At 27.3% G+C, this 57,671-nt stretch carries 54 protein-coding genes, 2 tRNA genes and 1 pseudogene (1 of these 57 only partly in view); 27 read left to right on the forward strand and 30 right to left on the reverse strand.

Annotated elements, in window-relative coordinates:
* The 5 genes from CMOL_RS01510 to CMOL_RS01530 all read right to left on the reverse strand — a co-directional run.
* Positions 1 to 790: the 5' portion of a polyribonucleotide nucleotidyltransferase gene (locus CMOL_RS01510; protein WP_239820450.1), read on the reverse strand. The gene continues 1,328 nt to the left of window position 1, outside the view; only the first 790 of its 2,118 coding nucleotides appear in the window; it begins with the start codon at positions 788 to 790; its stop codon lies beyond the left edge, outside the window.
* Between the two features lie 69 nt (positions 791 to 859).
* Positions 860 to 2,911, reverse strand: coding sequence for an LPS-assembly protein LptD (locus tag CMOL_RS01515; protein ID WP_239820451.1), 2,052 nt, complete (start codon positions 2,909 to 2,911; stop codon positions 860 to 862).
* Positions 2,901 to 3,353 (reverse strand): RDD family protein, encoded by a 453-nt coding sequence (locus CMOL_RS01520; protein ID WP_200280164.1) that lies wholly within the window; start codon positions 3,351 to 3,353, stop codon positions 2,901 to 2,903. Before CMOL_RS01520 ends, CMOL_RS01515 begins: the two co-directional genes overlap by 11 nt.
* Complete coding sequence (purD, locus tag CMOL_RS01525) at positions 3,350 to 4,600, reverse strand: phosphoribosylamine--glycine ligase (protein ID WP_239820452.1); 1,251 nt, start codon at positions 4,598 to 4,600, stop codon at positions 3,350 to 3,352. The genes CMOL_RS01520 and purD overlap by 4 nt, the downstream gene beginning before the upstream one ends.
* Before the next feature lie 237 nt (positions 4,601 to 4,837).
* Positions 4,838 to 6,298 carry a hypothetical protein gene (locus tag CMOL_RS01530; RefSeq protein WP_200280170.1) on the reverse strand — a complete coding sequence of 487 codons (1,461 nt, stop codon included), beginning with the start codon at positions 6,296 to 6,298 and terminating at the stop codon, positions 4,838 to 4,840.
* A 160-nt stretch (positions 6,299 to 6,458) separates the two neighbouring features.
* Between CMOL_RS01530 and CMOL_RS01535 the strand changes: the two genes are divergently transcribed.
* Positions 6,459 to 7,016 (forward strand): class I SAM-dependent methyltransferase, encoded by a 558-nt coding sequence (locus CMOL_RS01535; RefSeq protein ID WP_200280173.1) that lies wholly within the window; start codon positions 6,459 to 6,461, stop codon positions 7,014 to 7,016.
* On the opposite strand, the gene guaA is transcribed toward CMOL_RS01535, so the two are convergent.
* Positions 7,017 to 8,552: a glutamine-hydrolyzing GMP synthase gene (guaA, locus tag CMOL_RS01540; protein WP_239820453.1), complete on the reverse strand. Its 1,536-nt coding sequence runs from the start codon at positions 8,550 to 8,552 to the stop codon at positions 7,017 to 7,019.
* 139 nt (positions 8,553 to 8,691) lie between these two features.
* Here guaA and CMOL_RS01545 point away from each other — a divergent pair, with 139 nt between their 5' ends.
* The gene (locus CMOL_RS01545) at positions 8,692 to 9,165 is read left to right on the forward strand and encodes a hypothetical protein (RefSeq protein WP_239820454.1); all 474 of its coding nucleotides are present in this window, start codon (positions 8,692 to 8,694) and stop codon (positions 9,163 to 9,165) included.
* On the forward strand, positions 9,158 to 10,975 hold the full coding sequence (gene uvrC, locus CMOL_RS01550) for an excinuclease ABC subunit UvrC (protein ID WP_239820455.1): 1,818 nt from the start codon (positions 9,158 to 9,160) through the stop codon (positions 10,973 to 10,975). Before CMOL_RS01545 ends, uvrC begins: the two co-directional genes overlap by 8 nt.
* A 5-nt stretch (positions 10,976 to 10,980) precedes the next feature.
* Here uvrC and CMOL_RS01555 read toward each other — a convergent pair whose 3' ends face one another.
* The 6 genes and pseudogenes from CMOL_RS01555 to CMOL_RS01580 all read right to left on the reverse strand — a co-directional run bounded on the left by CMOL_RS01555 (position 10,981) and on the right by CMOL_RS01580 (position 16,525).
* Positions 10,981 to 11,883, reverse strand: a complete 903-nt coding sequence (locus CMOL_RS01555; RefSeq protein ID WP_239820456.1) for a radical SAM protein — start codon at positions 11,881 to 11,883, stop codon at positions 10,981 to 10,983.
* Positions 11,880 to 12,902 (reverse strand): uroporphyrinogen decarboxylase, encoded by a 1,023-nt coding sequence (gene hemE, locus CMOL_RS01560; protein ID WP_239820457.1) that lies wholly within the window; start codon positions 12,900 to 12,902, stop codon positions 11,880 to 11,882. The genes CMOL_RS01555 and hemE overlap by 4 nt, the downstream gene beginning before the upstream one ends.
* A 208-nt stretch (positions 12,903 to 13,110) precedes the next feature.
* Complete coding sequence (ciaC, locus tag CMOL_RS01565; RefSeq protein WP_239820458.1) at positions 13,111 to 13,419, reverse strand: invasion antigen CiaC; 309 nt, start codon at positions 13,417 to 13,419, stop codon at positions 13,111 to 13,113.
* A 36-nt stretch (positions 13,420 to 13,455) separates the two neighbouring features.
* Positions 13,456 to 14,645: pseudogene (locus CMOL_RS01570) on the reverse strand (MFS transporter).
* The gene (pdxA, locus tag CMOL_RS01575) at positions 14,632 to 15,759 is read right to left on the reverse strand and encodes a 4-hydroxythreonine-4-phosphate dehydrogenase (RefSeq protein WP_239820459.1); all 1,128 of its coding nucleotides are present in this window, start codon (positions 15,757 to 15,759) and stop codon (positions 14,632 to 14,634) included. Before pdxA ends, CMOL_RS01570 begins: the two are co-directional and overlap by 14 nt.
* Positions 15,737 to 16,525, reverse strand: coding sequence for a pyridoxine 5'-phosphate synthase (locus tag CMOL_RS01580; RefSeq protein ID WP_239820460.1), 789 nt, complete (start codon positions 16,523 to 16,525; stop codon positions 15,737 to 15,739). The genes pdxA and CMOL_RS01580 overlap by 23 nt, the downstream gene beginning before the upstream one ends.
* Before the next feature lie 56 nt (positions 16,526 to 16,581).
* Between CMOL_RS01580 and CMOL_RS01585 the strand changes: the two genes are divergently transcribed.
* The gene (locus tag CMOL_RS01585) at positions 16,582 to 17,541 is read left to right on the forward strand and encodes a Ppx/GppA phosphatase family protein (protein WP_239820461.1); all 960 of its coding nucleotides are present in this window, start codon (positions 16,582 to 16,584) and stop codon (positions 17,539 to 17,541) included.
* Here the strand turns inward: CMOL_RS01585 and CMOL_RS01590 are convergent.
* Genes CMOL_RS01590 through CMOL_RS01625 form a run of 8 tightly spaced genes read right to left on the reverse strand, consistent with a single transcriptional unit; the run spans position 17,536 to position 25,212 of the window.
* Positions 17,536 to 18,486, reverse strand: a complete 951-nt coding sequence (locus CMOL_RS01590; RefSeq protein ID WP_239820462.1) for an SAM-dependent methyltransferase — start codon at positions 18,484 to 18,486, stop codon at positions 17,536 to 17,538. The two genes, CMOL_RS01585 and CMOL_RS01590, sit on opposite strands and share 6 nt — an antisense overlap.
* Positions 18,476 to 19,306 carry a peptidoglycan metallopeptidase Pgp3 gene (gene pgp3, locus CMOL_RS01595; RefSeq protein WP_239820463.1) on the reverse strand — a complete coding sequence of 277 codons (831 nt, stop codon included), beginning with the start codon at positions 19,304 to 19,306 and terminating at the stop codon, positions 18,476 to 18,478. Before pgp3 ends, CMOL_RS01590 begins: the two co-directional genes overlap by 11 nt.
* The gene (gene glyS, locus CMOL_RS01600; RefSeq protein WP_239820464.1) at positions 19,303 to 21,297 is read right to left on the reverse strand and encodes a glycine--tRNA ligase subunit beta; all 1,995 of its coding nucleotides are present in this window, start codon (positions 21,295 to 21,297) and stop codon (positions 19,303 to 19,305) included. Before glyS ends, pgp3 begins: the two co-directional genes overlap by 4 nt.
* 60 nt (positions 21,298 to 21,357) lie before the next feature.
* Positions 21,358 to 21,978, reverse strand: coding sequence for an HAD family hydrolase (locus tag CMOL_RS01605; protein ID WP_239820465.1), 621 nt, complete (start codon positions 21,976 to 21,978; stop codon positions 21,358 to 21,360).
* On the reverse strand, positions 21,971 to 22,303 hold the full coding sequence (locus tag CMOL_RS01610) for a hypothetical protein (protein WP_239820466.1): 333 nt from the start codon (positions 22,301 to 22,303) through the stop codon (positions 21,971 to 21,973). The genes CMOL_RS01605 and CMOL_RS01610 overlap by 8 nt, the downstream gene beginning before the upstream one ends.
* Before the next feature lie 8 nt (positions 22,304 to 22,311).
* The gene (locus CMOL_RS01615) at positions 22,312 to 23,934 is read right to left on the reverse strand and encodes a cation:proton antiporter domain-containing protein (RefSeq protein WP_200280237.1); all 1,623 of its coding nucleotides are present in this window, start codon (positions 23,932 to 23,934) and stop codon (positions 22,312 to 22,314) included.
* A 6-nt stretch (positions 23,935 to 23,940) separates the two neighbouring features.
* Complete coding sequence (locus CMOL_RS01620) at positions 23,941 to 24,315, reverse strand: heat shock protein transcriptional repressor HspR (RefSeq protein WP_137623978.1); 375 nt, start codon at positions 24,313 to 24,315, stop codon at positions 23,941 to 23,943.
* Positions 24,316 to 24,324: 9 nt separating this feature from the next.
* Positions 24,325 to 25,212 (reverse strand): DnaJ C-terminal domain-containing protein, encoded by an 888-nt coding sequence (locus CMOL_RS01625; RefSeq protein WP_239820467.1) that lies wholly within the window; start codon positions 25,210 to 25,212, stop codon positions 24,325 to 24,327.
* A 237-nt stretch (positions 25,213 to 25,449) separates the two neighbouring features.
* On the opposite strand from CMOL_RS01625, the gene htrA reads away from it, so the two are divergent.
* The 4 genes from htrA to CMOL_RS01645 all read left to right on the forward strand — a co-directional run bounded on the left by htrA (position 25,450) and on the right by CMOL_RS01645 (position 29,015).
* The gene (htrA, locus tag CMOL_RS01630; RefSeq protein WP_239820468.1) at positions 25,450 to 26,859 is read left to right on the forward strand and encodes a serine protease HtrA; all 1,410 of its coding nucleotides are present in this window, start codon (positions 25,450 to 25,452) and stop codon (positions 26,857 to 26,859) included.
* Positions 26,860 to 26,938: 79 nt separating this feature from the next.
* A complete protein-coding gene (locus CMOL_RS01635; protein ID WP_200280249.1) occupies positions 26,939 to 27,613 on the forward strand; it encodes a response regulator transcription factor in 675 nt (224 codons plus the stop codon).
* Positions 27,610 to 28,857 (forward strand): ArsS family sensor histidine kinase, encoded by a 1,248-nt coding sequence (locus CMOL_RS01640; protein WP_239820469.1) that lies wholly within the window; start codon positions 27,610 to 27,612, stop codon positions 28,855 to 28,857. Before CMOL_RS01635 ends, CMOL_RS01640 begins: the two co-directional genes overlap by 4 nt.
* Positions 28,858 to 28,940: 83 nt before the next feature.
* Positions 28,941 to 29,015: transfer RNA gene (locus tag CMOL_RS01645), tRNA-Asn, on the forward strand.
* 163 nt (positions 29,016 to 29,178) lie between these two features.
* Here CMOL_RS01645 and CMOL_RS01650 read toward each other — a convergent pair.
* On the reverse strand, positions 29,179 to 29,775 hold the full coding sequence (locus tag CMOL_RS01650) for a bacteriohemerythrin (protein WP_200280255.1): 597 nt from the start codon (positions 29,773 to 29,775) through the stop codon (positions 29,179 to 29,181).
* A 143-nt stretch (positions 29,776 to 29,918) separates the two neighbouring features.
* Here CMOL_RS01650 and dccR point away from each other — a divergent pair, with 143 nt between their 5' ends.
* Positions 29,919 to 30,584 carry a two-component system response regulator DccR gene (dccR, locus tag CMOL_RS01655; RefSeq protein WP_239820470.1) on the forward strand — a complete coding sequence of 222 codons (666 nt, stop codon included), beginning with the start codon at positions 29,919 to 29,921 and terminating at the stop codon, positions 30,582 to 30,584.
* On the forward strand, positions 30,577 to 31,767 hold the full coding sequence (dccS, locus tag CMOL_RS01660) for a two-component system sensor histidine kinase DccS (protein WP_239820471.1): 1,191 nt from the start codon (positions 30,577 to 30,579) through the stop codon (positions 31,765 to 31,767). The genes dccR and dccS overlap by 8 nt, the downstream gene beginning before the upstream one ends.
* A 47-nt stretch (positions 31,768 to 31,814) precedes the next feature.
* Here dccS and groL read toward each other — a convergent pair whose 3' ends face one another.
* A complete protein-coding gene (gene groL / locus CMOL_RS01665) occupies positions 31,815 to 33,452 on the reverse strand; it encodes a chaperonin GroEL (protein ID WP_239820472.1) in 1,638 nt (545 codons plus the stop codon).
* A 21-nt stretch (positions 33,453 to 33,473) separates the two neighbouring features.
* The gene (gene groES, locus CMOL_RS01670; protein WP_239820473.1) at positions 33,474 to 33,734 is read right to left on the reverse strand and encodes a co-chaperone GroES; all 261 of its coding nucleotides are present in this window, start codon (positions 33,732 to 33,734) and stop codon (positions 33,474 to 33,476) included.
* A 166-nt stretch (positions 33,735 to 33,900) separates the two neighbouring features.
* Between groES and CMOL_RS01675 the strand changes: the two genes are divergently transcribed.
* From CMOL_RS01675 to CMOL_RS01690, 4 genes are read left to right on the forward strand one after another with little or no spacing between them, the layout of a single operon-like run.
* Complete coding sequence (locus tag CMOL_RS01675; RefSeq protein WP_239820474.1) at positions 33,901 to 36,444, forward strand: translocation/assembly module TamB domain-containing protein; 2,544 nt, start codon at positions 33,901 to 33,903, stop codon at positions 36,442 to 36,444.
* A gap of 9 nt (positions 36,445 to 36,453) precedes the next feature.
* Positions 36,454 to 37,062 (forward strand): riboflavin synthase, encoded by a 609-nt coding sequence (gene ribE, locus CMOL_RS01680; protein WP_239820475.1) that lies wholly within the window; start codon positions 36,454 to 36,456, stop codon positions 37,060 to 37,062.
* Positions 37,026 to 37,706 (forward strand): purine nucleoside phosphorylase YfiH/LACC1 family protein, encoded by a 681-nt coding sequence (locus tag CMOL_RS01685; RefSeq protein WP_239820476.1) that lies wholly within the window; start codon positions 37,026 to 37,028, stop codon positions 37,704 to 37,706. Before ribE ends, CMOL_RS01685 begins: the two co-directional genes overlap by 37 nt.
* 2 nt (positions 37,707 to 37,708) lie before the next feature.
* The gene (locus CMOL_RS01690; RefSeq protein WP_200280277.1) at positions 37,709 to 37,912 is read left to right on the forward strand and encodes a hypothetical protein; all 204 of its coding nucleotides are present in this window, start codon (positions 37,709 to 37,711) and stop codon (positions 37,910 to 37,912) included.
* Here CMOL_RS01690 and pgp5 read toward each other — a convergent pair.
* Positions 37,909 to 39,069: a peptidoglycan metallopeptidase Pgp5 gene (pgp5, locus tag CMOL_RS01695; RefSeq protein WP_239820477.1), complete on the reverse strand. Its 1,161-nt coding sequence runs from the start codon at positions 39,067 to 39,069 to the stop codon at positions 37,909 to 37,911. The genes CMOL_RS01690 and pgp5 overlap by 4 nt on opposite strands.
* A gap of 123 nt (positions 39,070 to 39,192) precedes the next feature.
* On the opposite strand from pgp5, the gene CMOL_RS01700 reads away from it, so the two are divergent.
* The 3 genes from CMOL_RS01700 to CMOL_RS01710 are packed head-to-tail and all read left to right on the forward strand — an operon-like array spanning position 39,193 to position 42,125.
* On the forward strand, positions 39,193 to 39,924 hold the full coding sequence (locus CMOL_RS01700; protein WP_239820478.1) for a plasminogen-binding N-terminal domain-containing protein: 732 nt from the start codon (positions 39,193 to 39,195) through the stop codon (positions 39,922 to 39,924).
* Positions 39,924 to 41,306: an FAD-linked oxidase C-terminal domain-containing protein gene (locus CMOL_RS01705; protein ID WP_239820479.1), complete on the forward strand. Its 1,383-nt coding sequence runs from the start codon at positions 39,924 to 39,926 to the stop codon at positions 41,304 to 41,306. Before CMOL_RS01700 ends, CMOL_RS01705 begins: the two co-directional genes overlap by 1 nt.
* 12 nt (positions 41,307 to 41,318) lie before the next feature.
* On the forward strand, positions 41,319 to 42,125 hold the full coding sequence (locus tag CMOL_RS01710) for a YihY/virulence factor BrkB family protein (RefSeq protein ID WP_200280289.1): 807 nt from the start codon (positions 41,319 to 41,321) through the stop codon (positions 42,123 to 42,125).
* Here CMOL_RS01710 and CMOL_RS01715 read toward each other — a convergent pair.
* The 4 genes from CMOL_RS01715 to CMOL_RS01730 are packed head-to-tail and all read right to left on the reverse strand — an operon-like array spanning position 42,069 to position 45,995.
* Positions 42,069 to 43,328 (reverse strand): ComEC/Rec2 family competence protein, encoded by a 1,260-nt coding sequence (locus tag CMOL_RS01715; protein ID WP_239820480.1) that lies wholly within the window; start codon positions 43,326 to 43,328, stop codon positions 42,069 to 42,071. The two genes, CMOL_RS01710 and CMOL_RS01715, sit on opposite strands and share 57 nt — an antisense overlap.
* On the reverse strand, positions 43,328 to 43,885 hold the full coding sequence (locus CMOL_RS01720) for a DedA family protein (protein WP_200282772.1): 558 nt from the start codon (positions 43,883 to 43,885) through the stop codon (positions 43,328 to 43,330). Before CMOL_RS01720 ends, CMOL_RS01715 begins: the two co-directional genes overlap by 1 nt.
* Before the next feature lie 9 nt (positions 43,886 to 43,894).
* On the reverse strand, positions 43,895 to 45,448 hold the full coding sequence (rny, locus tag CMOL_RS01725; RefSeq protein WP_239820481.1) for a ribonuclease Y: 1,554 nt from the start codon (positions 45,446 to 45,448) through the stop codon (positions 43,895 to 43,897).
* A complete protein-coding gene (locus CMOL_RS01730) occupies positions 45,381 to 45,995 on the reverse strand; it encodes a 5-formyltetrahydrofolate cyclo-ligase (RefSeq protein WP_200282766.1) in 615 nt (204 codons plus the stop codon). Before CMOL_RS01730 ends, rny begins: the two co-directional genes overlap by 68 nt.
* A gap of 82 nt (positions 45,996 to 46,077) precedes the next feature.
* Between CMOL_RS01730 and CMOL_RS01735 the strand changes: the two genes are divergently transcribed.
* From CMOL_RS01735 to radA, 3 genes are read left to right on the forward strand one after another with little or no spacing between them, the layout of a single operon-like run.
* A complete protein-coding gene (locus CMOL_RS01735) occupies positions 46,078 to 46,629 on the forward strand; it encodes a TlpA family protein disulfide reductase (RefSeq protein WP_200282763.1) in 552 nt (183 codons plus the stop codon).
* Positions 46,629 to 47,495: a signal recognition particle-docking protein FtsY gene (gene ftsY / locus CMOL_RS01740; protein WP_239820482.1), complete on the forward strand. Its 867-nt coding sequence runs from the start codon at positions 46,629 to 46,631 to the stop codon at positions 47,493 to 47,495. Before CMOL_RS01735 ends, ftsY begins: the two co-directional genes overlap by 1 nt.
* Positions 47,496 to 48,836, forward strand: coding sequence for a DNA repair protein RadA (gene radA / locus CMOL_RS01745; protein ID WP_239820483.1), 1,341 nt, complete (start codon positions 47,496 to 47,498; stop codon positions 48,834 to 48,836). It abuts the gene before it with no gap.
* Positions 48,837 to 49,539: 703 nt separating this feature from the next.
* Here radA and CMOL_RS01750 read toward each other — a convergent pair.
* Together CMOL_RS01750 and CMOL_RS01755 are read right to left on the reverse strand one after the other, a co-directional pair.
* Positions 49,540 to 49,616: transfer RNA gene (locus tag CMOL_RS01750), tRNA-Ile, on the reverse strand.
* Between the two features lie 44 nt (positions 49,617 to 49,660).
* Complete coding sequence (locus CMOL_RS01755) at positions 49,661 to 50,752, reverse strand: FtsW/RodA/SpoVE family cell cycle protein (RefSeq protein ID WP_239820484.1); 1,092 nt, start codon at positions 50,750 to 50,752, stop codon at positions 49,661 to 49,663.
* Between the two features lie 81 nt (positions 50,753 to 50,833).
* On the opposite strand from CMOL_RS01755, the gene CMOL_RS01760 reads away from it, so the two are divergent.
* From CMOL_RS01760 to pyrH, 7 genes are all read left to right on the forward strand, one after another.
* The gene (locus CMOL_RS01760; protein ID WP_200282751.1) at positions 50,834 to 51,802 is read left to right on the forward strand and encodes an RluA family pseudouridine synthase; all 969 of its coding nucleotides are present in this window, start codon (positions 50,834 to 50,836) and stop codon (positions 51,800 to 51,802) included.
* Positions 51,747 to 52,982: a fibronectin type III domain-containing protein gene (locus CMOL_RS01765; protein WP_239820485.1), complete on the forward strand. Its 1,236-nt coding sequence runs from the start codon at positions 51,747 to 51,749 to the stop codon at positions 52,980 to 52,982. Before CMOL_RS01760 ends, CMOL_RS01765 begins: the two co-directional genes overlap by 56 nt.
* Positions 52,982 to 54,169, forward strand: a complete 1,188-nt coding sequence (trmB, locus tag CMOL_RS01770; RefSeq protein WP_239820486.1) for a tRNA (guanosine(46)-N7)-methyltransferase TrmB — start codon at positions 52,982 to 52,984, stop codon at positions 54,167 to 54,169. The genes CMOL_RS01765 and trmB overlap by 1 nt, the downstream gene beginning before the upstream one ends.
* Before the next feature lie 65 nt (positions 54,170 to 54,234).
* A complete protein-coding gene (locus tag CMOL_RS01775; RefSeq protein WP_137624383.1) occupies positions 54,235 to 54,900 on the forward strand; it encodes a cell division ATP-binding protein FtsE in 666 nt (221 codons plus the stop codon).
* Positions 54,887 to 55,693, forward strand: coding sequence for an FtsX-like permease family protein (locus CMOL_RS01780; protein WP_200282744.1), 807 nt, complete (start codon positions 54,887 to 54,889; stop codon positions 55,691 to 55,693). Before CMOL_RS01775 ends, CMOL_RS01780 begins: the two co-directional genes overlap by 14 nt.
* A complete protein-coding gene (locus tag CMOL_RS01785) occupies positions 55,690 to 56,898 on the forward strand; it encodes a murein hydrolase activator EnvC family protein (protein ID WP_200282742.1) in 1,209 nt (402 codons plus the stop codon). The genes CMOL_RS01780 and CMOL_RS01785 overlap by 4 nt, the downstream gene beginning before the upstream one ends.
* A 49-nt stretch (positions 56,899 to 56,947) precedes the next feature.
* Positions 56,948 to 57,667: a UMP kinase gene (gene pyrH / locus CMOL_RS01790; protein WP_200282740.1), complete on the forward strand. Its 720-nt coding sequence runs from the start codon at positions 56,948 to 56,950 to the stop codon at positions 57,665 to 57,667.
* The last annotated feature ends 4 nt before the right edge of the window (positions 57,668 to 57,671 follow it).

The following is a 57,671-nucleotide window of genomic DNA, read 5'->3' on the forward strand; positions in this document are numbered from 1 at the left end:
TAATATCATTATAAAAATTATTTTCTAAAAAGGTAAAAATTTCTGGATATTCAATTTCTTCTTTTAATTCTATAGAATTGTCTTTTTTATGATTTATAAAGGTTTTTTCATAAATACTTGACCCCTCTAGAATTGCTTTTTGAGCTAAACTTAAAGCCTTTAAGGTTTCATCTTCACTTAATTCATTCATAGCTTGAGTATTTTGGCTAAACTCATCATTTGGTAAAGCTCTCATTTCTATCATTAAAAGTTCATCTTTTACTCCAGAAACATAAAGATCTAAAGTACTTTTTTTAAGTTCTTCATTGGTAGGATTTAGGATAAAATTATTATCAATACGCCCTATACGAACTCCACAAACTGGAGCTTTTATAGGAATATCACTTAAATAAAGTGCTACGCTAGCAGCATTTAAGCTCATTACTTGCAAATCTGTTTGAGAATCTACTGAAAGAACCATAACTACAATTTGAGTTGGATAAGTATATCCTTTTGGAAAAAGTGGACGTAAAGATCTATCTATGATTCTAGCTGTAAGAGTTTCTGCATCAGTCGGTTTAGTTTCTCTTTTAACATAGCCTCCTGGAATTTTACCTGCAGCGTAAGCTTTTTCTATATATTGGACAGTTAAAGGTAAAAAGTCTTCTTCAACAAGCTTTTCTTCTCTTGCAACTGTTGCCAATATAACACTTTTGCCTTGTCTCATTAAAACAGCACCAGAGGCTTGTTTTGCTACTTTGTCTATATCAAAGATTTCTATATTTTTATTAACTTGAATTTCATATTGCATCGTCTTTCCTTTTTTTCCAGATAATAAATGGGTTAAATTTTTAAAAATATTAAGCAAGTATCTTTCCTTTTAAATTTTATTTTCAGTTTCAGTTAGCGAAAAATCATATTTGATTCCGCCTATTGGATAAAAATTAAATACAAAATAAACTCCACTTTGGTTTTTAGCGGTAATTCCAGCACTTGTAAGCTGTGGATCAATTCTTTCTCTATACATTAAAGAATAATTCCAGCATTTTCTTTGAAAAGTATAGCCAAATTCCCACATATTTGCATGTGATCTTTGGGTGTCAAGCCAAATGCCCCCAAATAAATTATAATTTGGTGTTATAATATAATTTGCATGTGTTCCTATAAAATTATATTTGCCATATTCATTATTTTGATAGGCGTGTGAAAAATTTAAGTTAAAATCAAAATTAGAACTTAATTCGATTTGATTAATTACATTAGTAAATCTTTGCTCTCTATAAGAATAAAATGTTTCATTGCTTAAATTGATATAGTCATTATAGTAGTAAGTTATTAAATTTTTTAACTGATTAAAATGTTGTTTTTTATTTAAATATTCAAGATTAAATTTATGTTTTATTTTTTTTTGGCCTAAATCATTATAAAAATATTGAATCGTGTAAAAATTTATTTGATCATCTTTTTGTGTAGTGGATTCTTCAAGATAGTTTTCACTAATATTTCCAGATTTTGCTCCAAGTAATGAATATTCTAATCCAAAATTTAAAGTATGAAAAAAATACCCATAATTTTTTGAAAGATCTGTATAAAAATTAAAACTATGGGTATTTTGGAAATAATGTTCATGATCTTTTCTAGGATCATGAGTGTAATTAACAAAAGAGGCAAAAAGATTTTCTGTAAAAGTAAAATGAAGCAAATCATTAAAAAAAGCATTGTGATATGAAATTGGCAATTCTAAATTAATTTGATTTGCATAAGGACCTACTTGACGATAAAAATTATGAAAAGTGGCATCAAAAGAATAACGCAAACGTTCATCAAATAAATTATTTAAAAATCTATGATATTGAAAGCTTGGATATTCTTGCAAGGTTGATTTGTTATTTAATTTAGAGGTATCGATATAGTATTTTCCATAAACTCCATAATAATTATTTTCATCGGCTAAGAAATAATTAACTCTAGAAGTGACTAATGAGTTAAGATCATAAGTATCTTTTGAGCTAAGATTAAAATAATCAACATCATTGATATAAATTCCATCAATCCATAACCCTTCTTGGAAATTATCTCCTAATAGGGATTTAAACAAGTCATCTCTAATGTATTTTAATTCAATACCAGCATGAGTTTTATTTTTTAAATTTTCTTTGCGATAATAAGAATATTTTTCTCTAAATCCACCAAAATTAAGTTCACCCATAGAATAAGGTGAATCTACAAATCTTAAAGTAGAGTAAAGTCCAAAGCCTCTATTAGTCCTAATTTGTGGATCAAACTGCAAATCCCAATTTTCATCTGTTGCTATATAAATAGGCTGTTCATAGTATAAACCTTCGCCTCTTTTTAAAATAATTTTAGGAACCAAAAGTCCACTTTGTCGGTGTGTATCAGCACTAAATCCAAAATAAGGTAAATAAAATACAGGTATATCTTTAACGTATAATCTTGCATTATATAAGTGAACAAAATTATTTTTTCTATTTAACCAGCCTTTAGAAAATCGAATTTCCCAATCTGGATCTTCGACATTACAACTAGAAACAGCAGAAATATCGCTTTCAAAAATTTTATCATTTAAATAACTTTTTTTACTTTGAAACCAAACTTCTAGATTATTATTAGAGAAGAAAAAATTATTAAAATATGCTTCATTGGAATTTAAATTTATTTTTGCATAATTTGAATGGGAACGTTCATTTTGTCCTCTTAAAATATTAACATCACCAAAAAGTTCTATATCTCCACTTTTCTCATTGTATATTGCTTTATTTGCGGTGATGAAATAAAAATCTGAAAAAATAACTACATCATTTTTTGCAGTAAGTATATCTCCTTCTTTTTTTGCATCAAGCGCATAAATATCAACTTGTGCTGCATTTAAGGCAATTTTTGCAAAACATAAAAATAAAAATTTACGCCACATTGACCACTACTGTTTTTGCTGCATAATCTTCCCATGTTTTACGCAAATTATTACTTAAAGCCCATGCAAATCCTAAAAAAAACGCACTATTGCTAAGTTCGCTAACACTAGATCTTATGCAACTTTGTATCAAATTAGGTTTATCTAAAACATCTTCATCTAAAATAATTATTTTACATATCATTTTTCCCAAGCTTGCACCATATAAATAGGTAAAAATGATTTGATAAATTAAACGAATTAAAATAAAACTTAAGCCAAAATTACGTGATACTTCAATCATTTCCATCAAATCTTTTGCCTGAGATAAGGGAGTATAAAAGATTATATAAATAATAAAAGAAAGGATAAAATTATCTATAAAATAGGCTAAAACCCTTTTTTTAAAACTAGCAATACTTAAATTTTCACGTTCTAATCGAGTGGCTAAATCTTCTTTCATTGGGTGACCTGATAAGCGATATCTTTTCTAAATTGTTTTCCTTTAAATTCAATATTTTCGCAAAGTTCGTAAGCTTTTTTTTGTGCTTCTTTTATATCTTTGCCTACGCCAACACAGACTAAAACACGACCTCCATCAGCCATTAATTTACCATTACTTAAGCTAACTCCAGCATAAGAAATATGAGTATTTTCTGGAATACTTTTTATAGAAATTTCTGTTTTTTCAGAGCTTTTATAAGGATAATTTTCACTAGCACAAACAACTCCTACAGCGTATTCTTTTTTTATATTAATTTTTGTATTTTTTAAGCGTTTTTGGGTTGTAGCTAAAATCAATTCCAAAGGATTTTCAATTAAAGGCATTAACACTTCACATTCTGGATCACCAAAACGTACATTAAATTCTAAAACATAAGGCTCTTGATCGACAACCATAATTCCTATAAATAAAACTCCGCTAAATTCACTATTTTCTTTTTTCATTCCAGATAAAGTAGGAATAATAATATCTTTTTTAATTTTTTCAAGTAAATCTTCACTAGCTAAAGAGCTAGGAGCATAAGCGCCCATACCTCCAGTATTTGGCCCTTTATCTTGATCAAGAAGTTTTTTATGATCTTGAGCTGCAGGTAATAAGATGAAATCATCTCCATCGCAAACTGCAAAAATACTAAGTTCAAATCCATCTAAAAATTCTTCTATTACTATAAATTTTCCAGCATCTCCAAAGCTTTCTCCGCTGAGCATTTTAGAAGCAGAATCAATAGCTTCTTCATGAGTTTGTGCGATAATTACGCCTTTTCCGGCACATAAGCCATCTGCTTTTATAACTATAGGCGGTGTTAAAGTTAAAATAAATTCTTTAGCTTTTTCTAAACTGTTAGTATTTAAAAATTTAGCTGTTTTAATTTGATATTTTTGAAGAAAATTTTTCATAAAAGATTTTGATGTTTCAAGCATAGCCGCTGCTTTGCTTGGTCCAAATATAGTAAGATTATGTTGTTTAAAAATATCTACAATTCCTTGAGCTAAAAAATTTTCACTTCCCACAATACAAAGATCAATTTCATTTTCTTTTGCGTAATTTGCTAATTCTAGAGGTTTTTCAAGATTAATATTTGTGCCAAGATTTTCAGTTGCACCATTTCCAGGAGAGAAGAAAAAATCTAATTTTTGATCTATATTTTTTAAAGCTAAAGCGATAGAGTATTCTCTGGCACCACTACCTAGAATCATTATTTTCATTGATATTCTCCTTTAATAAAACCCAAACAGCCGCTATTGTAGTTGACCCCAAAAAGTCAAAAGAAAACCGTTAGGCGATTTTTAAAGGCTGCAACTTCTCACTTCTTTCGAAATTCAAACGATGCCACAGACACGGTAAACCGCACACTCACAGTAATTAAAAATGTGTTGGATCACTAAAAATTCGCGTACCGTTTAGGCAGGAAATTATAACTTAATTTAGCTTAAAATTATGTTTTATATAAGTTTAAATTTGGTTTTTCCTGTTTTATCAAAATGTTTTCCTTGCAATATAATATCTGCTACGCTTTCCCAAACATGTTTTTCATCAATATAAACAATATCAAAAGTGTTATCACGCATTAGGGATTGATAATTAACCTTTTTAGGGGCATATTTTACAATATAATAAGGATTTTGAGCAAAATTTTCGATTTTTAATTTACACAATAGATCTAAATCTGAAGTAACAACTAAAAATTTTCTTCTTTGTTCTTTTGTAATTTTTTGAATATAAATTAAAAGTTTTTGATCAAATGGATTAAGAGCTGATTTATTTAGTCTGCTTAAATAATGCTCCGCAAAAGAGAGGGAGCAAAAAGAATTTTCTATATTGGTCATTGAAAAATAAGAATTTTTTACTCCTGAAGATTTTATCGATAAGTGCCAAATTTTAATATCCATAATCGTAGCACATAAATTAAGTCCTGTAACAATTTTTTTAAAAAGTTTTTCACGGGAAAGCTTAAAGGCATTTTCAAAAATATTGTAATTTTTTTTGTAAAAATCTTCTTGGATGGCTTGTAATCTTTTAAGAGAGGTTTTGTAACTTTCTGCTTCTTTTTGGAGGTTTTCTAATCTCTCTTGGCGTGCTTTAATTTTTTCTTGATCAGGATTGGCTGCTTTTGATTTAAGGGCAATTTCAGATTGTAAAGTTTTCATCTGAGCTTCAATGGAGGCGAGTCTATTTTTTTTGGTGTCTATAGTTGCCATTAGAGCTTGGTAATGACACTGTAAGGACAGGAAAGTTTCATTAAAAATTTTAGTTATATTAGGTTTGCGATCCGCAGCCATTTGTTTGTATGAATTTTCCAAATGCATCATAATGCTTTTTAAAGCATTAAATTGAGTTTGATCAATAGAATTATCCATAAAAATAAGAGTATCATAAGCTTTAAATAAAAATCTTTTAATAATCACATAATCTAAAATACACGGAATATCTTTTTCATCTTCTAAATTTGATTGTAGGGTTTCTACGGATAAAATTTCATGAGCAAAATATTTTTGTATAGCTTGAGGAATAGTAAAAGATAGGGGAATTTTTTCTATAGAATCAAAATCTATAGTTCTATAAAGTTCTGTAATATAGGCACTTCTTCTTGAATTTTGCAAATCCTCTAATTCATCATCATCATTTGTTTTCCAAAAATCATTTTCTGTAATAAAATCACCTTCTTTAAATTCTTGAAATTTAGAAGGTCTGATGCTTGTGATTGTTTTATTAACAGAAGCAGATGTCCCATCTGCATTTTTATTTTCAGTTGAAAGAGTCCTAAATTCTACAAACATTCCAACTGTAGGCATACTTTTTTTATCATTCCAGATTTGACGATTAAAATCAAAAAAAGTATTTGCTGAATTTGTAACAGTCCCTCGTCCTGTAGAGTCCATATAGATGGCTATCTTTCCGTGCATATTTCATCCTTGAAATGTTTTAAAAAGGATATTTTAACTTTATTTTTATAAAATTTTAATAATAGATTTAAGATTTTTATTATTAAAATTCACATTAATTTCACATAGTTTTTTATAATTATTATTTTTTTAGGATATTTTATTTTTTAAAAGGAAAATGATGTTTTTTTATTATTATTTAAAAAATCCTAAACAAGTAGGAGCTTTGTGTTCTAGTTCTAAAAAATTAAGAAAGACAATCATTGACAATATAGGTTTAGAGAATGTTAAAAATATCGTTGAAATAGGACCAGGAACAGGAGCATTCACAGAAGTTATACTTCAAAAAAAGCATAAGGATGCTAAATTTTTTGCGATAGAAATTAATGATCAAATGGCACAAAAACTTTCCAAAAAATATGAAAATTTAGACTTGCAAATTGGAAATGCTGAAAATTTAGAGTATTTTTTACATCAAAGAGCTATGTCAAATGTAGATATTGTAGTTTCTGGAATTCCTTGGGCTTTACTAAAAAATCATGAACAAGAAAAACTTTTAAAGACAATTTATAAAAATTTATCAAAAGGTGGATATTTTACTACTTTTGCTTATTTAATTCCAAGCTTTTCTGGTAAAGCCTTTCGCTTAAAAATATTTGAACTTTTTAGCGAAGTTAAAATTTCAAAAATAGTATGGCAAAATATTCCACCAGCTATAGTATATTATTGTAAAAAATAATTATTCCCATTCGATTGTTGCAGGTGGTTTGCTTGATATATCATATACTACGCGATTGATTCCTTTTATTTCATTGATAATGCGACGACTAATATTTTCTAAAATTTCATAAGGTAAGTGGGAAAAGGTTGCAGTCATCCCATCAGTTGCATCTACGATGCGCACACAAATAGTATTATCATAAGTGCGATTATCGCCCATAACTCCGACGCTTTTTACATTTAAAAGTACGCAAAATGCTTGCCAAGTTTTGTTATACCATCCAGTACTTTTTAATTCTTCAAGTAAAATAACATCTGCTTGTCTTAGTAATTCTAAGCTGGGGCGATTAACCTCCCCCATGATGCGTATAGCAAGACCAGGCCCAGGAAAAGGATGGCGATAGACTATTTCTTTACTTAAGCCTAGTTCCAAACCTAAAGCTCTCACTTCATCTTTAAAAATTTCTTTTAAAGGTTCGATGAGTTTTAAATTCATTTTTTCAGGTAGACCTCCAACATTATGATGACTTTTGATAGTCTTGCTAGCACCAATGACTGAACTTTCAATAATATCAGTATAAAGAGTACCTTGAGCGAGATATTTAACATCATTATGTTTTTTTGCTTCTTGTTCAAAAACTTCTATAAAAGTATTCCCTATGATTTTTCTTTTTTGTTCAGGATCGATTACTCCAGCTAAACGACTTAGAAAAATTTCGCTTGCATCAATACTTACAAGGTTAGTTTTTAGTGTATTTTTAAACATAAATTCTACTTGTTCACGTTCATTAGCGCGTAACAAGCCATTATCGACAAAAACAACTATTACTTGTTCTTTAATAGCATTAGATAAAAGTGCTGCTACGACACTACTATCAACTCCACCACTCACAGCACATAAAACTTTATCGTTACCAACTTCTTCGCGAATTTTTTCTGTTTGAGTTTTGGCAAAAGAGCCCATATTCCATACACTTTCGCAATTACAAGCATATTTAGCAAAATTTTTTAAAATACTTTTACCAAATTCACTGTGTTGAACTTCTGGATGAAATTGCAAAGCAAAGAATTTTTTTTCTTCATTAGCAAAGACGCAAAAAGGACTATTTTCGCTTGTTGCTAAAACTTCAAAATCTTTAGGTAGATTTTCAACTCTGTCTGAGTGGCTCATCCACACGGTTTGTTTTTTAGGTAAATTTTTAAATAATGCACTATCTTTTTGAATTTCAATGGTTGCTTTTCCATATTCTTTATGTCCAGCTGGAGCAACGTTGGCACCAAAGTGATGTGCCATAAGTTGCATGCCATAGCAAATTCCAAGAATAGGCAAACCCAAATCAAAAACTCCTTTATCACAGAAGTAAGCATCGGTTGCATAAACACTTGCTGGACCACCACTTAATATAATTCCTTTAGGTTCTTTTGCTTTAATATCAGTTAAACTTACATTAAAGGGTAAAATTTCTGCATACACACCCTGTTCTCTTAATCTTCTAGCGATTAATTGTGTATATTGAGAACCAAAATCCAAAACTAAAATATCTGCTTTTTTCATTATATTACCACCTATTGAGTTGTTCATATTTTTTAATGCTTTTTATAGAGCCATTTTGTTCATAAGTTGTGTATTGTGGATCGCCTTTATATCCGCAAGAGCACAAAAAAATTAAGAAAAAAAATGATAAAATTATTTTATGGTAAAAATTCAAAATCAAAAAATGATTAAAAATACTAGTGCTATTATTAATGATTTGATGAGTAAATCTCATTATAAACCTTTAAAAACTTTGTTTTTTTGTAAGGATTTTTTAAATTCTTTACCTCCTGCAAAACAACGTTTAATAGCTAGGATTTATGTAAAAAATGATATTTTAAATATCATTACTTCGCATCCTGCAGGTTTTCAAGAATTAAATCATGATAATAGCAAAATTTATATTAAAATTCTCATAAAAAAATACGCTCAAGTGTATCCCTTAAGCGGTTTTTCAAATATAAAAGATATTAGAGTGATGATGCAAAAATATACCTTTAACGTTAAAAATAAAGAAAATATTAAGAAAAGTCCATATATAGAATTGAGCTTGGGCTGCTTTAAAAATACTTTTGAAAACGGAATTTTATCAAATAAATTTGAAGAATTAAGGCAAATTATAAAAAATGCTTGAAAAATCATCTAAAAATATTTTAGAAAAAGAACTGCAATCTTTACCTCAAAAACCAGGTGTATATCAGTATTTTGATCAAAATGGAAAACTTTTATACGTAGGCAAGGCTAAGAATTTAAAAAATAGAGTTAGGAGCTATTTTACTTTTCGCCCTAAATTGTGTGCAAATAATAAAAATTCTTTAAGAATACAAAAAATGATAGAGGAGGCTGTACATTTAGAATTTATTACAACAAATTCAGAAGCAGATGCTTTAATTTTGGAAAATTCTTTTATTAAACAATTGCATCCAAAATACAATATACTTTTAAGAGATGATAAAACTTATCCTTATATTTATGTTGATTTTAATGAAGATTATCCGCGTTTTCAAAGTACAAGAAAACTTATAAAAAAAACTAAAATTAGATATTTTGGCCCTTTTTTTAAAGGGGCTAAAGAGCTTTTAAACGCTCTTTATTTATATTATCCTTTAAAACAAAAAGCAAATTGCAAAAGCCCTTGTATTTTTTATCAAATTCATCGTTGTTTAGCACCTTGTAATAATGAAATTAGTCAGAAAGAATATAAAAAAATCTTAGATAGTGCTATTACTGCACTTTTAAATCCTAACATTTTAATTAAAAATTTAGAAAAACAAATGTTTAATTTAGCTAAAAATGAAAATTATGAAGAAGCAGCTAAGATAAGAGATCAAATTGCTACTATTAAAGATTTAGAAGTAAAAATTCAAATTGATATTGCTAAATTGGAAGATTTTGAAATTTTTGCAATTGCTTTTAAAGATTCTATGCTTTCAACGATTCGTTTTGTGGTGCAAAATGGAAAGATTATTAGTGTAAATTCTAAAACAACTCTTTTAAAAAATGCTTTAAGTTTTGAAAAAAATGAAATTTATAAACAACTTATTTTAGAAAATTTTAATACTGATACACCTTTAATAGCAAATACCATTTATATTTATGAAGAATTTGATGATAAGGAACTTTTAGAAGAAATTTTAAGTAAGCGTTATGGAAAAAAAATCAGTATTAAAATACCAAAAATAGGAGAAAAAAGAAAAATTTGTAATCTTGCTTTTGAGAATGCACTTTTAAATATAGAGAAAGAACAAAAAAATAGCAATTTTAAAATACAAAAAGAAATTCAAGAATATTTTGAACTTCAAAATTTTCCAAACCATATTGAAATTTTTGATAATTCTCATTTACAAGGCGTTGCAAATGTTGGAGTTATGGTAGTTTATAAATTTGGCATATGGGATAAAAATTCATATAGAAAATTTCATCTTGAGTATAAAAATGACTATGAACAGATGCGAGAAGTTTTAACGCGTAGAGCTTTAGATTTTCAAAATAATACTCCGCCTGATTTATGGCTTATAGATGGTGGAAAAGCTTTATTGGAATTGGCAAAAGATATTGTTTTAAGCAGCGGTTCTAATATAGATATTTTGGCTATCTCTAAAGAGAAAATTGATGCAAAAGCACATAGAGCTAAAGGAGGAGCTAAAGATAAAATACATTCTTTTAAGGGTGAGTTTTCTTTAAGTATGGATGATAAAAAATTACAATTTTTGCAAAAATTAAGAGATGAGGCACATCGTTTTGCTATAAATTTTCATCAAAAAACAAAAAAGAAGCAAGATTTGCAAAGTTCTAAATTGATCAAATCGGGCTTAAGCGCAGGAGCAATACACAAACTTTTGGCTTATTATGGAAATTTTGAATCCATTTATGAAGCAAATTTTGATGAAATTTGTAATCTTGTGGGTAAAACAATGGCTCAAAAATTAAAAGATATAAAGTGAAAATATTAAGCTTTGTAAAATTGAACACCTGCAAGATCAATGATTTTTACTTCATTTGTTTGGATTAATTCTTGTAAAAGAATTTTGGATTTTTCACTAAAAGTATGTTCTACATCGATTTGACTTTGTGCCCTTAAATGAAGAAATTTTAATAATTCTTCTTTGTTTAATTCAAGTTTTTGTTCTTTGTAGTTTCTTCTTGCTAAAAAAACTGGCGCACAAGTGATTAATTTTGAAAGTTCATAGAGTTTTTTTTCGCTTATGGATTTAACTGCATAAGCTGGGGGTCGATCGATACTACTTAGATCAATTCTTGTTGGTGATATTTTAGCTAAAGCATTATTAAGAGCTATAAATTCTTGCTCATTATCATTTAGATCTTTAACCACTAAAATTTCCATCACAAGATCACCTTGAAATTTTGTTTTAAATTCTGCCATTTTTTGTATCATTAATTCTAAATCGATATTTTTTAAAGCTCTATCTATGCGATAAAAAGTTTTATAAATGGCACTATCTAAACTAAATTTGACTACATCAAGCTTTAATAAACTTTGAAATTTATTTTGATCAAGCACAGCTGTGCCATTACTTAAAATAAGAAGTTTTTTGTTTTTAACAATTTGACGTAAAGAATCGATTAATTCATTTAAATGCGGATAAAGGCTCGGTTCTCCATTGGCAGTTAGTGTAAGAAAGTCAAATTCAATACCTTTAGCAATAACTGTTTGAATTTCTGAAATGATTTGTGCAACTTCTACGATTTCATCTTGTTTTTCTTGCGCTTTTTTAGCTTCAAGTTCACAATAGACACAATCAAAATTACATTGTTTTTTGCTTGGACTTAAATCTATTCCCAAAGATCTTCCAAAGCGTCTAGAGTTTACAGGTCCAAAAACAATTTTCATCTAATTGAACTTTCTTGGACAAGCTTAATAAAATATTTAGCATTTTCAACAGGAATATCAGGTAAAATACCATGTCCTAAATTAAAAATATGTGCTTTATTTTTCATAATTTGTAAAATTTGATCCACACTTTCTTTAATAGAATTTTTATCATACAATCTGCAAGGTTCCATATTACCTTGAAGGGTATATTTGTGAGATAATTTATCTCGCGCTAATTCTAAAGGAGTGCTCCAATCAACTCCAAAAACATCAAAATTACCTTCAATCTTATCTAAATAGCCACTGATTCCTTTAGGGAATAAAATTACAGGTATATTAGGATATTTATTTTTAATAAAATTGGAAATTTTAAGCATATAATTAAAGGAGAAATTAAAAAATTCATTATATTCTAAAGCACTTGCCCAACTATCAAAAATTTGTATAGCATTAGCTCCTGCTTTGATTTGTTCTTCTAGATATAGCTTTAAAACTTCTGTAAGGTTTGATAAAATCAGATGCAAAAGTTCTGGATTTTGATAAAGCATTTTTTTACATTTTGCATAGTTTTTACTTCCGCCACCTTCTATCATATAAGTGGCTATAGTCCAAGGACTTCCACAAAATCCTATAAGTGCTTTATCTTTTGGGAGTTTTTCTCGAGTGAGTTTTAAAGCATCATATACATAATTTAATTTTTGATGGGCATTTTGCGTATCTAGTTTTTTTAGATCTTCTATATTAGAAATTGGATTATCAAATACAGGTCCTTCTCCTTTTTCAAAACGTAATTTCATTCCCATTTCAAGCGGAACTACTAAAATATCTGAAAAAATAATTGCTGCATCTACTCCTAAAATTTCTACAGGTTGTAAACTTACTTTGGATGCTTTTTTATAATCTTTACATAAGGAAAGAAAATCTCCAGCTTCTTGGCGAACTCTCATATACTCAGGTAAATAACGTCCGGCTTGACGCATCATCCAAATAGGAGTATAAGGTGTTGTTTTTTTAAAACAAGCATCAATGAAAATCATAATTTTCCTTTATTTTTTTGTAAAATTATAACAAAAATTATTGAAAAACTAGATCACTTTTAATGACTTAAATGGGTTAAAAAATTATCATTTTTTTAAATAAAAATTATATATAAGTTATATTTTTTGTTTTTTTAGAAGATTGGTTTTAAATTTTAATGAGAATTATTGAAATTCTCGTTTTATATTTTTGAAATTGATTTTATATTTAAATCTTTTTATTTGCAGCATTTCCTGCATCTATTGTTGCAAAAAGTTTATTGAGTAAAGTTTCTTCATTTTTTTTATATTGATCCTCTCTCATTTTTTGCCATGCATAAGATCTAAAATCTTCTCTGATGGCTCCAAGATCTAGATCTTTATTGTTTAATTGATTAGAGCTTATTTTTTCTTTATTTTCTTTATTCTTTACTTCATTTAAATTAGCTTGAAATTCATCAGCTGAAGATGTTTTTTCTTTAATTTTCGTTGAGCTAAAAACAGTATTAGAAATTGGTTTAGTATTATCTATGGTCATTGTTTTCCTTTTATTTTTTTATACAAAAAGCAAATTCTATTCCACTTTTCTCTTAAAGTGCTTATAATTAATTTTATCTTTTGAAAATATTAATGAAAAAATCAAAGCAGGTAAGATAAAAATTGATGCAAAAAGTGCATTAAATTCTATGCCTATATTTGTTAAAACAAGACCTCCTATAAAGCTTGCCAAGGCTATACCTACATTAAAAGCCGCTTCATTAACGCTAATAGTGCTATCCATTATCTTATATGTATGTCGTTTAGCTTTTGCAATGCTTAACATTTTTAAAGCTGGTATGGTTGAAAAAGAAAAAAATCCCATTAGAGCAATATTGAAAATAATTAAAATTGGAATATAAATTGTCCATAAAAAGTTTAAAAATACAAAAATTTGTATACTTAAAATCAATCTTAAAGAAAAAATAGCACCTTTTTTATCTACCATTTTTCCACCCCATAAGTTTCCAAAAATGGCACAAATTCCATATAAAAGTAAAATATAAGTTGTATTTTGTTCTTTAAATCCGCTGATATCAATAAGTAGCTTTTGCAAATAGGTATAAAGAATAAATTGTGCACCGCAACTACAAAGAGTGATAGTGTAAGTTTTTAATAAATTTCGATGTGAAAAAGCTGGTGCAAGATTTTTTAAATTAGTAGGATTGGGATATAATTTTTTGGGCATCATATGCCAAACACCTAAAGAGGCAAAAATTGTAATAATAAAAATTAATAAAAAAATAAGCTTAAAACCAAAATGATATCCTATAAAAGTTCCTAAAGGAACACCTGTAACAAGGGCAACTGTAAGTCCTGTTACCATAATAGCTAAAGCACTAGATTTTTTTCATTTGGAGCGATGCTTGAAATAGCAAGTGTAGCAATAACAAAAAATACACCATGCTGAGTTCCAGCAATAAAACGAGCAAAAGCTGTTAAATAAAAATTATTGCTAAAAAAGATCGTTAAATTAGCTAAAGCAAAAATTCCAAGATTAATTAAAAGTTGTATATGTCTATAAAAATGGCTTAAAGCTATGCTTATAATAGGAGCTCCTACAACCACTCCTATGGCGTATAGGGTTGTAAGATAACCAGCAGTTTTTGCATCGATTTTAAAATAATGCTGTACATCAATTAAAACTCCAGCCATAACAAATTCAGTCACTCCCATACAAAAAGCACTTAAAGCTAAAGCAAATAAAGCTTTTTTATAATTTTGCATTTTTGGTTTTCTTATTAAATTTAGTTTGATGGTATTGTATGCTAAATTTAGCAGCTTCAAGATAACTTTGAGTATTAATTTTCATATTTTTATAAGCTTTATCAAATGCGGTTCCGTGATCAACACTAACTCTAATGATAGGCAAATTTAAACTTACATTAATACTTTTTTCAAAGTATAAAGCTTTTAAAGGAGCTAGAGCAAGATCGTGATACATAGCAATTAAACGATTGCATTTTTTTAAATTTTCTCGAGTAAAAGCTGTATCAGCAACTAAAGGATAAGGTAAATAGATTTTTTTTCCTTTAAAATTATTGATTATTTTTTTTTGTAAACTTTTATCTTTTAAAGCTTGATAGAAAAATTTTTCATCTTGTTTTGATTGTAAATAAGCATTAACAAAACTAATTGCTTCAATGATAATATCTTCTTCTTTTCCACCTATCACCCCATAGTCTCCAGCATGAGGATTAAAACCCAAAATTCCTATTTTTTTAAAATGAGTTTGTTCATAAAAATTCTTTAAAAAAATACTTAATTTTTCAAAAGTGATTTTTTTACTGACTTTTGCTAATGGAATATGCTCAGTAAACAAACCTACAAAGAGTTTATTGCAACCTAACATCATAATGGCATCTTTTTTAAAAAAATGTCTTAAAGCGTCTGTATGACCTTTATAATTTATTTTTGCTAATTCCCAAGCTTTTTTATGTATGGGTAAAGTTAATAGGGCATGTGCATACTTTTTTAAAGTAAAATAGCTCGCAGCTTGAAAACTTAAAAAAGAATAAAGTCCACTTTTATCATCAATCATTCCTGGATTTATAGTAAAATTTTCATTGACTTGAAATTTTAAAGGTAAAGAAAAGCAATAAATTTTTAATCCATTTTGATTTTTAACTAATTCAAAACTAAATTTTTGACTCTCTTTAAAATAAACAATATTAGCATTTGAAATATTTAAATTGAGTATTTTTAAAGACTGATATAATAATTTTTCATGGATGAAATAATAAGGTTCGCAAATTTCACATAAGCTTTCATGAGAGTGTATTAAAATTTCAGGACCTATGCCATTAAGATCGCCAACGCTAATTGCAATTTTTGTTTTCATCTATAAGAACTTTCATTTCTAAAATAGCTTTTTTAAGTCCTACAAATACAGATCTTGCTATGATACTTTGACCTATATTTAATTCGCATATTTCATTAATTTTTGCAATTTCTTTTACATTTTTATAGTTGAGTCCATGTCCAGCAGCAACTTTTAAACCAAGTTGCATACCTTTTTTAGCACAAAGTTTTAATGCTTTTAATTCTTCTTCTAAATGAGTTTGGAGTCTTTTTCTGTCTATTTGCAATTCTTTAAGTGCAAAAGCAGTGTGTGAAATATTGGTAAAAAGAGCATTATGTAAATTTGCATAAAGTCCAGTATGAAGCTCTATAAAATCAGCATTTAATTCATAAGATTTTTCAATATCATTTAATTTTGGATTAATAAATAGAGAAACTTCTATGTTTTCATTTTTTAGTCTTTGGATGGTTTTTTTTAAATCAGGATGATTTAAATTTAGACCTCCTTCTGTGGTAAGCTCTTCTCTTTTTTCTGGAACTAGGGTAATACGTGAAGGTTTTAGAGTAAGAGCTAAATTTAAAATTTCTTCATTAATAGCACATTCTAAATTAATAGGACTTTTGCAAAAATGAATAAGATTTTTTAAATCAAAATCTTGAGTATGGCGACGATCTTCTCTTACATGTAAAGTGATTTGATCTCCAAATTTTGCTACAATAAACGCTGCCTCTAAAAGATCAGGATCATTAACCATTCTTGCTTGTCTTAAAACAGCAATATGATCAATATTTACACCCAAAAGCATAATAGTTCCTTTATTAAGTTTTTGTTATTATACTCCAAAATTTAAAAGGAAGAGTAATGTTGGGTATTGATTTAGGATCAAACACTTTAAGAGCAGTTGAAATGGATGAAAATTTCAAAAAAATAAAAGAATATGAATTTATCATAGGAGCAGCAAAAAATTTATCTAAAACTAGACAAATCTCAACCGAAGCCATAGAAAAAATAAAAGAAGCTTTAAATATTTTATCAAAAGAGCAAAATTTAAACAAAGCAAAGGCTGTTGCAACCGCAGCCTTTAGAAAGGCGGATAATACAGATGAAATTTTTAAAGATTTAAAGGAACAATTTGGGATTCATTTTAGGGTTATTGATGCTAAAACTGAAGCTAAAATTAGTGTTTTAGGTATGAAAAAAGCTCTTGCTAGTTTAGATATAAAGGGATATTTTGCTTATTGTGATTTAGGAGGTGCTTCTTGTGAATTATCTTTTGATCAGTATTTTCAAAGTTTTGATTTTGGTATTATAAGTTTTTATGAAAAGTGTAATTTTCAAAATGATTTTCCTACCATTTCTTTTAAAAAAATATTGAAAAAATATCCTAATTTTGTTTATAAAATCAAAGATAAAAAGTTAAAAATTCACTTATTAATCAAAGATAAAAAATTAAAAAATATAGCATTTAAGGCTTTTGATGAGGTTAAAGAACTTAAAAAAGTTTTAAAAAAAAGCAAAGCAAGAAAGGTAATTTTAAATTCAGGTGTTCCTACGGCTTTAGCTGCTTTAAAATGTGGTTTAAATTATGAAAATTATGACGCTAAAAAAATTAATGGCAAAATTTTATATACTCAAGATTTTTTTAAATTTGCATTGAAAATTTGGAATATGAGCGAAAAAGATGCTAATTTTTATCTTGGAAAAACACGTAAAAAATATTTAACCGCGGGTTGCTTTTTATTTTTTGCTATTTTTGATAAAGAAGAATGTATAGTTATTGATGAAGGTTTAAGAGAGGGGCTTTGTATGACAAATTTATAATTTTGCAAATTCAAAAAAATGAAATTTTTCATCAAAATTAAAAAATAAAATTTTGCTTTGAGAAAGTAAATTTTCATAACTTTTTATGTTTTTATTTTTTGTATATTCTAATAATTCTTCAAAACCAAAATCGATTAAGGCTTGACTTTGTTTTTTTAAATGTAAAAGTTTGAAATTTAAATTTTCAATGGTCATTTTAAGATGATTAAAATTTACATTATAAGTTATATCGCTTTTTCCAAAAAAATCTTTTAAAGAAATTTCAAAAGGATTAAAAACTTCATGTTTTTGATAAATTCTTATACTAAAACGATCATTGCTAAAAGTTCCATAATCAAAACCTGCAAAGATAAATTTTTCACTAGCTTTGTCAAGTTTTTTAAGAAAAATTTCAAGTTCTAAACTTAATTCCCCTTTTGTTAATCCAAGTTCTTGACATCTTTGTTGCAAGTTTTTATCTATAGGTTTAAAAATAATTTGATAATCTTTTACGTAAGCCATTGTATCCTTATCTATAAGTTCACAGGTAAAGCTGTCAAAAAGCTCATTGGAGAAAAAAAAGGCATTTTTAAAATGACATTCTTCTAAGCTATTTTTATGAATAAAATCTATACCTTCTAAAGTTTTCTTTTGTAAAATTTGTAATTTTTTATGAGGCTCTATAATAAAAAAAGAAATTTGAGGGAAAATTTCAGGTCTAAATTCAAGCAAGGCAGATAGAAAATCACGACTTAAATAACCCTCATTGGCTCCAATTTCAACTATTTCTAAAGGAAATTTTAATACGCCTTTATCAATAAGTTTTAAAAAGTGTTTTGCTAGCAAGATACCAAAAAGATTTCCCACGCTTACTGCAGTAAAAAAATCTCCATTTTTACCTATCTTACTAACATTTTTATAGTAATTTTCATGAAGCCAAGTATTAAAAAATTGACTAAATTTCATCAAATAGCGCATTAAATTTTTTTATAAAATCTAAAGGATCTACTTGTTTTTGTGCAACAAGTATGCCAAAGTGTAAATGTGGTCCACTCACTCTTCCAGTAGCCCCACTTAGTCCTATAAGATCTCCTTTTTTAATCTTTTGTCCATTTTTTACATTGATCTTTGAAAGATGATAGTATTGAGAATAAATTCCTAAACCATGATCAATAACTACAGAATTGCCAGCATAATATCTATTTTTAGCAATTTTTACTATACCTGAATTTGCAGCATAAACTGGAGTTCCGCTTATTGCTCTAAAATCTATTCCACTGTGGTAGCTTGAGATTTTGTGATTAAAAATTCTAGCTTTGCCAAAATCACTTGTAATAAAACTTGCAAGAGGTATTGAAAAAGTTCCGTCATATAAAGGTTTTGAAGTGTATGAAGTGTAGATATTATTGGCTTCTTTAAATTCTTTTTTAATACGATCTTGTACATTTTTTGGCGGAAAAATTTTATTTTTCGCTACTTGGATTTGTTCGCTTTTATAATTTCCCTCTAATGCAGTAATAATGATTTCTTGTTGTTTATTTTTATAAATAGCAATTAATTTTGTGCTTTTTGGAGGGTTTTTATAAGGTAAAGCAAAAATTGCAAGGATTTTATTTTTATTTCTTGGATGAATAAAAGTTGGAATGATTTGATTTTGATTTTTTAATTCTATAAAATTCTTTTTATCAAATTCTAAAAATATAGCTTGTCCTTTGACAAGTTTAATTTCTTGGTTTCCAAAAACATAAATAAAGCAACAAGAGAGTAAAATCAATATTTTTTTCATAAACTAAGTTCCTTAATATCTGCAATTTTGAGAAATTCTTGATAGATATTAAATACTAAGGCTTGACGGTTATTTTTAAGTTTTTCATCTTTATCATTAATCATAACAGCTTCAAAAAAAGCATCAATTTCAGGTTTTAAGGCAAATAATTTATTTAGCTTTTCTTCAATTGTAAGAGCTTTTAAACTTTCTTTAAATGCTATGTAAAGTTTTTTTTCTACTTCTATAAATAAGTTTTCATTAATAGTATTTGTAGTTTTTTGAGCAATATTAGCAAGGCGTTTAAAGGTGCTAAAATAATCATTGAAATTACTTTTTTGACTGATTTTTGCTAAGGCTTTAATGCTTTCATCAATAACAATAATATCAGAATTTTTTGAAACAAGAACAGCTTTGATAAAACTAGGATTTAAATCATAAAATGTATAAATCCTTTCAAAAATAAAATCTTTTAATATTTTTAAATTAAAGTTCTGATAATTCTTTGAAGCTTTTTCTAAAAATGCATTGATATCAAAATTTTTGTTTAAATTTAAAAGTATTTTTAAAATACCATTGGCGGCACGCCTTAGTGCATAAGGATCTTTTGTTCCGCTTGGAATTTTACCTATACTAAAAAGTCCTAAAAGGGTATCAAATTTATTAGCCAAAGCAACTATGCTTGAAAATTCTGTACTAGGAAGATCTGATTTTTCAGAATTTGGTAAATACTGTTCTTTTATAGCAAGACAAATTTCTTGTTCAAATCCCATTTTAGCAGCATAGTAACTTCCTATAATTCCTTGTAAATCTGTAAATTCATAAACCATTTGAGTTGTTAAATCGGCTTTTGTATAATAAATCGCTTTGGAAATTTTTTCGAAATGATTATTTTTTAAAAATTCACATAAAATTTTTGCTAGTTCTATTTCTCTTGAACTTTTATCATCCATTGTTCCTAAATTTTCAAGATAAATGATTTTTTTAAGTTTTTGAGGTTCTAAACCTTTTTGTAAATCATTTTGATAAAAGAACATTGCATCACTTAATCTTGCCCTTAAAACTCTTTCATTGCCATGTATGATTTTCGAATAATCCTCGCAAACTGCATTGCTAACAACAATAAAGTGGTTACTTAATTCCTTGTCATTATTAAAAACGGCAAAATAGCGTTGATTTTCTCTCATTGAAGTGATGATAACTTCATTGGGAATTTCTAAAAAAGCTCTATCAAAACTTCCAAAAAGAGCTTTTGGATATTCTGTAATAGCTATAACTTCGGCTAAGAGTTCTTCATCTTGACCAATAATAATATCATATTTTTTTTCAAGCTCTTTAAAGTCATTTAAAATTTTTTCTTTGCGTTTTTTTGGATCAAGGATGATAAAATTATTTTCTAAAATTTGAAAATACTCTTTAATGTTTTGAAAAGGAAAGAAATCATAACTTACACTTCTATGAACAAAAGTTTTTTTAGAGCTTTTAACTCCAAAAATTTCAAATTCAACCAGTTGATCACCTAAGACACATGCAATATTTCTAATAGCGCGTATGAATTCAAAAGAATGATCTCCCCAACGCATACTTTTTCCAAAATTTAAGCTTTTGAGGAATTTATTAATCATTTCTCCTAAAATTTCAATACTATTTTTTCCTATTAAAGTTTTTTGATGATATAAAACTTCTTTTCCTTTAATCTCTTTAAATTCAAGTTCACTCTCTTTAATATCTGCTTTTTCTAAAAAAGCTTGCCCTGCAGAAGTTAATTTACCTTCTTTTAGGGCTATATTTTTAGGTGCTCCTATCAATTCAACTGTAGTATCTTCTTGTTTATTATGAAAATTTTTATGAAAAAATACTAAACGACGTGGAGTATAATAAAATATAAATTCGCTCATTAAGCGATATTCATTTAAAATATTTTGCCATTTTTTTTCTATATTTGGAAGTTCTTTTAATAAAGGTATAGCAGGTAATTCTTCTGTGCCAATTTCGATTAATAATTCGCTCATATTTTACTTTCTTTAATATTATTGAATTTGCGTTATTTTAACTATATTTTTTTAAAAAACTCATAAATATTTTAATAAGTATTCTTTTAAAGTTTGCACATCGCTAAATTCATTTTCTTTTAAATTTTTTTGATACCATTTAGCGTGATAATATGGAATTTTTGCATTTTTAGCGCATTCTTTATCTTTTTGACTATCGCCTATAAAAATACTTGTTTGATAAGGGGCTTCATCCATAAGAAGATGAAGCATTTGAGGATTTGGTTTAGGTTCTATTCCTATACTTACTCCTAAAATTTTATCAAAATATGGAATTATTCCATGTTTTTTGAGAATATTTGTAAGTGAGCTTTGAGGAGCATTTGTTGCAATAGCTAAAAAGCAATTTTTACTTTTTAAAAATTTTAAAAGGTCTATAACTCCTTCAAAAAGTATTACACTTTGCTCATAATGCTTGATGAAATATTTTTCAAAGCCATCCTTAAAGCTTGAATGATGAAAATTATCTATATTATAAAGTTTTTTACCCCAATCTACATTTGGAGTATTGATAATATTAATTATCTCTTCTTTTGTTAAAGTGCTTAGATTAAGTTCAGCACGAATTTCATTAACGGCACAAGAAATAGCGTTTGCACTATCAATTAAGGTTCCATCCATATCAAAAAATACATTAATCATTATAATCCTTTAAATAGTTTTTATGTTTTTCTTTGTAATTTTGATTTTTTAGTTTACTTAGAGCATTTGCAAGATATAAGAGTTCTTCTTTTTTGAGAGAAAAATCAAGACAAGCATTAACAAAATTTTCTAAAGCTTTGCTATAGGTTGAATTTAAAACCACTGCTTGGCATTTTTCTAGGTTTTTTTTATTTTTTTGCATTCTTTCTTGAAATTTTTCTAAGTTAAAATCCTCTCTTTTTAAGCAAGATTTTGCTGTGTTGGCAAATTTTTCTAATGATCTTAGATATTTTACTCTTAATGATTTTTCATTGATTCTTGTCAAAATAATCCTTAGGTATTTTTATGAATTCTACATTCTAACGCTTCTTGAACTAAATTTCGAGCTAGAATTTTTTCCGATCTTACAATACGAATATTATCATCAATACTTGAAAAAAGCATTTTTTTAAGATTCCCATTAACATGGATAATAGTGTCTATAGGTTTTGGATAAGATGATAAAAGCTGGCAGAGCATCTCAAGTTTTGCTTCATTGGTAATAGTAATTACCACTACTGCGCATTCTTCAATATTTGCAATTTTAAGGGTTTCTTCTTGAGCCGCATTTGCAAAAATTACATTTTCTCCACGACTAATCCCTAACTCAACTAAATTTAAATCACTTTCTAAGACCAAATAAGGTACCCCAGTATTTTTAATTCTTTGCACCATTTCTTGTCCTAAGCGACCATATCCGAAAATAACAAGATGATTTTTTAAATTACTTTGAGGAGTATTTTGAATAGTATTTGTATTTAGTGTGATATCTTCAACTACATTAGTAATTTTTCTTATATTGTTTAATATAAAAGGTGTAATAATCATTGTTATAATCGAAACTACAATCAAAATTTGTGAAATTTTAATATCGAGCATATTTTTAGCTTGCAAAAGAGAAAAAATTGCTAAAGCGAATTCTCCAACTTGTGCAATTGAAAAGGCAGTTTTTAAAGCGACTCTTTTTTTAGTATAAAGAAACAAAAATCCAAATACTATACCAAATTTTAATAGCATTATTATCAAGGTTAAAACACAGATTAAAAACCAATTTTCAGCTATTACATTGAGTTGAATTTGCATACCCACAGTCATAAAAAAAAGCCCTAAAAGTAAATCCCTAAAAGGAATTAGATCAGCTTCAATTTTATGTTTATATTTTGTTTCCGCAATCAATGCTCCAGCTATAAAAGCGCCCAAAGAATAAGAAAATCCAAAATAATTTGCTAAAAAACTCGCCCCAATAACCATAAATAAAATTGTACCAATAAAAATTTCTTGAGAAGAAGTTCGTATAATAAGTCTAAAAATTCTATCAACTAAATATTTTCCTATAAAAAAAAGCAAAGCGATTAAAAGGATTGCTGAAATAAGCGAGGTGAATAAAATTTGTTCTATATTTTGATTATTAGATGAGAGTATATCAACAAGTAAGAGTAAAGGAATGACAGCTATATCTTGAAAAAGTAAAATTCCTAGAGCTTTTCTACCATATTGTTCGTTGATATCTCCATTATCGTTTAAGATTTTTAATACTACAGCCGTAGAAGAAAGTGCTAAAGCAAAACCTACTATTGTTGCATTTTTATCTTCAAGGGAAAAAATTCCCATAATAATTAAAGTAAATATAAATCCGCAAGTAAGCATTTGTAAAGATCCATTTAAAAAAACTTCTTGCTTCATGGCCATTAAATATTTAAAAGAAAATTCAAGTCCAATAGTAAACATTAAAAAAACAATACCAAATTCGGCAATATGGGTTATTTCACCCTTTCCACTTAAATGATAAATTTCAGAAATAATCTCTCCTGCTGCTATATAACCAATAATAGTAGGAATTTCAAATTTTTTTAAAATGACATTTAAAATGATCGCTAACGCTGCTGCAATAAGAAAAATTTCTAAAAAATTATCCATCTTTTTTTATTTTTTTTCATAAAAAATTAAATCAAAACTATTTTTATGTTTAACAACGGCCTTTGAGGCTGCACCTGGATTTTTTTGTTTGCTAAGTTCTAAACGTAATTCATCAATTAAATTTTCAAATTCATGAATTTGATTTTTTAATTTTAATATAACATCAACTCCTGCTAAATTAACTCCCATATCACGAGTTAAACGTAAAATTAATTTAATACGATCAATATCTCTTTGAGAATAAAGTCTTATTTTTCCATCAGTTCGACTCGGCTCTACTAATCCTTCTCTTTCATATTGTCGTAAAGTTTGTGGATGTATACTTAAAACTTTAGCAACAACGCTTATTAAATATACGGGTTCGTCATAATGATGATCCATTTTCTCTCCTTATTCTGGAAGTTTTTCTTTTAAAAGTTCAATTAATTTTTCATCCAATGTTTCTGTATTGGGTAAAATAACATTTAAAATTAAATACAAATCACCATAAATATTATTTTTTCTATTTTGCACCCCATATCCTTTTAAACGTATTTTTTGTCCATTTTTTGAATTTGGGGCTATGGAAATTTTTGCTTCTTTTTTATCCTCTTTAAATGTTTTAATTATAATTTTTCCACCAAACAAAGCAGTTTTAAGTGAAATATCTACCTTTTGGTATAAATCATCATCATCTCTTTGATATATTTTACTTTCTTCAAGCTTAACTATAATAATAAGATCTCCACGGGTTTTATTATAGGCATTTTTTCCTTTGCCGCGAATTCTAAGTTTTTCTCCTTCTTTAATACCATGAGGAATTTTAAATTTGATATTTTCTCCTTGAAAAGTAAAATTATGTTCACCTCCAGTAATAGCTTTTTCAAAAGGAATGGTTAGCTCTATGGTTATATCCAAATCCTCTTCTTCAAAATTACCAAATCCTCCAAATCCTTTGGAAGAAAAACCACTAAAACGATTTCCACGAGGAGATCCTCCAAATCCTCCGCCAAATAAATCTTTTAAAATATCATCTAAATTAATGCCTCCAGTATTTCTTGAAAAATCATGAAAACTTTGTCCGCCAAAAATATTATCTCCATACTGATCATATTGAGCACGTTTTTTTTCATCGCTTAAAATTTCATAAGCGGCATTAATTTCTTTAAATTTTTCTTCAGCACCTTTTTCTTTATTGATATCTGGGTGATATTGTCTTGCTAAGCGACGATAAGCTTTTTTAATTTCATCAGAACTTGCATTTTTAGGTACTCCAAGAGTTTCATATAGACTATTCATTTTATTTTCCTTACAGTTGTTTAATTACATAGAATAATTTATTTTAATATAAATAAAATTATATCAAAAACTTTAGTCTAAGTCAATCAAGTTTTATCAATTTTTATCACTCAAGTTTTTTATTTACAATTTTGTAAATTTTTGATTTTATACTATAGCTTATGTAAAAATATTTTTACAAATAAAACCATAAAGTTAGAATATATAAATTTTTCTAATTTTAGAAAGGAAAAAACTATGAAAAAGATTTTTTTATCAATAGGTTTAGCAAGCGTATTATTTGCAGCAAATATTAATTTTAACGAATCAACTTCATCTGCTAATCGTGTTAATCCAGCAGATGGTGGAGTTATTTTAAGTTATCATGATTCTATTAAGGATGCCAAAAAATCAGTTGTTAATATTTCAACCTCAAAAACTATAACACGAGCAAATAGTTTTAGCCCTTTGGATGATTTTTTTGATGATCCTTATTTTAAACAATTTTTTGATATTCCTCAAAGAAAAAATAAAAATGATAAAGAGGTAATTAGTTCTTTGGGTTCTGGTGTGATTATTTCAAAAGATGGTTATATAGTAACCAATAATCATGTTGTAGAAGATGCTGATACAATAACTGTAAATTTACCAGGAAGTGATACGGAATATAAAGCCAAATTAATAGGAAAAGATCCAAAAACAGATTTAGCTGTGATTAAAATAGATGCTAAAAATCTTTCAGCCATTACTTTTGCTAATTCAGATAATTTAATGGAAGGTGATGTTGTATTTGCCTTAGGGAATCCTTTTGGGGTGGGTTTTAGTGTTACAAGTGGAATTATTTCAGCATTAAATAAAGATAATATCGGTCTTAATCAATATGAAAATTTTATACAAACAGATGCTTCTATTAATCCAGGAAATTCAGGCGGTGCTTTAGTGGATAGTCGTGGATTTTTAGTCGGTATTAATTCAGCTATACTTTCTCGTGGAGGTGGCAATAATGGTATAGGATTTGCTATTCCATCTAACATGGTTAAGGATATAGCTAAAAAGCTCATTGAAAAAGGTAAAATTGAAAGAGGTTTTTTAGGTGTAACTATTTCAGCTTTACAAGGAGAGACTAAAAAAGCTTACAAAAATCAAGAAGGAGCGTTAATTACAGATGTCCAAAAAGGATCTAGTGCTGATGAAGCTGGATTAAAACGAGGTGATTTAGTGACTAAGGTTAATGGCAAAGTGATTAAGAATCCAATTGATTTAAAAAATTATATAGGAACTCTTGATATTGGGGAAAAAGTTACAATTGATTTTGAAAGAGATGGAAATAATAAACAAGTAAGCTTTATTCTTAAAGGAGAAAAAGAAAATAAAGGAGTACAAAATAACCTAATTGAAGGATTGAGTTTAAGAAATTTAGATCCTAGATTAAAGGATCGTTTGCAGCTCCCAAGAGATATAAATGGAGTTTTAGTAGAAAAGGTTAAGAGTAAAAGTAAAGCAGATGAGGCTGGATTTAAAGAAGGAGATGTGATTGTAGGTATAGGTCAAGGTGAGATTAAAAATTTAAAGGATTTAGATCAGGCTTTAAAACAAGCTAATAAAAAAGAATTTATAAAAATTTGGGTGTATAGAAATGGCTTTACTACTTTATTGGTGCTAAGATAATTTTTTGCGAAAGGATTTTCCTTTCGTTATAAATTTTAGTTTAAAATTATATTTTAAAATCAATGTAAAAAGGAATATAATGACAAATATTCTTATGATAGAAGATGATTTAGAACTAGCTGAAATTACTGCTGAATACTTGGAAAAATTTGATATGAAAGTTGATATAGCTCATGAGCCTTATATAGGACTTTCAAAACTTGCTTTAAAAGAATATCAATTAATTATTTTAGATCTTTCTTTGCCAGGACTTGATGGGCTTGAAGTATGTGAAGAAATTCGTAAAAAATATGATACCCCTATTATTATTTCAAGTGCTAGACATGATATAACAGATAAGGTTAATGCTTTGGAGCTTGGTGCAGATGATTATTTGCCAAAACCTTATAATCCTAAAGAGCTTCAAGCACGTATAAAAAGCCATTTAAGAAGAATTTCAAATACAAAAAACACTCTTGCTAAAAGTGTTAAAGATCTTGTTTATGATCAATATAAGCATACAATTTCAATGAAAGGTCAAGAACTCATTTTAACCAATGCTGAATTTGATATTTTAAGTTATTTGATAAAAAAAGAAGGTGGAGTTGTTAGTAGGGAAGAGCTTGTGTATAATTGTTCTTCTATCAGTGAAGATTCTAGTAATAAAAGTATAGATGTTATTATTAGTCGAATTCGTCAAAAAATGGGAGATGATCCTAAAACGCCAAAATATATACATTCTATTAGGGGAATAGGTTATAAATTGACTCAATGAACAAATCTTCAATTTTTTACACCATCACTTTTATTTTTATTTTTGCTGGAGTTAGCGTTATCTTAGGATTTTTATGGCTCATTGAATATGATCAGCAAAATTATACAAGAGAGTTAAATACGAAATATTCTTTGATTGCAAATGCTAGACTTTTGTATTTTGCTGGGGTTATTAATGAAAAAGAGTTTGAGGAGCAAACAAAAAATTATAATAAAATGCAACAGGTTGTATGGCCAAAGGAAATTCGTAAAATTCTTTTTAGTGGGGATATTCTTGCTCGAGTTGAAGTTAATAATGGCCTAATAGAAATAATATCTTATGATAATCAAGTTTATTTAAATATTATTTATGATGGAAAAATAAATCTTTACAAGGATCAAGACTATCAAACTTATAGATATTTTATTATAAAAGCAATTGCAGTAGCTGTTATTTGTATATTGATTTTACTTTATATTTTTATTTTTAAAAAACTAAAGCCTTTGAAAGCATTAAAAAAACAAATTGATAAATTTGCAGAAGGAAGGCTTAGCGATATTGAAGATGTTAGCACTGGAGCGGATGAAATTTCTCAAGTAAGTAAAGCTTTTTATCAAGCTATTTTACAAATTCGAAAACTTAATCAATCGCGTCAATTTTTTCTAAGAAATATTATGCATGAGTTAAAAACTCCAATTACAAAAGGACTTATTACCCTTGAGATGCTAGAAGATAATAAATATAAAGAAAGATTGGATAATATATTTAATAGGCTTGAAATTTTAATTAATGAATTTGCTGCAATAGAACAAGTAACTTCTGGAGCTGCTTTTATCAATAGAAAAAAATATAATATTTTAGATGTTTTAGATGAAGCCAAAGAAATAGCGATGCGTGATGATAGTAATATACGTATTTTTATGGGTGAGAGTTTTTTTGTTAATGTAGATTTTAAACTTTTTACAACTGCAATTAAAAATATGATTGATAATGGCATTAAACATTCTCAGGATGGTTTTGTAGAAATTTGTATCAAAGATAATTATATATGTTTTAAAAATTGCGGACCCGAACTTAATAATACTTTAGAATACTACACTCAAGCTTTTACTCAAGGAACGAAACAAAAATCAAGTTTTGGATTGGGGCTTTATATTGTTAATACGATTTTAGGAGCTCATGATATGAAACTTGATTATGATTATAAAGATGGGGTAAATCATTTTTATTTTATAGATTTAAATAATATTATGATAAAAGAATAAATTTTTTAAATATTTTTATAAAAAATCTTGACAAAGATATTAATTTTAAATATAATTACATTTTTTAAAACTTTGGTAATTGATCCGGATTAGCTCAGCGGTAGAGTAGTCGGCTGTTAACCGATTGGTCGTAGGTTCGAATCCTACATCCGGAGCCATTCTTATTTAACTTAATAAATATTCATTTTATTGAAATCAATTTTTTTAATTAATATTCTATTTTATGTGTTTTTAGCTTTTATTGATTATTAGAAATAAAACAATTATTTTAGTTTATTTTAAAAAATTTTTATTTTAAAGTTAGTTTTTAAATTTATAAATTTAAGAATATTCTTTGTAAAATTTTATGGATTGTTTGCAAATTTTACAAGTAAAATTATGTCCTTGTGATATTATTTCTTGATGAATATTACAAGGAACATCATGAAATTTACCTAAGCAGCCACAAGTATAAAGATAAAATTGCGGAAGCTTATTTTCTTTGTCTTCTACTTTAAAATCAACATCTTTATTGTTATCTGTAGCTAATAAAGAATTCCTCCATTGTTTAACTTTCATATCTTCGCATAATATATGCTCTAAAAGCCATTGTTTAGTGATTGTGTAAAGTTTTTCTTTAAGATCGTTAGTTGATTTAATATTTTTAATTGCTTTTATCATATCTTGAATAATCATTTTGTGTATTTTACGATGTTCTTCCAAATCTGGATAATCAATTAGTTGCATATATTTTTCTTCATCGCTAAAATGATCTTTCATATAATTAAAAAATTCACTTAAAAGATCTTTTATATCATTTCTGCTTACAGATTTTTCTGATATAGCCTCAACTTTTGCCGCAAGTTGAAAAAGTTTTTTATGCTGATCATCAATTTTAGCATTATTGACGCTATATTTCTTAATCCATTTTGGAAGCATTTTAATCCTATGTAATAAAAATTATTTTTTTGTAATAAGCATTATAAAAAAATTTAAATAAAAATTTATTTAAAGGATTAATAAGCATTTTGTTATAATTAATATATAAAAGAGCTTAGAATTATTAGGAAAGATTTAAAATTATGGCAACAAAAATTTTGCTTTTAGAAGACGATTTAAGCTTAAGTGAAATTATAGAAGAATTCTTAAGCGATGAAGGGTATGAAGTTTGTGTTTGTGTTGATGCTCAAGAAGCTTTAAATTTGGCCTATGAAAAGTATTTTGATTTATGGATTTTAGATGTTAAGGTTCCAATGGGTGATGGCTTTTCGTTGCTTAAAGATTTGCGTCATTGTGGAAAAGAAACACCTGCTATTTTTATGACTTCATTAAATACAGTCAATGATCTAAAAGATGGTTTTAGCTCAGGTTGTGATGATTATATAAAAAAGCCTTTTGAATTGGCTGAACTTTCTATACGTATAAAAGCTTTACTTAAAAGATCTTTTTCTCATAAAAATGAAGATTTTGAAGATTTAGGCAATGGTTTTAAGTTTAATTTTGCATCTCAAATTCTTTATTCTTTTGAAAAACCTTTATCTTTGCCAAGCAAAGAAGTTAAACTTTTATCTTTATTACTTAAAAATAAAAATATTTTTTTAAGTACAGAAAAGATTTTTGAAGAACTTTGGGATTATAATGAGGAGCCAAGTGAGCTTAGCTTAAGAGCTTATATTAAGAATTTAAGAAAATTATTAGGTAAAGAAAAGATTATTAATCAAAGAGGTAGAGGCTATCGTTATGAGTAAGAAAGTTATTAGACAAATTTTACTCATTTATCTTACAACTACGGTTTTTTTTCTAGCTTTCTTTTTTATTATTTGGTATCAAAAATTATATGAAGAATTGGTAATTTTAAGGAGTGGTTCTTTAAGAGATATTCATAGAAATATTGTGATTAATATTATCAATTCTCGTTTTACCCCAATTGCTACAAGTGCCAAAAATATAGCAGAAAGTTCAGGATTAAATTTTGCAATTTTTGACAGTAATCATACCATTTTTAATAATTTAAATTTTGATTTTAGAAAGGTAAAAATTGAATTTAAGGGTAGAGGAATTTACAATGGAAAGGTATTTTTTATTTTTCCCATGAGTACAGATTTATATTATTTAAAATATTCAAGAAATGAAGATTTGACTCAAGAGGATGGTTTAAAGATTTTAATCCAAGGAGAAGATGTTAGCAAAGAACTTTTTTGGATCAGAGTTAAAGTTTTTAGTTTTTCTTTTTTAGCTTTTTTTGCTTTAGGGCTTATTGCTTATGTATTGGTTAAAATTGCTTTAAGGCCATTAGAAGATAAAATTACTGTTTTAAATAGATTTATTAAAGATTCTACGCATGAATTAAATACACCTTTAAGTGTTATTTTGATGAGTATAGAGCAACTTGAACGACAAAATTTGGATAATAATAAATTTAAGCGTATAAAAATTGCAGCAAAAAGTTTATCTCAGATATATTCTGATTTAGTTTTTTATAATTTCCCTAATACCTTAGAAAGCGAAAAAGAAGAATTTAATTTAAAAAATTTACTTGAAGAAAGGATAGAATATTTTAAACTATTTTTTGAACAAAAGAAAATAAATTTAGATCTTAAATTAGATAATGATATTATAATTTTTGCCGCTAAAAATCAAATTTCAAAACTTTTAGATAATCTTTTAAGTAATGCCATTAAATATAATAAGAAAAATGGAACTATTTTTATAAAGTTGAAAGAAAATTTTTTAAGTATTGCTGATACGGGTTGTGGTATTTCAAAAGAAAATTTAAAATTTATTTTTGATCGTTATGTAAGATTTAATAAAGATCAAGGAGGGTTTGGCATAGGATTATCTTTAGTAAAAAAGATTTGTTATGATAATAATATAAAAATTATATGTGAATCTACAGAAAATGAGGGTAGTACTTTTAAATTAATTTGGTAAGAAAAATCAAGTCAGTATTCTGACCTGATTTTAGCTTAGGTGAAAAATTACATCATTCCACCCATACCTCCCATTCCACCCATACCACTCATATCAGGCATAGCAGGTTTATCTTCTTTAATTTCACTGATAGTAGCTTCAGTTGTTAAAAGCATGCTTGCTACAGATACCGCATTAAGCAAAGCAACTCTTTCTACTTTAACAGGATCAATAATACCAGAAGCAAACATATCTACGTATTCGCCTTTAGCAGCATCAAAACCTGTATTTTCATCTTTTGTATTTTCTACAGTATTAACAACGACGCCCGCATCAAAACCAGCATTTTCAGCAATTTGTTTTAAAGGTGCTCTTAAAGCCCTTTCTACTATTGCAGCACCAATAGCTTCATCACCTTTAAGATCTAACTTGATTTTTGATTTTGCTTTAATGAGTGCAGCACCGCCACCTATTACTATACCTTCTTCAACAGCAGCTTTTGTTGCACTTAAAGCATCATCAACACGATCTTTTTTCTCTTTCATTTCAGTTTCAGTTGCTGCTCCAACTTTGATCAAAGCTACACCACCACTTAATTTTGCAAGTCTTTCTTGTAATTTTTCTTTATCATAATCACTTGTTGTTTCAGCAATTTGAGCTTTGATTTGATTAATTCTTGCATCAATACTTGCTTTTTCACCGACACCATTTACAATAGTTGTATTATCTTTATCAATAATTATGCTTGAAGCTTGTCCTAAATCTTCCAAAGTTGCACTTTCTAAAGTTCTTCCAAGTTCTTCAGAAATTACTTCCCCACCGGTTAAAATAGCAATATCTTCAAGCATAGCTTTTCTTCTATCGCCAAAACCAGGTGCTTTTACTGCTGAAATATTTAAAACACCTCTTAATTTATTAACAACTAAAGTTGCAAGTGCTTCACCTTCAATATCTTCAGCAACAATTAAAAGTGGTTTACCTGTTTTTTGGATTTGTTCTAAAATTGGTAACAAATCTTTTAAGCTTGATATTTTTTTATCATAAAGTAAAATATAAGGATTTGAAAGCTCAACTAACATTTTATCGGCATTTGTAATAAAATAAGGGCTTAAATATCCTCTATCAAATTGCATACCTTCAACAACATTTAACTCATCATTAATTGACTTAGCTTCTTCAACAGTTATAACACCATCTTTGCCTACTTTTTCCATAGCATCAGCAATTAAATTTCCAATTTTTTCATCAGAATTTGCCGAAATAGTAGCAACTTGAGCTATTTCTTTTTTATCTTTAACTTCGCGAGAAAGTTTTTTAAGTTCAGCTATGATAGCTTCACAAGCTTTATCCATACCGCGTTTAACTTCGATAGGATTGGCTCCTGCAGTAATATTTCTTAAGCCTTCTTTGAAAATAGCATGAGCTAAAACAGTTGCGGTGGTTGTTCCATCTCCTGCTTGATCAGCTGTTTTACTTGCTACTTCTCTTACTAAAGAAGCACCCATATTTTCTAAAGAATCTTTTAATTCAACTTCTTTAGCAACACTAACACCATCTTTTGTGATTGTTGGAGCACCAAAGCTTTTTTGGATTAAAACATTACGACCTCTTGGTCCCATAGTTACTTTTACGGCGTCATTTAATTTTTTAACACCTTCATAAAGTTTATTTCTTGCTTCGTCTGAAAAAATAATTTCTTTTGCCATTATTGATCCTTTTTTATAAAATTATTTTAAAATTCCTAAAATATCATCTATATTTAGTACTAGATATTCATCATTGTCAAGTTTAATTTCAGTTCCACCATATTTGGAAAACATAATTTTATCACCACTTAATACATCGTTTATTTCTTTGCTTACTGCAATTACCTCTCCCATTAGTGGTTTTTCTTTAGCATTATCTGGTATAATTATACCTGAAGATGTTGTTTTGGTTTCTTCTACGCGTTTGATTAAAACACGTTTTCCTAAAGGTTGAAAATTCATTTTGTCCATCCTTAAATATAATATTGATTTCTAGCACTCTTTAATTTAGAGTGATAAAATCATACTATAAAAAATGAATTTTGTCAATACTTTTAGTAAAAATATTTATATATATTTAGTTAAATTGACTAAAGTTTTTTTATAAATTAACTTGCAAGGATAAAAAATGAAAAAAATTTTCTATACGATATTTATTTTGATTGCGGTGCTTGTGATAGCTTTTTATATGATATTATTTACAGGTTTTGGCAATAATATTATTGCTAATATAGCTCAAAATAAAATCAAAGAAAGCACTGGATTTGATGCAAATATTACGCGCTTTAAACTTCGTTTTTCTAGTGTTGATTTCCAGCTTAAATTAGCCAATATGATTGATTTTGATTTGTATGGAAAATTAAATCTTTTTAAATTAGGATTTGATTTTGATTATATCATTAAATTGAATAAAAATTATGTTCAAAATTCAGGTTTAAATTTAAAGGAAAATTTAACTTTTGGAGGAAAAATTCAAGGTAAGGCAAGTGATTTTATTGCTAATGGCAAGGGTTATTTATTTGGATCTGACATTTTATTAAATACTCGTATTTATGATTATTCTCCTATAGTCTTAAATTTAAGTGCTCAGGGTATACAAATTTCAGAATTGCTAGAGCTTTTTGGTCAAGCAAATTTAGCAAAAGGAACTTTAGATATAGCAAGTAAAATTAATGCTAAAGATTTAAAGCCTGATGGAAATATTATAATAAAACTTGATAATAATTATATAAACTATGCAATGATTAAAAAAGAATTCGGAATAGATTTGCCTGATAATTCAAATTTAAAAGCTCAAATTTTAGCAAATATAAAAGAAGATAAAATTTATGCTATAAGTAAAATTTACAATGATTATATAAATTTGCAAACTCAAAAAACTTTATATGATTTAACTAATAATACTCTTTTTACAGATTTTGATTTAAAAATTCCTAGTCTAGCTAAACTTGAAAAACTAACCAAGACAAAACTAAATGGAGATTTGCAAACTATAGGTGATTTAAGTTTGGCTAATAATGTTTTAAAAACTTTAAATGCTAATATTATAGGGTTGGGCGGTGAGATTAAAGCTAGTTTAAAAAATAATCAATTGCTTGCTCAAATTGATAATGCAGATTTAGGAAAAATTTTAGCTATTGCTGGATACGGTAGTCTGATTAATGGTAGTTTAAATGCTAATTTAAATAGCATGGGACTTGATTTTGCAAATTTTAATGCTGAAGCAAAAATTAATAATGCAAAAATAAATACTCAAGAACTTAAAAAAATTGCACATATAGAACTTCCTAATACAACTTTTAGTCTAAATGCAAAAGCTCTTGCTAAGAATAATAATATCACCTATAATGCTATTTTGGCTTCAAATTTATTAAATATTAAAAAATTATCTGGAACTTATAATTTAAAAAATAAAGAATTAAACACAGATTTAAATTCTTTTATCGATGATTTATCTCAGTTTAGTGCTATTGCAGGACAAAAATTGCAAGGTAATGCAGAATTAAATGCAAAAGCTCATATTATAGGATCTCAGATAAAAAATTTAAGTGCAGATGCAAATATTGCCAATGGGATCATAAAGGCGAATTCTGATGGTAAAAAATTAGATTTAGATATTAATAAGCTTGATCTTTCAAAGCTTTTGATAATTACAGGTATGCCAAATTATGCAAGTGGGGATATCAATGCAAAAGCACATTTGGATAATGTCGATTTTAAAGATTTAAATGGTAACCTAAATTTAAAAGCTAAAGGTATTTTAAATTCTGTTGTTTTAAGTAAAATTTTAAATAAAAAATTTCCAAACAATGTAAATTATGATTTGAGTTCAAATATAGTTTTCAAAAATAATGTTGCTCAATTTGAAAATATTTTAAATTCTACTTTAGCTAATCTTACGCATTTAAAAGGTAGTTTTGATATTAATAAAATGAATTTACAGTCTAATTTTATTTTAGATGTTAATGATTTTTCTAAATTAGGGTTTTTGTTAGATAGAAAACTTAAAGGTTCTGCAAGTTTTAATGGGAATATTGGTTATGATAAAACTTTAAATTTTGATATTATGAGTAAAAATTTATTTAATGGAACTTTAAATGCAATTTTAAAAAATAATATCATTAATGCTGATTTAAATAATGTAGATTTAGATACTTTAGCTCAAGGAATAGGTGTTATAGATGTTTATCAGGGTAAGGCCAACGTAAAAGCAAATTATAATATATCAAATGAACAAGGCGAGGTAAATTTAGATATCAAAGAAGGGAAACTTAAGCCAAATGCTATTACTACAGCATTAAAAGTTTTAACTTTTAAAGATTTTACTCAAGAAATTTTCCATACAGCAAATGCAAAAGCATCAATTAACAAGGAAAATATAAAATTAAATTTAAATATGCAAGCTGATAATGCCAGTATTCTTATAAATTCAGGAGAATTAAATTTAAAAAGTGGTGTTTTAAATCTTCCTTTTAATGCTAAAATTGATAAGGTTGATTTTAAAGGAAATATTGCAGGAACAACAGATAATCCTAAAATAAAATTAGATGCAAGTAGTGTTGTTGATTCTGTAAAAAATATATTTGATGTAAAGAATAATGATGCTAAAGATACAGATAAAAATAAAAAAGTTGATAAAGCAATTAATAAGATATTAAATAAGATATTTTAAGGAAATTTAATGTTTAATGGTCTTATAAGAGAAATCGCACAAGTTGTATCTTATCAGAATAATACTTTAAGATTAAAAGCACAATATAAGCCCAGTTTAGGAGATAGTATAGCTGTTAATGGGGCTTGTTTAAGTGTAACAAAAATTTACCATGATGGTTTTGTTGTTGAACTTTCTCATGAAAGTCGTTTACACATAGCGGTACAAAATTTAAAAGAAAGTGTTCATATAGAGCCAGCTTTAAGGTTTGGAGATAGAATTGATGGGCATTTAATGCAAGGACATATTGACTTTATTGGGACACTTGAAAAAATTAACAAAGATGAAAATGGAGTGGATTTTTTTATTTCTTTGCCTAAAGATGCGATGAAATTTGTTGCTTCTAAGGGTAGTATAGGTATTGATGGGGTTAGTTTAACAATTAATGAAATTTTTGAGAATCAAATCAGATTGACTATTATCCCTATTACTTTTAAAGAAACTCTTTTTAAAAATTATAAAATAGGTAGAAAAATCAATATTGAAACTGATTTGCTTGCTAGATATATACATGCACAATTAAAAGATACTAAGGAAATATCATGGAAAGAGATAGACAAAATTTCATATCTTTATTAGATAATGAAAAAATAAGTGTTTTTTGTGCTTATGATCAAGATTATAATATTTTTAAAGCTAATTCTTTTAAGGAAAATTTATTTTTTCATTTAGGTTTTAAAGGTATTTTAGAATGTGTGTTTATGGATCAAATTCATTCTAATTTGGTGCAAAATTATGATATAAATTTAAAAAATCTTACTTGCGATGGTTTGATTACTAAGAAAAAAAATACAGCACTTTGTGTTTTAAGTGCTGATTGCTTACCTTTGTTGCTATACCATGAAGATGGCATTATAGCGGCCTTGCATTCTGGTAGAAAAGGAAGCTTTGACAATATTTTAAAAAAATGTATAGAAAAGATTATTTTAGAAAATCCAAATTTAGATAAAACCAAATTTCATCTTTTTATAATGCCAAGTATTTGTTGGAAAGATTATGAAATTAATGGAGATATTTTAAATTTTGCAAAAGAAAATTTTAGAGATTTTTTATTAGATAATCGATTGGATTTAAAATCTTTAATAAAATTTCAAGCTAAAGAGTTAAATATAAATCATATTTTAGACTCTGAAATTTGTAGTTTTGAAAATAAAGATTTTTTTTCTTATCGTAGAAATAAAACACAAAAACGTTTTGTAAGTGTGATTTATTTAAAGGATTGATAATGTATGAAAAAAAAGATTTAAGAGTTTTAAAGATAATGCAAAAAGCTAGGGAATTTGGTGATTTGGATTTATGTAATGAAATTTTAATTAATCAGCTTGTTAATACAGCTTTTAACGAAATAGAACCTAAGGAGAAGGAAGAGCTAATCGCTCTTTTAAATTCTTTAATAGAAGCTAAAGATAAAGCTTTACTTAGTAATTAATTTAATTCTATATAATTTTCAAAATCTTCTTCTTTTGGAGGATTTGGTTCATGGTTTTTTAAGGCCGCTTTAACCGTTCTTTCATATTGGGCTATTGTATTTTCAAATTCTTCTTTTTGCTTTCCTTTTAACTCAGACTTTGCGATTTTTACAACTGATGCTGGATTGATAGCTTTATTGTTAAGATATACTCCAAAATGTAAATGAGGGCCTGTGCTCATTCCTGTTGATCCTACATAAGCAATAATTTGACCTTGATTAACCCTTTGACCTGTTTTTATTTTGGCAAAACGACTTAAATGTGCATATAAAGTCGTGTATCCTCCTTCATGTTTTACTTGTACAACATTTCCATATCCCCCTTTTGTTCCAACAAAAATGATTGTTCCTTTTCCAGCACTTTTAACAGGTGTTCCAGTAGGTGCAGCATAATCTATACCAAGATGAGCACGGTAGCGTTTAAGTATAGGATGATATCTTGCAGTACTAAAAGGAGAGGAAATTCTTATATAATTAACAGGTTTTGTAAGCAAGAAATTATCCAATTCTCTGCCTTTACGATCGTAAAAAGTATCATTATAAAAGAAAACTTCTTGAATATTTTTGTTAATTTCTACTGTAGCCATTTTAATTGTAATATCGCCCCATAGCTTTCCCATACGTCTTTTTTGCTCATAATAAAGCGTTATTTCATCTCCTTTTTGGATATTTCTGAAATTAATTCCTTTAAAAGCTCGAACCATAGCGCGAGCTAAAGTACTACTTCCGCTTTCTTCGTAAACATCTTGATAGGCTGAATTTTTAATTGTTAAATATAATATTCTATTATCAATTTGATAGATAATTGGGGTAAAAGTTAATACATATTGATTATTTTCATTTTTGTAAATATGAATTTGTAAATCATCGCTTATTGGGATTAAAACTTGTTCTATATTGTTATTATCATCTTTTAAAATTTGATATCTTGTTTTGTAAAGTATATCAGAAGCAAGCTCTTGATCTTCTTTATCAAGTCCATAATAAAGTGATATTGGAATGGAATTTCGTTGTAAAAATTTTAGTAAAGTATCTCCATTATCCCAAGTTAATTCTTCAACACTTAATGCAGCAAAACTTTGGATAACAAATACAAATAAAAGTAGAATTTTTCTCATAAAAAACCTTGATTTTCGTAGAATTTTAAAAATTTAAAATCTATATTTTACTTTATTTTTCTTACAATTGCTTAACAAAAAAGGAATATAATTACATAAAATTATTTTTTAAAGGAGCAAAGTTTGCTTAGATTTATAGCATTTTTTTTAACATTAAATCTTACTTTATTTGCTGCAAATTTCAATTTAAAGCCTATTAAAACTGAGCTTTTAAAAGTAGATGATATTTATGGTTATATCAAAGATAGTTCAGAAATTCAAATCAGTTCTAGTGGAGTTGTACTGCAGCAATTTAAAAATTCTAAAAGTATTATCGCTAGAGTAAATGTGATTGCTAAAGAAAATGGCCTTGCAAAATTAGAATTTAGTGTTTTTTCAGATTTAAAGCAAAAAGCTTTACCTTTACCAAATGTTTTACCTCAAATTGGCGATGAGGTAATTTTAAATTTTCTTTATGATAGAGGGATGATTATCGCTCCAGATGAAAAAACTTATAATGATTTAGCATCAGATTTTCCTCAAATTTATTTTACTCATATAGATATTTTTGGAGCACAATTAATTAGAAGCTCTACCGTTGCTCCAAAACGTAGTGATTTTAGAAAATTTTGTGCAGATAATGCAGTAGGTATTTTAATTTTTGCTTTAGAAGATAAAGCTAAAATTATTGATTGTCAAAATTTCAATGAACTTTATGCAATTCCTATTAAAAAAGCATCTAGTGTACAAATTCCTTTTTATTCTCGTGTAGATGGTTATAGAACTAATTTTTTTGATTTTAATGCACAAAAAATAAATGATTATTACCAGTATTATAATGCTTTAATTGATTTTTCTAAGGTTTTAGCAGATTAATGAGAGAAGAATTTAAGCAATATTTTATCAAACTTTTAGGTAATGAAAATGCTTATTTTGATCAAATGCATAAAATTGCTTATAGTTATGATGCAACTAAAAATCATTATTTACCTGATGGTGTGCTTTTTCCAAAGAATGAAGAAGATATTTCTAATATTCTAAAATTTTGTAATGATAAGGGTATTATCATTGTCCCACGTGGTGCTGGAACAGGTATGAGTGGAGGTTCTTTGGCTGTTAATGGCGGTTTAATTTTGGCTTTTGAAAAGCATATGAATAAAATTTTAGAAATTGATCTAGATAATTTAGTTGCTATTGTTCAACCAGGTGTTATTAATATGCACTTACAAAAAGAAGTTGCCAAATATGGACTTTTTTATCCACCAGATCCTGCTAGTATGGAGCATTCAAGTTTGGGAGGTAATGTAAGTGAGAATGCTGGTGGAATGCGTGCAACAAAATATGGAATTACAAAAGATTATGTTTTAGCCCTAAGAGCAGTTTTGCCTAATGGAGAAATAATTTCTGCAGGTAAACGGACTGTAAAAGATGTTGCAGGTTATAACTTAGCTGGAATTTTAATTGCTAGCGAAGGTTCTTTGGCGGTTTTTAGTGAGTTAACATTAAAATTGATCGCTTTGCCTAAGTTTAAAAAGACAGCTATGGGAATTTTTTCAAGTGTAAAAAGTGCTATGAATGCTGTTTTTAAAACTTTAGCAAGTGGTGTTACTCCTACTTCAATGGAATTTTTAGATAATCTTAGTATTTTAGCGGTAGAACATAAATTTAATACAGGTTTGCCTATAAATGCTGGAGCGATTTTAATTGTTGAGGTGGATGGAAATCTTCAAGAATCTATTGATGAAGATTTAAAAATTATAAAACATTATTTTTTAGAAGAAAATGCAAGTGAATTTAAGATTGCCAAGAGTGAAAAAGAGGCTAAAGATATATGGTTTGCTAGGAGAAATTGCTCTCAAAGCATTGCTATGTATGGAAATTTAAAATTAAATGAAGATATCACTGTTCCAAGGTCAAAACTTCCTGATTTGTTAGAAGGAATTAATGAAATTTCAAAAAAATATGGTTTTAAAATCCCTTGTTTTGGTCATGCAGGTGATGGTAATGTCCATACTAATGTTATGATTAAAGATAAAAATGATCAAGATCAGGTTAAAAAAGGACATTTAGCCGTAGAAGAGATTTTTAAACTTACGATTAAATTAGGTGGGACTTTAAGTGGGGAGCATGGTATAGGAATTTCAAAGGCATCATTTATGAATTTGGCATTTTCTAATGCTGAAATGAATTTGATGAGAAATATAAAAAAGGCTTTTGATCCAAATAATATACTCAATCCTTTTAAAATGGGACTTTAGAGGAGTTAAATTTTGAAAAGATTTTTTAATATTTTACTTAGTATTCGTGATAAAGAAATTTTAAATTATGCTGCTGCTCTTAGTTTTTATACCATACTCTCTTTAATACCAATTTTATTTATATGTTTTTCTGTTTTTACTCAAATTTCAAGTTTTAAAATATATTATGAAAAAGCTAAACGTGTTATTTTTGCTTTTTTAATCCCTGCTCAGCAGGATATCGTAGCTACTTATTTGGATACTTTTTTAAAAAATAGTGTTAATTTGGGTATAGTAGGTCTTATAGCAATGACTTTTACTTCTTTAGCCTTCTTTTCCGGTTATGATTTTGTTATTAATCGTATAACTAAAAGCGAACCAAAAGGAATTTGGCAAAGTATTAGTTCTTATTGGACTTTATTAACTCTCATTCCTTTAGGGCTTGGACTTAGTTTTTATATTTCTGGTTTTATTCAGCAAACTTTGGATAATTATAAAATAGGATTTAATTTTTTTGAAATTTTACCTTTTGTAATTGTTTGGGGTTTATTTTTTATATCTTATTCAAGTTCTGTTCATAAAAGTTCTTTGAAAAGTTTATTTATTGTATCTTTTAGTGCGAGTGCTATTTGGTATATTGGAAAGAATTTATTTGTTTATTATGTGGTTTATAATAAAACTTATGCAAGTGTTTATGGATCATTTTCTACTATACTTTTTTTCTTTATTTGGATTTATATTTCTTGGATTATTTATCTTTTTGGACTTAAGATTTATTTCTTTTTAAATCATAATGATAATGAAGGGAAGAAGATTAGAAAAAATACAAAAAAGAGCTAATAATTTAAAACGAATCGATAAAAGCGAAGCTATAATATAGCTTATAAAGATCCAAAGTGGAATTTGAACATTGCTTGCATACAATTTAAAATCAAAAAATTCTTTTAATACAGCATCAAATATATTACCAAAGTTAATAAAATGTAAAACTAGAGTCAAAGGATAAAATATTACAAAAATAGCACTTAAAAATATAGATAGAAATTGTTGAAAGCTAATTAATGGAAAAAAATAAATAACAGGTAAAGTCATAGCAAGGAAAGTCCATATATTTAAGAAAAGCACATTAAAAAAAGTATTAAAAGATTTTGAAAAATGGTGTAAATATAAAAAAATATAAAAAACTCCCATAATAGAAAATAAGAATCCTATGCTAAATAAAAGTTTAGGAAAGCAACAAATGCAAATAAAAACGCTTGTAAAAAGTGTAATAAAATTAAGAACTTTAATATTTTTACAAATAAGATAAAATCCAAAAATGGCCATAACTAGAGAACGTATATAAGAAGGAACAAGGCCAATAAGACAAGTGTATAAAAAAAGTAAAATAAAAATTAAAATACTTAAATCAAAGCGCAAATTTCTATAGGGGAAATATTTTTTTTGAAAAAAGCTATAAATTGGAGCTATAATAAAAAATATTAAACTAAAAATAAGACCAATATGATATCCACTAATGGCTATTAAATGAGCAATTCCATAATGATTGACATCATTTCTTAGATCTTTAGATATAGGCAATGCAAAAAATAACGCACCATAAAATTCACGAATTTTTTCATTTTTATGTTGATTTAAAAAATAAGAAATAACAGCGTTATTCTCTTTTATTCCCAATTTTTCAAGATCGTAACTAGGTGCATAAAAAATTTGGCTAAGATAATCTTTAAAATTAATATTTTCGGTAATGATTTTTAAATTTAAAAGTTGGTTATTGCTTAAATTTAAATCTTTAAAGCTTGTTGTATAAAAAACAAAATCTTTTGTTTGTATTTTTAAAATCCAATATTTTTTATTCTTTTTATTATATTTTATATAATTTTGCAAGAGAATAGCATTTTCTATAAAATAGTGTTTATTTTTTTTAAACAATGAAAAATTGTAGTATTGTAAAATTATATTAAAAATAAAAATGATGATTCCAAATAAAAATATATAGCGAAATTCTTTAAAATTATTAAAAAAAGAATTTCGACAAAGCATTATTTTTTAGAAAATTTAGTCAAATAAAACCAAATAATTCCAACTAATATCAGTAAAAAAAGAGGAGCAATATAAGGATATTCCCCTAATTGGGTAAAGATTTTTTCAATAATATGGCCAAAAATATAAGCTGCTAAACCTAAGATAATCGACCAGATTAAACTCGCAAAAGCGTTAATGAGTGAAAATTTTACAAAATTGTATTTTGCTATTCCAGCTGCTATAGGTATGAAAGTTTTTAATCCGTAAATAAATTTTTGTACGATAAGTAAAATAATACCATATTGTTTAATTTTCATTGTTGCTAATGCGAGTTTTCGTCGATGATTTTTAAAATAGGGCATTATATCTTTTTTATAATATTTTCCAAGTATAAATAATAAAGTAGATCCTAAGGTATTTCCAAAAAAAGCTAAAAAAATACATAAGCTAATTTCCATTTTTCCTTGAGAACAAAGTATTCCAGCGGCTAAAATTCCAACCATACCACCGCCTAAAGAATAAAAAAATAGGACTATATAACCATATTGAATTAAGGTATTAACCATATCTTGCACTATAAGTCCTTATCTAGCATATTCTATAGATCTTAATTCCCGTATGACATTAACTTTAATTTCTCCAGGATATTGCATTTTTTCTTGAATTTCATTAGCAATTTCTTTGGCTAATAGAACACTTTCATCATCATTAATTAATCTCGCATTAGCAATGACGCGAATTTCTCTACCTGCATTAATAGCATAAGCATTTTTAATTCCTTCTTTGCTTTTAGCAATATCTTCTAATTCTGTTACTCTTTTTAGGAAAGCTTCTAAAACTTCTCGTCTTGCACCTGGTCTTGCTGCGCTTAAAGTATCAGCAGCACATACAGCAGCAGCTTCAATACTTGTTGCTTCTTCATGTCCATGATGAGCATAAATAGCATTAATTACAGCAGGGTGTTCTTGATAACGTTTGCAAAGTTCACCACCTAAATCAACATGTGAGCCTTCATAATCATGTGTTAAAGCCTTTCCAATATCATGTAAAATTCCAGCTCTTCTAGCTAAATTTTCATCACCCCCGCATTCAGCTGCAATGATTCCTGCTAGGTGAGCTACTTCTAAAGAATGTGCCAAGGCATTTTGCCCATAACTTGCACGATATTTGAGTTTGCCAATTAATTTAACAATTTCTGGATGAACTTTACTTAGGCCCAAATCCATAACTATAGTTTGACCTTCTTCTAAAATAGCGTTATCAAATTCTTGACATACCTTATCATAAACCTCTTCTATGCGCGCAGGTTGAATTCTTCCATCTTGGACAAGCAATTCTATTACCTTTGTTGCAATTGCACGACGATAAAGATTAAAACAACTTACTATAATGGCTCCTGGTGTATCATCGATAATAATATCAACTCCTAAAACCATTTCTAAAGTTTTTACATTGCGTCCTTCTTTGCCTATAATACGCCCTTTTAACTCATCACTTTTAATATTAATCACATTAATAAGTCTTTCAGCGGCGAATTCTCCTGCAAAACGAGAAGTTGCTTGAGCTAGGATATAATTAGCTCTTCGCTTAGCCTCATTTTTAGCTTCTTCTTCGTATTTTCTCACTATATGTGCGATTTGACTTCTTGAGGTTTCTTCAACTTTTTTTAAAATAATTTCACGTGCTTCATCTTGAGTTAATCCAGCAGAGCATTCTAAAATATTAAGTAGATTATGAAGTTTTGATTCATATTGAGCTTTTACTTTTTCAGCATCTAAATACAAATCTTGAATTTGTCTTTTAGTATGAGTGAGTTTTTCTTCATTTTCTTTGTTTTTTTCTTCTTGAATTTGAAGTTTTTGTTCTTTTTTAGATAACTCATCAAATTTATGATTATAATCTCTTTGAATTTTGTGAATTTTATCTTCATATTTTTTCTTTGCCTCAAGTTCTGCATTAAGTATAGAATTTTTAGCATCTTTAAGAGTAAGCTCAGCTTCGTGTTCTATAGCTCTTGCCCTTGCTTTAGCTTGCTCAACAAAAATTTCATATTTAGCATCGTTGATTTTTTTAACAATTAGGTATCCTATTGCGATGCCTATTATAGCGGATACAAATGCGATTATTAACTCTATCATTTTTGTTTTCTTTCCTGTAATATTTTCTATAAGGATTGATATAAAATTCACCCATAATATCATGATTTTGAGTGATTTTTTTCTCACTCAAAGCATGAATACTTTGAGTAAAAATTATATTAGGTTTATAATGTAAATTTGCAAAAAATCTATCATAAAAACCTTGCCCATGTCCTATTCTTTTTAAATTCTTATCTATTCCAATAACTGGGACAATAGCTAGATCAATTTTAGTCTCTAAAAAGGAATTCATAGGCTCTAATATTCCAAACCTTTTTTTAATAAAAGGTAGCCTTAATTTTACAATTTTTAAACTTTTATCTTGCATAAATGGAACAAAAAGTATACATTTTTTACTGAGTAAATGACGAAATTTAACCAAATTAGGTTCATAGGCTAAAGGAATAAAAATAAGAATTTTCTTTGCTTTTAATTTTTTAATAATATAAAAGCATTCTTTAAATATTTGAAAATCTTGTTTAAAATGTAAATTTGGATATTTTTTTAATTTAGTTTTTTGTAAAGCTCTAAAATGGATTTTTTGCATCACATGCCTTTTTAAAAACTTATTATCTTAGTTGTGTTATAATTTTACCATTTTTTAAATGAGAATAAGGAAATAATAGACTATGAAAAAAATATTTTTATTAACTTTAATAATTTGTTTTTTTATAGCTTGTAGCAATGATAAACAAGGAAATAAAGATGAAAATACAAGTTCAAATATAGAGGCAAGTTTAGAACAAGGAGAAGATTTAAATTTTGATATTCATCTTATCAATGGGACTTCGATTTTAGTTGAAAAAAATAATAAAAAAATTACTTTTGATACTGATAAAGCGACTTTATTTGTTTTTTTTACCACTTGGTGCACTCCTTGTCTTGCAGAAATTCCTTCTTTAAATAATCTTCAAAATAAATATAAAGATGAAGTTAATATTATAGGTGTTTTATTAGAAGATAAAGGTGATGAAGATATTAAAGCCTTTAAAGATAAACATAAGATTATATATGAAATAGCTAATGGAGAAAATAATTATCTTTTAGCAAAATCATTAGGCGGTGTTAATGGAATTCCTACTATGTTTTTATATGATAAATATTCTAAATTAGTTAATGAGTATTTAGGTCTTATTCCTCAAGAGATGCTAGAAATTGATATTCAAAAGGCTATATTCTAATGTTTGATTTTATAAAGAAAGGACTTACAAAAACTCTTGAAGGGATTATTGGTGTTAAGGGTGATAATAAGAAGATAACTAAAGAATTACTTGAGGAAATTTTATTAGAATCTGATGTAAGCTATGAAATTGTTGAGGAAATTATTTATTACTTGCCGCCTAGTAATGACGTTAAAAAAGAAGATTTAAAACGTGTTATGAGTTCTTATTTTCTTTACGATAAGCCTGAAATTTTAGATTCTAAACCTTTTGTAGAATTGATTTTAGGGGTTAATGGAGCAGGAAAAACAACAACTATTGCTAAACTTGCCTATCTTTATAAAAATAGACAAAAAAAAATAATATTAGGCGCTTGTGATACTTTTAGAGCAGGTGCCATTGAACAATTGCGTCTTTGGTCTGAAAAAATTGGGGTAGATATTGTACTTACAAGTCAAGGACACGATCCTTCAGCAGTCGCATTTGATACAATTAGTAAAGCAAAGGCTAAAAATTTTGATCAGGTTATTATAGATACCGCTGGTCGTTTACAAAATCAAAAAAATTTAGCTAATGAACTTGAAAAGATTGTGAGAATTTCAAATAAAGCTTTAGAGGGAGCTCCACATAGAAAAATTTTAGTTCTTGATGGTACTCAAGGTAATGCAGGAATTTTACAAGCTAAGGCTTTTAATGAAATTATTAAACTTGATGGAGTGATTATTACTAAATTGGATGGTACAGCTAAGGGTGGATCACTTTTAGGTATAGCAAGAGAGCTTGAGCTTCCTATTTTATATATAGGAGTGGGTGAAAAAATGGAAGATTTGATTGAATTTAATCCAGATAATTTTTTAGATATTTTATTAGAGGGCGTTTTTGAGTAAATGGCTAAAAATAAAGTGCTTTTTGAATGTCAAGCTTGCGGAAATCAACAAAGTAAATGGTTGGGAAAATGTCCAGAATGTGGATCTTGGGATAGTTTTGTAGAATTAAAATCAGAACAAATTCAAGTTTTAAGAGAAATTGCTAAAACAAGTTCAAAATCTAGTGAAGCTGTGTGTATTGAAGATGTAGAGCTTGAATATTTTTCAAGATCAAGCACAGGAGATGACGAGCTCGATTTGGTTTTGGGTGGAGGATTAGTTGAGGGTTCTTTAATTCTTATTGGTGGAAGTCCTGGTGTAGGTAAATCAACTCTTTTATTAAAAATTGCTTCAAATTTAGCCAAAAGAGGTAAAAAAGTTCTTTATGTTAGCGGAGAAGAAAGTAAGGCGCAAATTAAATTAAGAGCAGATAGACTTGAAGCAAATACATCTGATTTATTTTTATTAACTGAATTATGCCTTGAAAATATTTTAGAGGAATTACATAAAAAAGATTATGAAATTTTAATTATTGATTCCATACAAACTTTATATTCTAATAAAATTTCTTCCGCAGCCGGAAGTATTACTCAAGTACGCGAGATTACTTTCGAGCTTATGAGGGTAAGCAAAGCTTTTAATATAAGCACTTTTATTATAGGACATATTACCAAAGAAGGAGCTATAGCAGGTCCTAGGGTGTTAGAGCATATGGTAGATGTGGTTCTTTATTTTGAAGGAGATGCAACAAAAGAAATTAGACTTTTAAGAGGTTTTAAAAATCGTTTTGGTGGGACAAGCGAAGTAGGAATTTTTGAAATGACTCCTAAAGGTTTAATAAGTGCTAAAAATTTAGCTAATCGTTTTTTTACTCGAGGAAAGGCTATTTCAGGAAGTGCCTTAGGTGTAGTGATGGAGGGTTCTCGTGCTTTGGTTTTAGAGGTGCAAGCTTTGGTTTGCGAAAGCGCTTATCCAAAACGTAGTGCTACAGGTTATGAAAAAAACCGTCTTGATATGCTTTTAGCATTACTTGAAAGAAAACTTGAAATTCCATTAGGGCATTATGATGTATTTGTGAATATTAGCGGTGGAGTTAAAGTGAATGAAACTGCAGCTGATTTGGCTGTAGTAGCGGCTATAATTTCAAGTTTTAAAAACCGTCCTTTAAGTAAAGATAGTGTTTTTATTGGAGAGCTTAGTTTAAATGGTGAAATTAGAGAGGTTTTTAGTCTTGATATTCGTTTAAAAGAAGCCAAAATGCAAAAATTTAAAAATGCTATTATTCCTTCAAAACCTATTGAAGATGTGGGTTTAAAATGTTTTGTGGCTAAAGAACTTAGTCAAGTTTTAGAATGGATGTGAGATATTTCATTGATATAAAAATCAAAATTAAGAAATATAAAATAAAAGTACTTAAATCAATAAAATTTTGATCCATTGATATAAAAGAATAGATTTTTGCAAAAGCTTAAAAATATAGCTACTAGAAGTTTTTGTAGATAAAAATCATAATAGTATTAAAGAAAAGTCAATATAAATGAAGAGGTAAAATGATTTTTTAGTAAAAGAGCTTTGGGACATTTTTATAAAAGCATCTTTTTGTTTAGTTTTTAAATTTAGGTTAACAAATTTTTAAATATAGGTAAAGTAAAATAATCTCATTTATTAAGTAATATTTTAGAACTAAATAAAAATATAGAGCTAATTATGAGATATGATATTTATAATATAAGATTTGTACTTAATGATAAAGCAGATTATACAGTATATTTAAAAGTTTTAAATGAAATTAAGAAAGAATGGAGATTTTAAGACACATGAAATATAGAATTAGATAATCTAATAATAGTTCTAAAGCACATGATTTATAGTAAAATTAATAGTTTTTTGCTCATTATTTTAATAAAATTTTAGTTTTTAATTCTTAGCGATGAAAGGAAAATGATATAGAATTTGGTTTAATTTATTTTTTTATCTTAAAAAAATCTTAAAAAATAAAAATCTGAATTATTTATTTTAAGCTTTCATAATATTTAAAAAAAGAATTTAAAATTTTAATTTGAAGTGGTGGATTTAGCAGGACTCGAACCTGCGACCAACCGGTTATGAGCCGGTTGCTCTAACCAACTGAGCTATAAATCCATTTTAAAAGCGAGAATTATAACTTATTTTTGCTTAAAAATATTTTATTTATCTATCCAAAAATATCTGAATGTAATAAGATGTTGCAGTATTCCAAAAAAAATCATAAAAATAGTAAAAGAGCTTCCGCCATAACTAAAAAAAGGTAAGGGAATTCCAACAACTGGAGCAAAACCTATAGTCATGGAAATATTTACTGCAACATAAATAAAAATAAACAAGGCGACGCAATTAACCACTACTCGGGTAAAATAATCATTTTTAAGCTTATTGTTAAGACTTAAAAGATGAAAAATAAGTAAAACATATAATAAGATTAAAACCAATCCACCTAAAAATCCAAATCTCTCCACTAAATAGGCAAAAATAAAATCACTTGTAGATATAGGTAAAAAATTAAAATGTGTTTGAGTAGCTTCATCTTCTGATTTACCAGTAAGCCCCCCATTACCTATGGCTATCATTGATTGGGCAACTTGATAGCTTGGTTTTTCTGCTATAAAATCATGAATTCTTTGTTTTTGGTAAGGTTTTAAAAAATGTGTATAGATTATAGGTGAGCTAATACCTATAGCTATAATAATACTTAACCAAATTTTGTAATGAACTCCTATAATAAAAAGCACTCCAAAGCCGACAATTAATAGTACAGTCGCACTTCCTAAATCTGGTTCTTTTGCTATCAATAAAAAAGGTAAAATAATAAAAAAACTAATTTTTAAAAATTCTTTGAGTCTGTAGCCATTATGTGGTGGTGGATTTTGATAAATTAAATAAGCAAGCATTAGAATAAAACTTGGTTTAAAAATTTCTGAAGGTTGTATTGTAAATTGCGTAAAAGGAATCTCTAGCCATCTTTTTGCCCCTAATTTTTCAACTCCAAAAATATCAACACTTAAAAGTAAAAAAATATTTATAAAATAGGCTATAGGAATAAGCCAAATTAGCTTTCGAATAGGAATAAAGAAAAAAATAAAAAAAGCAAGTGTGCCAACACAAGTATAAACGAATTGTTTTTCTGCTAGTAAAGCATGGGCCTCAAAAATTAAAAAAAAGGAAAGAAGTATAATAGGTGTGAATAATATAGGCTGCATATAATCAAAATGTGTTAATATTCTTCTATCCAGTATAAACAAAATTTGCCTTTTTAAATTATAATATTAAAAATGAGAATTATAAGATAAGATTTTAAATTTAATGAGATAATTTTAGGAAAAATGCAAACTTTTTTAGTAGATGAAAATTTAAGATTGGATATTTTTTTAGCAAAAATATTAAAACAAAGTCGTAATCAAGTAGCATCGCTTATAGAAAAAAAATGCGTTAAAGTTAATGATAAAATTCAAAATAAAAATTCATTTAAATTAAAAATTGGTGATGAAATTTCTGTAGAATTTCCTCCTTTAGAATGTAAAGAAAAATCGTCTTTTGATATTAATTTTGATATAGAAATTTTGTATGAAGATGATGATTTACTTATCTTAAATAAACCTCCAAATTTAGTAGTGCATGGAGCAAATAGCGTTAAAAGTTTGACTTTAGTAGACTGGTTGCTTGCAAAAAATTATACTTTATCTAATTTGGGTGGAGAAATTCGAGCAGGACTTGTTCATAGGCTAGATAAAGATACAAGTGGCGCTATACTTATAGCTAAAAACAATTTTACACATCAAAAACTTAGTGAACAATTAAGCGATAAAACAATGGGAAGAATTTATTTAGCATTAATTGATTTGTCACTAAAAGAAGATAAAATTATAATCGAAAAATCTTTGGCTAGATCTCAAACAAATGCTATCAAAAAAATAGCAGTAAGTGATAAGACCAAAGGGAGTAAATATGCTAAAAGTGCTTTTATTAATTTGATGAGCAATGGGGATATTAATTTAATAGCAGCTAAACTTTTTACAGGTAGAACACATCAAATAAGAGCACATTTAGCAAGCATAAATCGTCATATTTTAGGTGATAAACTGTATGGTTATAGAGGAAAATATGAAGGTAGGGTGATGCTTCATGCTTATTTTTTATATTTTACTCATCCTAAAAAAAAGAAAACTATTTTTATTAAAGCTCCCTTAATGGGAGATTTTAAAGAAATTTTAAAGAATAAATTTATTTTAGGAGAGATTGATGAAAAAATTTCACTTGAGTCTTTGCTTAAGCATTTTAATTCTTTTATTTAACGCTTGTAGTGTTTCACAGGTTTCAAATACTGAATCTAGTAAAGAAGTATTGATTAATGAAAGTTTACCTAAGATGGACAATATTAAAACTCTTAGCGATATGAGTAATATAGCTTTTGAATGGGAACCTTTGTATGATGATAATATACAAGGTTTTTATTTATATCGTTGTAGTGATGAAGATGCTCAATTTAAGCTCATAGCAACTATCAAAGACAAATTTCAAACTCATTATGTAGATACCAATCTTAAGCCTAATACAAAATATTATTATAAAATGAGAAGTTTTGATAATCAAGGACATCCTTCAGAAGATGGAAAAATTTTTGAAGTAAGCACTATGCCAAGACTTGAGGCTATTCCTTATGTTCAAGCTATAACTAATTTACCAAATCGTATTAAATTAATTTGGCGTCCTCATCCTGATTTGAGGGTAAATTCTTATATTATTGAAAGATCAAAAAGCAATGAAGACAATTTTAAAAAAATAGCCGAGGTTCAAAATCGTTTAAGTGCAGAGTACATAGATAAAGATCTAAAACCAAATGAAAATTTTAATTATCAAATTATTGCTGTAAGTTTTGATGGAATTAAAAGCGAACCAAGTCAAGTATTGAATTCCACAAGTAAAGCTTTGCCACCAGAGGTGCAGAATTTAAATGCTAGTTCAGATGCTTCTAATAAAATAATTTTAACATGGGATGCGCCTAATTATAAAGATTTTTCTTATTATAAAGTTTATTCTACAAGTTCAAGTTTTCTTCCTTATACTCTTATTGCTAAAACAGATAAAAATTCTTATGAAGATTTGGTTGAGGGTTCAGATAAAACTAAATATTATAAAGTAACCATGGTTGATGTAGATGGATTAGAAGGTCCTATGCCAAAAAATGGAGTTGAAGGAAAAACTTTAGGCATTCCTTCTTCGCCAAGTATTATTTTAGCTCAAAGTACACCAGAAGGAATTAATCTTGAATGGGTTGATGGGGATTCTAGGGCTGTAGAATATGAAGTTAGGCGTTATGGTGGAGAGCAAAATGCTATTTTTAAAGGTATTAAAGAGAAAAAATTAAAAGATATCAAGGCCTTGCCAGGGGTAGAATATAGCTATGAAGTTATTGCAATTGATTCTGCTGGATTGCGTTCAGAACCTTCAAAAAGAGTTAAGGCGGCGCAGTAGTGCCAAATTTTAAAGTTAAAAAAATTAAAGAATTGATTCTACCTTTTAAAAAAGATGAGGTAGAATTAGAGTGGATGGCTGAAAATAATAATGTTATTTTAATATATACTAAAGTAAATGAAGAAAGTTTCTTTTTGCAAATTAAAAAAGAAGAAAATTATTTTATTATTAAGGGTGATAAGCATACTAAACCTTCTAAAATAGCTTATTTGCAAAAATCTTTACAAGTTTTTAAGGACTATTTTTGCAATAGTGAAGATATTGTTAGTGAGGCTTTTGCATTTAAACATAATGCATTAATTGAAAAAACTTCTTTAATTGCGTTTGACTTTGATCAGCTATTATCAAAGATTAAAGGAAGAATTTATATTGAGATAGGTTTTGGATCAGGTAGACATTTACTTTATCAAGCTCAAAATAATCCAGATGTTTTAATAATAGGGGTTGAAATTTATAATCCAGCTATTACTCAAGTGGCTAAATTAGCTAAGAGTCAAAATTTAAGTAATATTATATTAATACAAAGTGATGCTAGGCTTTTGCTTAGCGCACTTAAGTCAAATTCTGTGGAAAAAATTTTTTTACATTTTCCAGTCCCTTGGGATAAAAAACCACATAGACGAGTTATTGCAAAAAATTTTTGTTTAGAATGCGCTAGAGTTTTAGGAAAAAATGGGAGATTTGAACTTAGAACGGATAGTTATGAATATTTTGATTTTACGCTCAAACAATTTTTAAATTTCAACACTCCAAAATTTAGCCTTAAAAAAAATGAAAAACTTGAAATTTCTAGTAAATATGAGGATAGATGGAAAAGACAAAATAAAGATATTTTTGATCTTTGGGTATGGAATTTAGATAGAGTTTGTAGTGAATCAAATTTAGATGATTTTAATTTTTCTGATATTACATTTGATACAAACGATTTAATTTTTTTGGAGAAAAATTTTAAAAATTTTACCCTAAAAGGAGATGATTATTTTTTACATTTTGAAAATTTGTATCAAGCAAAGCGAGGCTTGATTTTTAAAATAGCTTTTGGTGCTTTTAATAAACCTGAACATTGTTATATTTGTGTAAATAATAAAATAGAATTTTTATTCAAAAAGCCTTTTAAGATTAAAGAGAATTTAAAGGCAATGGAAAAATTAAAAAAGGTGCTTAAATTTCATTTTGATATTGCTTGATTTTCTTGAAATTTAAGCAAAAACAAAGCATAATTAAAAAATTTGAAAATTGAAGAGGAATAAAAATGCCCAATTTAATTCAAGCAAATAAACTTTCTTTAGGCTATGATGAATTGGTTATTAAAGAAGCGAGTTTTACTTTTAAGGATGATGATTTTGTTTTTATTACAGGAAAAAGTGGAAGTGGAAAAAGTACACTTTTAAAATCTTTTTATGGAGATTTAGAACTTCTTTCAGGACAACTTCAAGTTTGTGGTTCTTCGATGAAAAAAATTGGAAATTTGGATCTTTTAAAATTACGCCAGAGAATAGGTATTATTTTTCAAGATTATAGACTTATACAAGAATATACAGTTGAAAAAAATGTTATGCTTCCTTTAATGATTAAAGGGTATAGTAAAAAAGTTTGTCAAGATCAAGCAAATAAACTTTTAAAACATGTTAATTTAACTTTTAAAGCTGACAAATTGCCCAATCAATTAAGTGGGGGTGAACAACAACGCGTAGCTATGGCTAGAGCTTTAGCACACAATCCTAAACTTTTATTGTGCGATGAGCCTACGGGAAATTTGGATGAATATTCTTCGGATATTATTTGGACACTTTTAAAATCAGCTAGAGAACTTTTAGGAACTTGTGTAGTTGTAGTTACTCATAGAATACCAGTTAATTTGAGATTAAATTATCGTCGGTTTAACATAGAGAATGGAACAATGAATGAAATTTTTTAGAACGCATTTATCTTTAATTTTACCTTTGCTTTTTATGATGTTTGCATTTGAATTTATTTTGCTTACCAATTCAACTCTAAAATACTATGAAGAATTAGCAAATAAAGATTATAACATTATAGTTGTAAGCTCTAATGAGCTTGATAAAAATATTATTAAAACCAAAATTTCCTCTTTTTCTAGTTTGGAAATTTTAGATCCAAAAAATTTAATTGAACGTTTAAAAAATGATATTTCAGATAAAAATTTAAAAGCATTAAAAAATTCTTTGCCTAAATTTTATAGCATAAAACTAAATCATTTACCTACTCAAAATGAACTTGATGTGATTAAAAATCAACTTTTAAGTATTTCAGGTATTACTAAGATTGAAACTTTTGCTAAAACGCATGATAAGGTTTATTCTTTACTCGTTTTAATGAAATTTGTATTTTGGTTATTTTTAATTATTATTATTGTTCTTTCTTTTGTTTTATTTTTAAAACAGATGAGAATTTGGCTTTTTGAACATACAGAACGTGTAGAAATTATGTGTCTTTTTGGAGCACCATTTTGGTTTAGATCTTTTATGCTTTATAAGATTGTATTTATGGATTGTTTGATCGCTTTTGTTATTTTATTAATATTTTTTACTCAAATTTATGATCTTGAAATTATTCAAAATCATTTAAAAGCTGTGGATATTATATTGCCTCCAATTAATTTTGTTTTACAGCTTAGTCTGATTTTCTTAGCTACTTTATTTGCATGTTTATTATTTGTAAATTCTGTGATGTTTAGGGTTAAAAAATGATAAAAAAGATTTTTTTTATCATTTTGTTTCTTTTTTTAGCTTATGCGCAAATTTATGCAAATGCTTTAAATGAGAAAGCAAAAAATTTAGAAGAAAATAAACGCATACAACAGCAATTAAATAAAAAACTTGAAGATTTAGCAAGCGATATATTAAATGGAGAAAAAACTTTAAAAGATTTAAGTTTTCAAATTCAAACACTTAATTCTCAAACTGCAAAACTTGAAGAAAGCGCAAAAGCCCAATATAAAGAGCTTAATTTGCTGACAACTCAAAATGGTGATCTTTTAAAAAGTAGAGCGAGCATGGAGGGAAAATTAATTGCTTTAATGGCAAAAGATTTTGCTTATGATTTACCCATACCTCAAGGTTATGTTGAAGGTAAAGAAAGTTTTATAGCTTTTGAAATTTTAGGAAAATTAGATAAAGTTTTAAGTAATGAGATTTTTAAACTTTCTAAAGATTATGAAGATGTTAGCAAATTAATTGATGATAAACAAGCACAAATTCAAAAAATTAATGATAATTTAAAAGTTTATAATGCACAAATTGTCAAACTTCAAGATTTAAGAAAAAAGCAAGTTGATGAAATTAATAGGCAAAAAACAGATCGTGCGATTTATGTTAAAAAACTTGAAGATTTACAAGCTCAACAAGATGAATTAAGAAAAACTCTTGATCAATTAAGAATAATACAAAGAAAACAAGCAGAAAAAGAACAAGAAAAATCATCGATTGACAATTCAAAAATTGCGAATAATGATCAAAAAATTCGTCAACTTGGTTCAAGTTATCAAGGTGGTGCAATCAAACGCTACACAGGAAAAAAAACGATAGCGCCTTTGGATTCTTTTACTGTTAAGCAAAAATTTGGAAATTATATCGATCCAATCTATAATATTAAAATTTTTAACGAAAGTGTTGTTTTAAAAAGCAAAAAATCTGATGCTGTGGTTAAAAATGTTTTAAACGGTAAAGTGGTTTTTGCAAAAGATACAAGTATGTTGGCACGTGTTGTTATTGTAGAGCATGATGATGGAATTCATACGATTTATGCACATCTTGATAAAATAGCTCCAAATATTAAAGTAGGAAAAAATATTAAAAAAGGCGCCATAGTGGGTAGAATTAAAAATGATTTAACTTTTGAGGTTACTCAAAAAAATTTTCATATCAATCCTTTAGAATTAATCAGCCTAAATTAGCTTATTTTAATTCACTTTAAACTATAATTTCACGGATTAAGGAGAGATTATGCAGGATAAAAAAAGAGTTTTAGTAAAATTTTCAGGCGAAGCTTTAGCTGGAGAGAATGGCTTTGGAATTGAAAATTCTATCTTAAAATTTATCGCCAATGAGATTAAAGAATTAGTAAAAAATGATATAGAAGTAGGTATAGTAATAGGTGGTGGAAATATTATTAGAGGTGTTTCTGTAGCTAAAGGAGGACTCATTAAGCGTACTAGTGGAGATCATATGGGTATGCTTGCTACTGTAATCAATGCTATTGCAATTCAAGAAGCTCTTGAGAGTTCTGGACTTGATGTTAGGGTTCAAAGTGCAATACAAATGGAAGCATTTTGTGAAACTTATATTATGAGAAGAGCTCATAGACATTTAGAAAAAGGTCGAGTAGTTATTTTTGCTGCTGGAACTGGAAATCCTTATTTTACAACAGATACTACGGCTATTTTAAGAGCTGTGGAAATTAATGCACATATGGTTATAAAAGCAACAAAAGTTAATGGTGTTTATGATAAAGATCCAAATAAATTTAATGATGCAGTATTTTTGCAAACTTTAACTTATGATGAAGCTATGCAGGATAATATTAAAGTTATGGATGATACAGCTATTGCTCTAGCTAAAGATAATTCTTTACCAATAGTAGTTTGCAATATGTTTGAAGAAGGCAATTTGTTAAAAATTATACAGGGTGATACAAGTCTTTGTTCCATAGTTAAAAATCAATAAAAGG

The organism is Campylobacter sp. RM10537, from assembly GCF_022369435.1.
Classification (GTDB): Bacteria; Campylobacterota; Campylobacteria; order Campylobacterales; family Campylobacteraceae; genus Campylobacter_D; species Campylobacter_D molothri.

Bases quoted from the DNA above. Each gene is read 5' to 3' on its own strand.
- CMOL_RS01515 (WP_239820451.1), bottom strand. From the start codon at position 2,911: ATGTGGCGTAAATTTTTATTTTTATGTTTTGCAAAAATTGCCTTAAAT.
- CMOL_RS01520 (WP_200280164.1), bottom strand. From the start codon at position 3,353: ATGAAAGAAGATTTAGCCACTCGATTAGAACGTGAAAATTTAAGTATT.
- purD (WP_239820452.1), bottom strand. From the start codon at position 4,600: ATGAAAATAATGATTCTAGGTAGTGGTGCCAGAGAATACTCTATCGCT.
- CMOL_RS01530 (WP_200280170.1), bottom strand. From the start codon at position 6,298: ATGCACGGAAAGATAGCCATCTATATGGACTCTACAGGACGAGGGACT.
- CMOL_RS01535 (WP_200280173.1), top strand. From the start codon at position 6,459: ATGTTTTTTTATTATTATTTAAAAAATCCTAAACAAGTAGGAGCTTTG.
- guaA (WP_239820453.1), bottom strand. From the start codon at position 8,552: ATGAAAAAAGCAGATATTTTAGTTTTGGATTTTGGTTCTCAATATACA.
- CMOL_RS01545 (WP_239820454.1), top strand. From the start codon at position 8,692: ATGGTAAAAATTCAAAATCAAAAAATGATTAAAAATACTAGTGCTATT.
- uvrC (WP_239820455.1), top strand. From the start codon at position 9,158: ATGCTTGAAAAATCATCTAAAAATATTTTAGAAAAAGAACTGCAATCT.
- CMOL_RS01555 (WP_239820456.1), bottom strand. From the start codon at position 11,883: ATGAAAATTGTTTTTGGACCTGTAAACTCTAGACGCTTTGGAAGATCT.
- hemE (WP_239820457.1), bottom strand. From the start codon at position 12,902: ATGATTTTCATTGATGCTTGTTTTAAAAAAACAACACCTTATACTCCT.
- ciaC (WP_239820458.1), bottom strand. From the start codon at position 13,419: ATGACCATAGATAATACTAAACCAATTTCTAATACTGTTTTTAGCTCA.
- pdxA (WP_239820459.1), bottom strand. From the start codon at position 15,759: ATGAAAACAAAAATTGCAATTAGCGTTGGCGATCTTAATGGCATAGGT.
- CMOL_RS01580 (WP_239820460.1), bottom strand. From the start codon at position 16,525: ATGCTTTTGGGTGTAAATATTGATCATATTGCTGTTTTAAGACAAGCA.
- CMOL_RS01585 (WP_239820461.1), top strand. From the start codon at position 16,582: ATGTTGGGTATTGATTTAGGATCAAACACTTTAAGAGCAGTTGAAATG.
- CMOL_RS01590 (WP_239820462.1), bottom strand. From the start codon at position 18,486: ATGAAATTTAGTCAATTTTTTAATACTTGGCTTCATGAAAATTACTAT.
- pgp3 (WP_239820463.1), bottom strand. From the start codon at position 19,306: ATGAAAAAAATATTGATTTTACTCTCTTGTTGCTTTATTTATGTTTTT.
- glyS (WP_239820464.1), bottom strand. From the start codon at position 21,297: ATGAGCGAATTATTAATCGAAATTGGCACAGAAGAATTACCTGCTATA.
- CMOL_RS01605 (WP_239820465.1), bottom strand. From the start codon at position 21,978: ATGATTAATGTATTTTTTGATATGGATGGAACCTTAATTGATAGTGCA.
- CMOL_RS01615 (WP_200280237.1), bottom strand. From the start codon at position 23,934: ATGGATAATTTTTTAGAAATTTTTCTTATTGCAGCAGCGTTAGCGATC.
- CMOL_RS01620 (WP_137623978.1), bottom strand. From the start codon at position 24,315: ATGGATCATCATTATGACGAACCCGTATATTTAATAAGCGTTGTTGCT.
- CMOL_RS01625 (WP_239820467.1), bottom strand. From the start codon at position 25,212: ATGAATAGTCTATATGAAACTCTTGGAGTACCTAAAAATGCAAGTTCT.
- htrA (WP_239820468.1), top strand. From the start codon at position 25,450: ATGAAAAAGATTTTTTTATCAATAGGTTTAGCAAGCGTATTATTTGCA.
- CMOL_RS01635 (WP_200280249.1), top strand. From the start codon at position 26,939: ATGACAAATATTCTTATGATAGAAGATGATTTAGAACTAGCTGAAATT.
- CMOL_RS01640 (WP_239820469.1), top strand. From the start codon at position 27,610: ATGAACAAATCTTCAATTTTTTACACCATCACTTTTATTTTTATTTTT.
- CMOL_RS01650 (WP_200280255.1), bottom strand. From the start codon at position 29,775: ATGCTTCCAAAATGGATTAAGAAATATAGCGTCAATAATGCTAAAATT.
- dccR (WP_239820470.1), top strand. From the start codon at position 29,919: ATGGCAACAAAAATTTTGCTTTTAGAAGACGATTTAAGCTTAAGTGAA.
- dccS (WP_239820471.1), top strand. From the start codon at position 30,577: ATGAGTAAGAAAGTTATTAGACAAATTTTACTCATTTATCTTACAACT.
- groL (WP_239820472.1), bottom strand. From the start codon at position 33,452: ATGGCAAAAGAAATTATTTTTTCAGACGAAGCAAGAAATAAACTTTAT.
- groES (WP_239820473.1), bottom strand. From the start codon at position 33,734: ATGAATTTTCAACCTTTAGGAAAACGTGTTTTAATCAAACGCGTAGAA.
- CMOL_RS01675 (WP_239820474.1), top strand. From the start codon at position 33,901: ATGAAAAAAATTTTCTATACGATATTTATTTTGATTGCGGTGCTTGTG.
- ribE (WP_239820475.1), top strand. From the start codon at position 36,454: ATGTTTAATGGTCTTATAAGAGAAATCGCACAAGTTGTATCTTATCAG.
- CMOL_RS01685 (WP_239820476.1), top strand. From the start codon at position 37,026: ATGGAAAGAGATAGACAAAATTTCATATCTTTATTAGATAATGAAAAA.
- CMOL_RS01690 (WP_200280277.1), top strand. From the start codon at position 37,709: ATGTATGAAAAAAAAGATTTAAGAGTTTTAAAGATAATGCAAAAAGCT.
- pgp5 (WP_239820477.1), bottom strand. From the start codon at position 39,069: ATGAGAAAAATTCTACTTTTATTTGTATTTGTTATCCAAAGTTTTGCT.
- CMOL_RS01705 (WP_239820479.1), top strand. From the start codon at position 39,924: ATGAGAGAAGAATTTAAGCAATATTTTATCAAACTTTTAGGTAATGAA.
- CMOL_RS01715 (WP_239820480.1), bottom strand. From the start codon at position 43,328: ATGCTTTGTCGAAATTCTTTTTTTAATAATTTTAAAGAATTTCGCTAT.
- rny (WP_239820481.1), bottom strand. From the start codon at position 45,448: ATGATAGAGTTAATAATCGCATTTGTATCCGCTATAATAGGCATCGCA.
- CMOL_RS01730 (WP_200282766.1), bottom strand. From the start codon at position 45,995: ATGCAAAAAATCCATTTTAGAGCTTTACAAAAAACTAAATTAAAAAAA.
- CMOL_RS01735 (WP_200282763.1), top strand. From the start codon at position 46,078: ATGAAAAAAATATTTTTATTAACTTTAATAATTTGTTTTTTTATAGCT.
- ftsY (WP_239820482.1), top strand. From the start codon at position 46,629: ATGTTTGATTTTATAAAGAAAGGACTTACAAAAACTCTTGAAGGGATT.
- radA (WP_239820483.1), top strand. From the start codon at position 47,496: ATGGCTAAAAATAAAGTGCTTTTTGAATGTCAAGCTTGCGGAAATCAA.
- CMOL_RS01760 (WP_200282751.1), top strand. From the start codon at position 50,834: ATGCAAACTTTTTTAGTAGATGAAAATTTAAGATTGGATATTTTTTTA.
- CMOL_RS01775 (WP_137624383.1), top strand. From the start codon at position 54,235: ATGCCCAATTTAATTCAAGCAAATAAACTTTCTTTAGGCTATGATGAA.
- CMOL_RS01780 (WP_200282744.1), top strand. From the start codon at position 54,887: ATGAAATTTTTTAGAACGCATTTATCTTTAATTTTACCTTTGCTTTTT.
- CMOL_RS01785 (WP_200282742.1), top strand. From the start codon at position 55,690: ATGATAAAAAAGATTTTTTTTATCATTTTGTTTCTTTTTTTAGCTTAT.
- pyrH (WP_200282740.1), top strand. From the start codon at position 56,948: ATGCAGGATAAAAAAAGAGTTTTAGTAAAATTTTCAGGCGAAGCTTTA.